Source organism: Heliobacterium mobile, assembly GCF_009720735.1.
GTDB lineage: Bacteria > Bacillota > Desulfitobacteriia > Heliobacteriales > Heliobacteriaceae > Heliobacterium > Heliobacterium mobile.
This window is the reverse complement of the sequence record NZ_WNKU01000002.1, coordinates 113,296-170,966: the sequence shown is the minus strand read 5'-3', so window position 1 is coordinate 170,966 and position 57,671 is coordinate 113,296. Positions and strand designations below refer to the sequence as shown.

At 48.2% G+C, this 57,671-nt stretch carries 56 protein-coding genes and 1 other annotated feature (2 of these 57 only partly in view); of the genes, 50 read left to right on the top strand and 6 right to left on the bottom strand.

The window, feature by feature from the left end:
• The 6 genes from GJ688_RS03330 to GJ688_RS03310 all read left to right on the top strand — a co-directional run.
• Positions 1 to 712, top strand: partial view of an ABC transporter permease gene (locus GJ688_RS03330; protein WP_155475111.1) — the 3' portion only. It extends 221 nt beyond the left edge of the window; the window shows 712 of its 933 coding nt (coding positions 222-933); its start codon lies off the left edge, out of view; it ends in the stop codon at positions 710 to 712.
• Between the two features lie 238 nt (positions 713 to 950).
• Positions 951 to 1,703 carry a class I SAM-dependent DNA methyltransferase gene (locus GJ688_RS03325; RefSeq protein WP_155475110.1) on the top strand — a complete coding sequence of 251 codons (753 nt, stop codon included), beginning with the start codon at positions 951 to 953 and terminating at the stop codon, positions 1,701 to 1,703.
• A gap of 38 nt (positions 1,704 to 1,741) precedes the next feature.
• On the top strand, positions 1,742 to 2,377 hold the full coding sequence (locus tag GJ688_RS03320; protein WP_155475109.1) for a DedA family protein: 636 nt from the start codon (positions 1,742 to 1,744) through the stop codon (positions 2,375 to 2,377).
• A 63-nt stretch (positions 2,378 to 2,440) separates the two neighbouring features.
• Positions 2,441 to 2,672, top strand: a binding site (T-box leader).
• Positions 2,673 to 2,716: 44 nt separating this feature from the next.
• Positions 2,717 to 5,227, top strand: a complete 2,511-nt coding sequence (gene leuS, locus GJ688_RS03315) for a leucine--tRNA ligase (protein WP_155475108.1) — start codon at positions 2,717 to 2,719, stop codon at positions 5,225 to 5,227.
• 164 nt (positions 5,228 to 5,391) lie between these two features.
• Positions 5,392 to 5,529 carry a hypothetical protein gene (locus GJ688_RS20250; RefSeq protein ID WP_170291614.1) on the top strand — a complete coding sequence of 46 codons (138 nt, stop codon included), beginning with the start codon at positions 5,392 to 5,394 and terminating at the stop codon, positions 5,527 to 5,529.
• Between the two features lie 383 nt (positions 5,530 to 5,912).
• A complete protein-coding gene (locus GJ688_RS03310; RefSeq protein ID WP_155475107.1) occupies positions 5,913 to 6,191 on the top strand; it encodes a hypothetical protein in 279 nt (92 codons plus the stop codon).
• A gap of 603 nt (positions 6,192 to 6,794) precedes the next feature.
• Here the strand turns inward: GJ688_RS03310 and GJ688_RS03305 are convergent.
• Positions 6,795 to 7,535, bottom strand: coding sequence for a TerC family protein (locus tag GJ688_RS03305; RefSeq protein WP_235910738.1), 741 nt, complete (start codon positions 7,533 to 7,535; stop codon positions 6,795 to 6,797).
• A gap of 331 nt (positions 7,536 to 7,866) precedes the next feature.
• Here GJ688_RS03305 and GJ688_RS03300 point away from each other — a divergent pair, with 331 nt between their 5' ends.
• Both GJ688_RS03300 and GJ688_RS03295 read left to right on the top strand, forming a co-directional pair.
• Positions 7,867 to 8,313 (top strand): MerR family transcriptional regulator, encoded by a 447-nt coding sequence (locus GJ688_RS03300; RefSeq protein WP_170291613.1) that lies wholly within the window; start codon positions 7,867 to 7,869, stop codon positions 8,311 to 8,313.
• Positions 8,314 to 8,389: 76 nt separating this feature from the next.
• Positions 8,390 to 8,725, top strand: a complete 336-nt coding sequence (locus tag GJ688_RS03295) for a hypothetical protein (RefSeq protein ID WP_155475105.1) — start codon at positions 8,390 to 8,392, stop codon at positions 8,723 to 8,725.
• Between the two features lie 68 nt (positions 8,726 to 8,793).
• On the opposite strand, the gene GJ688_RS03290 is transcribed toward GJ688_RS03295, so the two are convergent.
• On the bottom strand, positions 8,794 to 9,393 hold the full coding sequence (locus GJ688_RS03290) for a M48 family metalloprotease (protein ID WP_155475104.1): 600 nt from the start codon (positions 9,391 to 9,393) through the stop codon (positions 8,794 to 8,796).
• Between the two features lie 182 nt (positions 9,394 to 9,575).
• Here GJ688_RS03290 and spoVG point away from each other — a divergent pair, with 182 nt between their 5' ends.
• The 24 genes from spoVG (at position 9,576) to GJ688_RS03170 (ending at position 30,166) form a co-directional block, all read left to right on the top strand.
• On the top strand, positions 9,576 to 9,857 hold the full coding sequence (gene spoVG / locus GJ688_RS03285) for a septation regulator SpoVG (protein WP_155475103.1): 282 nt from the start codon (positions 9,576 to 9,578) through the stop codon (positions 9,855 to 9,857).
• Positions 9,858 to 10,035: 178 nt separating this feature from the next.
• On the top strand, positions 10,036 to 10,311 hold the full coding sequence (locus GJ688_RS03280; RefSeq protein ID WP_155475102.1) for a SpoVG family protein: 276 nt from the start codon (positions 10,036 to 10,038) through the stop codon (positions 10,309 to 10,311).
• Between the two features lie 76 nt (positions 10,312 to 10,387).
• Positions 10,388 to 11,296, top strand: coding sequence for a nitroreductase family protein (locus GJ688_RS03275; RefSeq protein WP_155475101.1), 909 nt, complete (start codon positions 10,388 to 10,390; stop codon positions 11,294 to 11,296).
• 163 nt (positions 11,297 to 11,459) lie between these two features.
• Positions 11,460 to 12,404: a tripartite tricarboxylate transporter substrate-binding protein gene (locus GJ688_RS03270; protein WP_155475100.1), complete on the top strand. Its 945-nt coding sequence runs from the start codon at positions 11,460 to 11,462 to the stop codon at positions 12,402 to 12,404.
• A gap of 183 nt (positions 12,405 to 12,587) precedes the next feature.
• Positions 12,588 to 13,832 carry a sensor histidine kinase gene (locus tag GJ688_RS03265; RefSeq protein ID WP_155475099.1) on the top strand — a complete coding sequence of 415 codons (1,245 nt, stop codon included), beginning with the start codon at positions 12,588 to 12,590 and terminating at the stop codon, positions 13,830 to 13,832.
• A 12-nt stretch (positions 13,833 to 13,844) separates the two neighbouring features.
• Positions 13,845 to 15,470: a response regulator transcription factor gene (locus tag GJ688_RS03260; protein ID WP_155475098.1), complete on the top strand. Its 1,626-nt coding sequence runs from the start codon at positions 13,845 to 13,847 to the stop codon at positions 15,468 to 15,470.
• Positions 15,471 to 15,817: 347 nt separating this feature from the next.
• On the top strand, positions 15,818 to 16,159 hold the full coding sequence (gene eutS, locus GJ688_RS03255; protein ID WP_155475097.1) for an ethanolamine utilization microcompartment protein EutS: 342 nt from the start codon (positions 15,818 to 15,820) through the stop codon (positions 16,157 to 16,159).
• A gap of 8 nt (positions 16,160 to 16,167) precedes the next feature.
• A complete protein-coding gene (locus GJ688_RS03250) occupies positions 16,168 to 16,617 on the top strand; it encodes a EutP/PduV family microcompartment system protein (RefSeq protein WP_155475096.1) in 450 nt (149 codons plus the stop codon).
• Positions 16,610 to 16,885, top strand: coding sequence for a propanediol utilization microcompartment protein PduA (gene pduA / locus GJ688_RS03245; RefSeq protein ID WP_155475095.1), 276 nt, complete (start codon positions 16,610 to 16,612; stop codon positions 16,883 to 16,885). Before GJ688_RS03250 ends, pduA (GJ688_RS03245) begins: the two co-directional genes overlap by 8 nt.
• Before the next feature lie 32 nt (positions 16,886 to 16,917).
• Complete coding sequence (gene pduB / locus GJ688_RS03240) at positions 16,918 to 17,712, top strand: propanediol utilization microcompartment protein PduB (protein ID WP_170291612.1); 795 nt, start codon at positions 16,918 to 16,920, stop codon at positions 17,710 to 17,712.
• Positions 17,713 to 17,744: 32 nt separating this feature from the next.
• Positions 17,745 to 19,415, top strand: coding sequence for a propanediol/glycerol family dehydratase large subunit (locus tag GJ688_RS03235; protein WP_170291611.1), 1,671 nt, complete (start codon positions 17,745 to 17,747; stop codon positions 19,413 to 19,415).
• 23 nt (positions 19,416 to 19,438) lie between these two features.
• The gene (locus tag GJ688_RS03230) at positions 19,439 to 20,083 is read left to right on the top strand and encodes a propanediol/glycerol family dehydratase medium subunit (RefSeq protein WP_155475094.1); all 645 of its coding nucleotides are present in this window, start codon (positions 19,439 to 19,441) and stop codon (positions 20,081 to 20,083) included.
• 15 nt (positions 20,084 to 20,098) lie between these two features.
• Entirely contained in the window at positions 20,099 to 20,617 is a 519-nt protein-coding gene (locus GJ688_RS03225; protein WP_155475093.1) for a diol dehydratase small subunit, read from the top strand.
• Positions 20,618 to 20,631: 14 nt separating this feature from the next.
• Positions 20,632 to 22,455, top strand: a complete 1,824-nt coding sequence (locus GJ688_RS03220; RefSeq protein WP_155475092.1) for a diol dehydratase reactivase subunit alpha — start codon at positions 20,632 to 20,634, stop codon at positions 22,453 to 22,455.
• Between the two features lie 5 nt (positions 22,456 to 22,460).
• Positions 22,461 to 22,976: a glycerol dehydratase reactivase beta/small subunit family protein gene (locus GJ688_RS03215; protein WP_155475091.1), complete on the top strand. Its 516-nt coding sequence runs from the start codon at positions 22,461 to 22,463 to the stop codon at positions 22,974 to 22,976.
• Positions 22,952 to 23,611, top strand: coding sequence for a BMC domain-containing protein (locus tag GJ688_RS21250; protein ID WP_155475090.1), 660 nt, complete (start codon positions 22,952 to 22,954; stop codon positions 23,609 to 23,611). Before GJ688_RS03215 ends, GJ688_RS21250 begins: the two co-directional genes overlap by 25 nt.
• A 13-nt stretch (positions 23,612 to 23,624) precedes the next feature.
• Entirely contained in the window at positions 23,625 to 23,906 is a 282-nt protein-coding gene (pduA, locus tag GJ688_RS03205) for a propanediol utilization microcompartment protein PduA (protein WP_155475089.1), read from the top strand.
• A 28-nt stretch (positions 23,907 to 23,934) separates the two neighbouring features.
• Positions 23,935 to 24,591: a phosphate propanoyltransferase gene (gene pduL, locus GJ688_RS03200; protein ID WP_155475275.1), complete on the top strand. Its 657-nt coding sequence runs from the start codon at positions 23,935 to 23,937 to the stop codon at positions 24,589 to 24,591.
• Between the two features lie 14 nt (positions 24,592 to 24,605).
• Positions 24,606 to 25,403 carry a flavoprotein gene (locus GJ688_RS03195; protein ID WP_155475088.1) on the top strand — a complete coding sequence of 266 codons (798 nt, stop codon included), beginning with the start codon at positions 24,606 to 24,608 and terminating at the stop codon, positions 25,401 to 25,403.
• A 64-nt stretch (positions 25,404 to 25,467) separates the two neighbouring features.
• Positions 25,468 to 25,758, top strand: coding sequence for a EutN/CcmL family microcompartment protein (locus tag GJ688_RS03190; RefSeq protein WP_155475087.1), 291 nt, complete (start codon positions 25,468 to 25,470; stop codon positions 25,756 to 25,758).
• Between the two features lie 19 nt (positions 25,759 to 25,777).
• On the top strand, positions 25,778 to 26,749 hold the full coding sequence (locus GJ688_RS03185; protein ID WP_155475086.1) for a cob(I)yrinic acid a,c-diamide adenosyltransferase: 972 nt from the start codon (positions 25,778 to 25,780) through the stop codon (positions 26,747 to 26,749).
• A 30-nt stretch (positions 26,750 to 26,779) separates the two neighbouring features.
• Entirely contained in the window at positions 26,780 to 28,222 is a 1,443-nt protein-coding gene (locus tag GJ688_RS03180; RefSeq protein WP_155475085.1) for an aldehyde dehydrogenase family protein, read from the top strand.
• A 44-nt stretch (positions 28,223 to 28,266) separates the two neighbouring features.
• Positions 28,267 to 29,601 carry an SLBB domain-containing protein gene (locus tag GJ688_RS03175; RefSeq protein WP_155475084.1) on the top strand — a complete coding sequence of 445 codons (1,335 nt, stop codon included), beginning with the start codon at positions 28,267 to 28,269 and terminating at the stop codon, positions 29,599 to 29,601.
• Between the two features lie 16 nt (positions 29,602 to 29,617).
• Positions 29,618 to 30,166, top strand: a complete 549-nt coding sequence (locus GJ688_RS03170; RefSeq protein ID WP_155475083.1) for a BMC domain-containing protein — start codon at positions 29,618 to 29,620, stop codon at positions 30,164 to 30,166.
• Between the two features lie 179 nt (positions 30,167 to 30,345).
• On the opposite strand, the gene GJ688_RS03165 is transcribed toward GJ688_RS03170, so the two are convergent.
• Positions 30,346 to 32,055 (bottom strand): ATP-binding protein, encoded by a 1,710-nt coding sequence (locus GJ688_RS03165; protein WP_170291610.1) that lies wholly within the window; start codon positions 32,053 to 32,055, stop codon positions 30,346 to 30,348.
• Between the two features lie 241 nt (positions 32,056 to 32,296).
• Between GJ688_RS03165 and GJ688_RS03160 the strand changes: the two genes are divergently transcribed.
• Both GJ688_RS03160 and GJ688_RS03155 read left to right on the top strand, forming a co-directional pair.
• The gene (locus tag GJ688_RS03160; RefSeq protein WP_155475081.1) at positions 32,297 to 33,325 is read left to right on the top strand and encodes an aldo/keto reductase; all 1,029 of its coding nucleotides are present in this window, start codon (positions 32,297 to 32,299) and stop codon (positions 33,323 to 33,325) included.
• Between the two features lie 90 nt (positions 33,326 to 33,415).
• On the top strand, positions 33,416 to 33,955 hold the full coding sequence (locus GJ688_RS03155) for a tetratricopeptide repeat protein (RefSeq protein ID WP_155475080.1): 540 nt from the start codon (positions 33,416 to 33,418) through the stop codon (positions 33,953 to 33,955).
• A gap of 50 nt (positions 33,956 to 34,005) precedes the next feature.
• On the opposite strand, the gene GJ688_RS03150 is transcribed toward GJ688_RS03155, so the two are convergent.
• Positions 34,006 to 35,121: a hypothetical protein gene (locus tag GJ688_RS03150; RefSeq protein WP_155475079.1), complete on the bottom strand. Its 1,116-nt coding sequence runs from the start codon at positions 35,119 to 35,121 to the stop codon at positions 34,006 to 34,008.
• 101 nt (positions 35,122 to 35,222) lie between these two features.
• On the opposite strand from GJ688_RS03150, the gene GJ688_RS03145 reads away from it, so the two are divergent.
• Both GJ688_RS03145 and GJ688_RS03140 read left to right on the top strand, forming a co-directional pair.
• Positions 35,223 to 36,206: a peptidylprolyl isomerase gene (locus GJ688_RS03145; RefSeq protein WP_170291609.1), complete on the top strand. Its 984-nt coding sequence runs from the start codon at positions 35,223 to 35,225 to the stop codon at positions 36,204 to 36,206.
• Between the two features lie 407 nt (positions 36,207 to 36,613).
• Positions 36,614 to 37,960, top strand: a complete 1,347-nt coding sequence (locus GJ688_RS03140; RefSeq protein WP_235910735.1) for an APC family permease — start codon at positions 36,614 to 36,616, stop codon at positions 37,958 to 37,960.
• 54 nt (positions 37,961 to 38,014) lie between these two features.
• Here GJ688_RS03140 and GJ688_RS03135 read toward each other — a convergent pair whose 3' ends face one another.
• Positions 38,015 to 38,968: a delta-lactam-biosynthetic de-N-acetylase gene (locus GJ688_RS03135; RefSeq protein ID WP_155475076.1), complete on the bottom strand. Its 954-nt coding sequence runs from the start codon at positions 38,966 to 38,968 to the stop codon at positions 38,015 to 38,017.
• A 236-nt stretch (positions 38,969 to 39,204) separates the two neighbouring features.
• On the opposite strand from GJ688_RS03135, the gene GJ688_RS03130 reads away from it, so the two are divergent.
• Entirely contained in the window at positions 39,205 to 42,987 is a 3,783-nt protein-coding gene (locus GJ688_RS03130; RefSeq protein WP_155475075.1) for a phosphoribosylformylglycinamidine synthase, read from the top strand.
• Positions 42,988 to 43,042: 55 nt separating this feature from the next.
• Here GJ688_RS03130 and ybaK read toward each other — a convergent pair whose 3' ends face one another.
• The gene (gene ybaK / locus GJ688_RS03125) at positions 43,043 to 43,522 is read right to left on the bottom strand and encodes a Cys-tRNA(Pro) deacylase (RefSeq protein ID WP_155475074.1); all 480 of its coding nucleotides are present in this window, start codon (positions 43,520 to 43,522) and stop codon (positions 43,043 to 43,045) included.
• A gap of 217 nt (positions 43,523 to 43,739) precedes the next feature.
• On the opposite strand from ybaK, the gene GJ688_RS03120 reads away from it, so the two are divergent.
• From GJ688_RS03120 to gap, 13 genes are all read left to right on the top strand, one after another.
• A complete protein-coding gene (locus GJ688_RS03120; RefSeq protein WP_155475274.1) occupies positions 43,740 to 44,597 on the top strand; it encodes an STAS domain-containing protein in 858 nt (285 codons plus the stop codon).
• An 11-nt stretch (positions 44,598 to 44,608) separates the two neighbouring features.
• A complete protein-coding gene (locus GJ688_RS03115) occupies positions 44,609 to 45,004 on the top strand; it encodes an STAS domain-containing protein (RefSeq protein WP_170291608.1) in 396 nt (131 codons plus the stop codon).
• Between the two features lie 4 nt (positions 45,005 to 45,008).
• Positions 45,009 to 45,389, top strand: coding sequence for an anti-sigma regulatory factor (locus tag GJ688_RS03110; RefSeq protein WP_207708740.1), 381 nt, complete (start codon positions 45,009 to 45,011; stop codon positions 45,387 to 45,389).
• A 42-nt stretch (positions 45,390 to 45,431) separates the two neighbouring features.
• Entirely contained in the window at positions 45,432 to 46,430 is a 999-nt protein-coding gene (locus GJ688_RS03105; RefSeq protein ID WP_155475072.1) for an ATP-binding SpoIIE family protein phosphatase, read from the top strand.
• A 4-nt stretch (positions 46,431 to 46,434) separates the two neighbouring features.
• Entirely contained in the window at positions 46,435 to 48,177 is a 1,743-nt protein-coding gene (locus tag GJ688_RS03100) for an ATP-binding protein (protein ID WP_170291607.1), read from the top strand.
• A gap of 285 nt (positions 48,178 to 48,462) precedes the next feature.
• Complete coding sequence (locus tag GJ688_RS03095) at positions 48,463 to 49,251, top strand: electron transfer flavoprotein subunit beta/FixA family protein (RefSeq protein ID WP_155475070.1); 789 nt, start codon at positions 48,463 to 48,465, stop codon at positions 49,249 to 49,251.
• Between the two features lie 17 nt (positions 49,252 to 49,268).
• A complete protein-coding gene (locus GJ688_RS03090; protein ID WP_155475069.1) occupies positions 49,269 to 50,312 on the top strand; it encodes an electron transfer flavoprotein subunit alpha/FixB family protein in 1,044 nt (347 codons plus the stop codon).
• Between the two features lie 19 nt (positions 50,313 to 50,331).
• Entirely contained in the window at positions 50,332 to 51,738 is a 1,407-nt protein-coding gene (locus GJ688_RS03085; RefSeq protein ID WP_155475068.1) for an FAD-binding oxidoreductase, read from the top strand.
• A gap of 208 nt (positions 51,739 to 51,946) precedes the next feature.
• Complete coding sequence (locus GJ688_RS03080; RefSeq protein ID WP_155475067.1) at positions 51,947 to 52,942, top strand: YheC/YheD family endospore coat-associated protein; 996 nt, start codon at positions 51,947 to 51,949, stop codon at positions 52,940 to 52,942.
• 5 nt (positions 52,943 to 52,947) lie between these two features.
• The gene (locus tag GJ688_RS21245) at positions 52,948 to 54,255 is read left to right on the top strand and encodes a YheC/YheD family endospore coat-associated protein (protein WP_155475066.1); all 1,308 of its coding nucleotides are present in this window, start codon (positions 52,948 to 52,950) and stop codon (positions 54,253 to 54,255) included.
• Between the two features lie 24 nt (positions 54,256 to 54,279).
• Positions 54,280 to 55,386 carry a YheC/YheD family endospore coat-associated protein gene (locus GJ688_RS03070; RefSeq protein WP_170291606.1) on the top strand — a complete coding sequence of 369 codons (1,107 nt, stop codon included), beginning with the start codon at positions 54,280 to 54,282 and terminating at the stop codon, positions 55,384 to 55,386.
• Positions 55,364 to 56,851 (top strand): putative amidoligase domain-containing protein, encoded by a 1,488-nt coding sequence (locus GJ688_RS03065; RefSeq protein ID WP_155475064.1) that lies wholly within the window; start codon positions 55,364 to 55,366, stop codon positions 56,849 to 56,851. Before GJ688_RS03070 ends, GJ688_RS03065 begins: the two co-directional genes overlap by 23 nt.
• A gap of 210 nt (positions 56,852 to 57,061) precedes the next feature.
• A protein-coding gene (gene gap / locus GJ688_RS03060; protein ID WP_155475063.1) for a type I glyceraldehyde-3-phosphate dehydrogenase crosses the window boundary here: on the top strand, positions 57,062 to 57,671 show its 5' portion. Its footprint extends 398 nt past the window's final position; only the first 610 of its 1,008 coding nucleotides appear in the window; it begins with the start codon at positions 57,062 to 57,064; its stop codon lies beyond the right edge, outside the window.

The following is a 57,671-nucleotide window of genomic DNA, read 5'->3' as shown; positions in this document are numbered from 1 at the left end:
GATGGCTTTGATCCACGCTTTTTTGAGCATCACCTTGCGGGCCAATCAGGTTGTGAGCGGCCTGGCTTTGACCATCTTTGGCACTGGCCTCAGCGGCTTTCTCGGTAAAGACCTGATCGGCGTACCATTGACAGACACCTTTAAACCCATCCCGATCGCCGGGCTGAGCGAGATCCCTTGGATTGGCGATATCCTATTCAAACATGACGCACTTGTCTATATCAGTTACGGGCTCATCTTTATCCTCTGGTTCTTTTTGTACCGTACCAAGACCGGTTTAGAACTCCGGGCTGTCGGAGAAAACCCGGCAGCCGCCGACGCGGCGGGAATCAACGTATTCGCTATCCGTTATGCCTGTGTCATCGCCGGAGGCATGCTGGCCGGGGCAGCTGGAGCATACCTTTCATTAGCCTACGCTCCCTCTTGGTTGGAAAACATGACCGCCGGCCGCGGCTGGATCGCCGTTGCCCTAGTCATCTTCGGTACATGGAATCCTTTACGCGCCTTTCTAGGCAGCTTCTTTTTCGGAACCATCGATGTAATGGGCTTTACTATGCAGACGATAGGGATACAAATTCCATCGTTCTTCTTAAAGATGTTGCCTTACATATTTACCATCGCCGTTCTCATCGTAGTAACCCGGGAGACGAAGACCCGGCGGGTGGCGTCGCCGGAAGCCTTAAGCATTCCCTATAACCGGGAAGAACGGTAGAAACACATGCGCATAGAACTTTTGGTCCTGCGCGCATAAGAGCAAGTAAAATATGGGGAAGAACCTCGGGATTTACTGTCTCGAGGTTTTTCTTTATGGAAGAAAGGGACAAGTTACAGGAAGCTGAAGCTTTTTTTACTGAAGGGATGCGAAAACGGTCGAAATGGTTTAGTATAAAGGCGTGTCGACTAACCTCGCTAATAGGGATGGGTAAAGTTTTCAACGGAGTTGAAGCTATATGTATGAACTGATGGCCGGCGTCTACGATCGGCTCATGGCCGATGTAAATTATGAAGATTGGATCGAATTCACGGAAAAAGCCTTTCGGCGATTTGGCTTACAACCGAAGACGGTTATCGATCTAGCTTGTGGTACCGGAGCCATTACAGAGCGATTGCTCAAGCGGGGCTACAAAACGGTAGGCATCGACATGTCTCCAGACATGCTCGCCCTTTGTGCAGACCGGCTGGAAGAGTATTTGGAAACATCCCAACTGCTGCTTCTCTGTCAGGACATGCGTCAACTGGAGTATCCCCGGAAAGTCGATGCTATCGTCTGTTTTCTCGACAGTTTGAACTATCTTGAATCAGCGAATGATCTCAACTGGGTCATGACCCGTGTCGCTCAGGTGCTGAACCCTGGAGGGCTCTTTGTGGCGGATCTGCATAGCGAGCATAAATTGGCCCAGGTTTTAGGCAATGAAAGTTTTACAGAAATTCAGCAGGATCTGGCCTATTTTTGGTCAAATAATTATGTTTTGAACGAGCGGGCTGTAGAGATGGATCTAGTCTTTTTCGTCGCTCGCCCCGACGGTCTTTACGAGCGTTTTGAAGAATCGCACCGGCAGGTGTGGTATACGACAGAAGAGATCGAGTCAGCCGTCAAAGATGCTCAATTGGAACTAGTCGGACTCTATGGCGATGTGAACGGTAATCCGCCCCTAGTGAACAGTGAGCGTTACTATCTGATCGCTCGAAAGCCCCTGGAATAATAACGAAAATCAGCACAAGCAAACAAGGAGAGTCGCTGTTGAGTGAACTAATCAAGGTCATCGAGGTTTTTTTAACTCAGATTGTCACTTACTTAAATGGTTTTGGTTACCCTGGTATCGTCATCGGTATGGCTGTAGAGAGTGCCTGCATCCCCTTGCCGTCGGAAATCATCATGCCCATGGCTGGCTTCATGGCTTATCAGGGATCTATCACCCTCTTTGGGGCGGCTGTCGCTGGCACTGTGGGCAACGTCATCGGTTCCTGGGCTGCTTACTATGCCGGCCGGGCTTTAGGAGAAGAGTTTTTATTCAAATATTTCGGCTGGTTCATCTCCCGCAAGGAATTTGACATGGCTCAACGGTGGTTTCAGCGTCATGGTGAAGCGGCCATCTTTTTTAGCCGTATCTTGCCGGTTATCCGTACTTTTATCTCACTGCCAGCAGGTATCGCTAAGGTGGACATCAAGAAATTCACTGTCTACACCATCGTCGGTTCTTTTCCCTGGTGTTATGCTTTAGCCTATATCGGCTTTGCGCTGGGAGAAAACTGGCAGTCTATCCGTAAGTATGGACATGATCTGGATATTGTCATCATCGCCATCATCGCAGCCTTAGGCGTCTGGTGGCTCTGGCACAAATTTAAAGACGGCAAGGCAGAACGAACTCAAAAGTAATGAACAAATTGCATTTTCGCGGAAAATGTATATAATATGTAACATATACATCTGTTTATTATGGTAACAGCGAAGAACGGGAGCAGTAGATCGAGACTCTTCCTTCAGAGACCTGCCGGACGGTGCGAGGCAGGGAAGAGGCGGTTGAATCTCGCCCGGGAGTTGCAAAGCGAAAAGGTCTTTACCTGTCAAGCTTTGCCGGAAGGTCCGTTATCCCTGATGAGAGGACGTTACCCTGATTTGTTTGGTGCGTCAACTTGGGTGGTATCGCGGAAATAACCTTTTCGTCCCATAGCGGGCGGAAAGGTTTACTTGGTTTTTAGGAGGATTACAGTCAGGATGCAAGAGAGATACGATTACCAGCAGATTGAGACGAAATGGCAAAAACAATGGGCCGAAAGGGATATGTTCAAACTGAAACAAGAGGGGGACAAGCCTAAGTACTACTGCTTGGAAATGTTCCCTTATCCCTCAGGAAACTTGCATATGGGCCATGTGAGAGTCTATTCCATCGGTGATGTCATCGCCCGTTTTAAGACCATGGAAGGCTTTAACGTGCTGCATCCCATGGGCTGGGATGCCTTTGGACTGCCTGCAGAAAACGCTGCCATCAAGCATAACGTGCCTCCGTCCGACTGGACCTGGAGCAACATCGCTAACATGCGTCGGCAATTGCAGACCATGGGCATTTCCTACGACTGGGACCGTGAAGTGGCCACCTGTCATCCCGATTATTACAAATGGACTCAATGGCTTTTCTTACAACTCTATAAAGCCGGACTGGCCTATAAGAAAAAGGCCCATGTGAACTGGTGCCCTTCCTGCGCTACCGTTCTGGCCAATGAACAGGTCGTTGATGGTCTTTGTGAGCGCTGCGACAGCCAAGTTGAAAAAAAAGCCTTAGCCCAGTGGTTTTTTCGCATCACTGACTATGCGCAGCGCCTTTTGGATGATCTGAATAAGCTGCCCGGTTGGCCCGATAAGGTAAAGACCATGCAAGAGAATTGGATCGGCCGCTCCGAAGGGGTCGAGGCGGACTTCCCGTTAGTAGAACAGAAGGGCGATTTTGACAAGATCACTGTGTACACCACCCGTCAAGATACCATCTTCGGCGTCACCTATCTCGTATTGGCTCCGGAACATCCCTTGGTAGAATCCCTTGTCGCCGGCAACCCCGACGAAGAGAACCTACGGAATTTTATTAAAAAGGTCCTCAGCCAGAGTGAAATCGATCGCACAGCGACAGATGCTGAAAAAGAAGGCATCTTTACCGGTCATTACTGTATCAACCCATTGACAGGCGAGAAGGTCGCTATCTGGCTGGCCAACTATGTACTGGTCGATTACGGAACTGGTGCTGTTATGGGTGTGCCTGCTCACGACCAACGAGATTTTGAATTAGCTACCAAATACAACATCCCCATGAAAGTAGTCATCCAGCCGGAAGGCGTGGACGATTTAGTCGCCGAAGAGATGGATCACGCTTTCGAGGAAGAAGGACGATTGGTCAATTCCGGTGAGTTTAACGGATTTATCAATACGAAAGCACTGAATGTCATCGCTGATAAGATGGAGGCGGAAGGGAAGGGCAAGCGCAAGGTCAACTACCGTTTGCGTGACTGGCTTATCTCGCGGCAGCGCTATTGGGGAGCACCCATCCCCATCGTATACTGTGAAAAATGCGGCGAGGTTCCCGTACCGGATGAGCAACTGCCGGTTATGCTGCCGACAGATGTGAAGTTTTCACCTTCTGGAGAATCTCCATTAACCACTCGACCTGACTTCCACGAGTGCACCTGTCCCCAATGCGGAGGCAAAGGCCGTCGTGAGACCGATACGATGGACACCTTTGTCTGCTCAAGCTGGTATTTCCTGCGTTACTGTTCACCTAAAGACAGTGAATTCGCCGTCCGGAAAGAAGACGCTGACTACTGGATGAACGTCGATCAGTATATTGGCGGCGTTGAACATGCCATTTTACACCTGATGTACGCTCGTTTCTTCACCAAAGTCCTTTATGACTTGAAGATCGTCAGCGTGGAAGAACCCTTCGAAAACCTGCTCACTCAGGGTATGGTTCTCATGGGCGGTTCGAAGATGTCCAAATCAAAAGGGAACACCGTCAGCCCCGAAGAGATCATCGCTAAGTATGGCGCTGACACGGCCCGCCTGTTCATCCTCTTCGCGGCACCTCCGGAACGAGATCTGGAATGGAGCGATCGCGGCGTCGAAGGGGCTCACCGCTTCCTGCACCGTGTTTGGCGTCTTGTTCAAACCTATGGAGACCAATTTGACAACGTGCCAAATCTCATCATCGACAGCCCAGACCTGCAGGGTCTGAGCGGAGATGACCGCGAACTGGTCCGTATTTCCCACTACTCCGTGAAAAAGGTTGGCGAGGATATCGGCCAGCGCTTTAACTTTAACACGGCTGTATCGACCATCATGGAGATGGTCAATGCCCTCTACCAATACAAAGATAAAGTTTCCCTTGACCAGCAGAACCTGCCGCTGGTCAAGGATGCCCTGGCCCGACTAGTCCTCATCCTGGCGCCTTTCGCCCCACACATCTGTGAAGAACTATGGCAAGAGTTAGGTGGCAGCGATTCTGTCTATAAGCAGGCATGGCCTGCCTTTGACGAAAATGCGCTTGTTCGCGACGAAGTGGAAGTAGTCGTCCAGATCAATGGCAAAGTACGTGAGAAACTACAACTGACAAACGGTCTTGACGGGGAGACACTGAAAGCGAAAGCTCTCGAGAACAACCGGGTTCAGGAACTGATCGCCGGAAAGAATGTGGTAAAGGTCATTACAGTTCCGAATAAGCTCGTCAATATCGTAGTGAAGTGAGTTAATAAGAAGGCTGATCCAAAAATGTTTGGATCAGCCTTCTTACATTATTAGCTGTGAACACGGTAAGAGAGACTATTTTTTATTATGTCCCATGTTTATCTAAAATTTTGTAGAATAAATTTCTTAATGCTTAAGATAATGACCATTAGGAGGTGTTCTGAATGGCAGAAAGTAATAAGCCCACCATTGCACCGGGAGATGAAGATGCAGCGCTAAATGCCCGTGCTAGTCGACATGAAGAACAGAAGGGCGATCTTACCAAAGTCACGAAATTGTCCTGGGATGAAGGGGATGTCTAGATTGTAGACAAAGGAATTGTCCGGACCTGTGCCGGACTTCTTTCTTTCTCGACGGAGAATTTTCTATTCTGGAAGGCTTACGTACTGTTGTTGTCTAGTCTGAAAATATAAATTATTATTATGACTACAGATTATTGACTGAAACATTGTACAATCAGTGGATTTAGCAACATAAGTGATTTTTATTGCTTATCAAAACGATTATATATTTAATGGAAAAGACGGCCTTCGAAAGCAATCATTTAAGCTAAGACGGTTAGAGTTCTTAGATTATTCTTGTATAGTTTATTTAGAATGTATTTATAAATTAATATCATCTTTACGGTCTGTCCCAAATCAGTATGATAAACATATGATAAAACATCACCGTAGGGGGATTAGGAATGACATTTAAGGAACTAGCCGATGAGGGCGAAATGATCAAGTTAAGCATCACGACACCATTATCAGCTAATGTGGCCTGTCGGATTTTGCCCTTCGAAGCTTGGGTCAAAAAATGTATGCGTTTATTAAAGCATCGATGCCCCCAATCGGAGACACTGCACAGCTTCCTTATCGTCGCCTCAGATGAAGAGGATTTTAGTATCGTTAAGCTGGAAAAACTGTTATTTATCATTCAAAGCCTGGCTTTGGCGGAAGAGTTGTTTGCTTTTGTCGGTTAAAACAAACACCTCCTTAGGCTATTGACAGAATAACATAATTATATTAGAATTCAATAAAAAACCCGGTTTGAACTTTGATTGTTTAAACCGGGTTTTCTTTACAGCCTAACTATTTGAATATCATCCCTGTTATACGGGAGTGGTAGGAACAGCGTGGGAACGTAACGGTCAGTTTTTGGAAGTCCGGGCTAACCTGCAATACCCCAGGTATAGTCCTATCTAAAAATATCTTCCCGACAATGCTCAATAGAAAACTTATGGAGATATAACCGATATATTTGAAAGTATCTTTCAAAGAGTCAACCCAAGTTCCTGCTTTCGCTTGTTGCAAATAGGGGGAATCACTTGAGTACAAGGTTATGTCTAGACTAGATTCCGTAAGGGACATCAGCAGATCGACGGCGAGTAAACGCATATCCAAGAGCCCATAAAAGATGGAAAAGGTGTAGGCCAAGGCCGAGAGGAAGAACAGGATTCAGGTACTCTTGCATATATAGTGTCTGCAGAGTATCGAACGAATGATGAACGGATCTCTCACCTCTAGTGATGGTGGCCTGCTTTCGACAAATTCCCAGAACTCTTGTGTCGATTGTATATTCATGGCTATACTTCCATGGTCGTAGTTTTTTGTTTTTGGCGAGCGTTCATGAACCAGCCGATCAATAAGACCAAGACGGCAAAAAAGATTCCTAGGATTTTTTCTCCGAGTAGATAAGAGGAGAAACCGATGTCTTTTAAGAAAGACATCAGAAGGGGGTCGTGGGCTAACATGTTCCCGGCTGCCCAACCGAGGATCGCTGAACCTCCGTATAAGATGATCGAGAACCGATCGATCAAGGTAAGGAAAAGGCGGCTTCCGTAGACTACGAGGGGGATGCTGACCAGCAGTCCAAACCATAGCAACCCTGGTTTGCCATGGGACACACCGGCTACTGCCATGACGTTATCTAAAGACATAACGGCGTCGGCCACGATAATGGTTTTTACGGCTTGCCACAAACGATCAGGTGCATCGACCGTTTCATGTTCTTCCTCTTGAACCAATAGTTTAATCGCGATCCATGCCAGCAAGCAGGCACCAGCGGCCTGTAACAAAGGAATTTTAAGCAGATAGATAATGGCTGCTCCTAAAATCATCCGTAAACCAATTGCACCAGCCGTTCCCCAGATCACACCCTTGGTGCGCAGTTCGGGGGGCAAATTCCGGCAAGCCATCGCGATGAGGATGGCGTTGTCTCCGCTCAGTATTAAGTCAATCAGTATGATGCTCCCGACGGCCATCCAAAATACAGGGTCTCCAAAGTCGCTCAGATGAATTCCGCTAATTTTGCTTAAGAATTCCAATCGATACTCACCCTTTCCTTATAATATATATAAAAAGACCCCTGATCCAAAGTTAATCAACCTTGAATCAAAGGTCTTGCTGGCGTTAAACACCCTGACGGCCAGGCTTTTCAGCCGGTTGTTGACCGATCAGTAATAAGCTACTCCCCTTTGAAACACCTTTTTACGATGGTGGAACCAAACTTGGCTTAAGTATAATGGACGGGTATAGATATGGCAAATGGAGAAAACGGGCGTATTAGAGAGCATGATTAAGCTATGGCGTCATATTTTTTAACAATCAACCGTACACAATAACTGTATTCTGTTTATTTCGAAAGGGGTGGCATGCTTGGAAAAGAAAAAACACTTGAAAATCGGTGAGTTGGCTAAGCGTTGTAATGTCAACCGCCGGACGGTTGATTTTTATACATCAATGGGGCTGGTCGTTTCTACGGAGAGAACCGATGGGAACTATCGACTTTACGATGAATCGACAGTAGAACGGATTCAATGGATTAAGGATATGCAAGAACAAAAATACAGTCTTGACGAAATCAAAGAGAAGCTGCTTCTTGTCGACGAATCTGGCACTGAGCCTTTTGTCTCTCAGCAGTTGGACAGCGTCATTCATGGGGTCGAAGCGCTGGAACGTGAGATCACCACGTTGTTGCCCTTGTTGAACAAAATACAGCAAGGAGCTAATGAAGCGCTTAAGGAAAAACTGGAGTACTTGTTCACCCATGAACAGACGATAGTACAGTCACTCGCAATGATATTAGAACGGCTTGGCAGTTAGTCCTTGTGAAATGCTTTTAGTATCCTTGGATTTTTGTTATAATACCTTGAGAATCACAAGAATAGGAATGGTGCCTATGAGCACGACGAAAACGTTTCAAGAATCTCACTGGTCGGTAGTCATCTCACGTTATATTTTAGGTGTAGTCATCATTACCGTATCGCTCTATTCCCTTTTTGAGCCGAATTGTACAGTCTTCGGCGGAATCCGTCTCATGGACGTCAATATGGCTCTCCTCTGTGTTTTCTTTGTTCTTAGCGGTATCTATGCGGCTCAGCGGAAAAAGAGTATTGACGGGTTCGATGGAATTCATTACGAGTTATTTACCATTTTTGTGGGCTTCGTTACCTTGATCGCCTCGTTTTTGCTCCTTTTTCGGATAGACAACACTATTGATGATTTTTTTGACTAAATAAAAGCAGCCCCATCAGGAGATAGGGGCTGCTTTTATTTTAAAAGAGACTGTTTACCGTCAAGAAGTTATCGGAATGATCGCTTAACTGAACGTAAAAATACTGAAGGTTTTCCGATCTTCATCTCAAAACAAAAATCGAATAACACATCGTCAAATAAATTCACGTCGAAATCCTTGTATTTTTGAGAATAGTAGATGCGTTGACTTCGTTCGGGATATCCCGATTCATAACAGGTGATCTTATCAGCTCGTTCCAAGGGGTTTTCGGCTATATCATGGACTGTTTTTATGTCATTTCCGGTGATCGAAGCCAACTGTAACCCTTCCATATCGGCTCGGAATTCGCACAATATTCGGAGTGCGCAGAACTTATCATAATCAATATGTAGATAGATATTTTTCAAGTAGTCCCAATATTTGATGTGGATCAATTCATGAGCGATGAAGTAACGGATAACCTGAGGGTTTTTGAGCTTTAACACCGGTTCTGTAAGATAAATAGAAAAAGGGGAAGAAACGGTTCCGTCTAAACCAGAACCTGGTATTATACGCAAGCGAATTCTCTGCCGAAGACCCGCCTTAACTGCACATTCGTCGAGTATAGCATAAGCGGCAGGGTAAGCTATACGATTTTCATCCCCGCCAAGAAAAACAGATAGAGACAAAAGGCAATTCTCCTCCCAGGGAAATGGCATTCATCCAACCTAATCCTAGATTAACTCAACTTTAACACAAAAAAATAATTATTGGGGTTGTAAAATCCTTATACATCAATTGACTATCTGATGATTCGTTATAAAATAAAACTAGCAGAGATGAACGATTTTACTTTAGGGAGGTATGAGGGATGAATGTCACGGATGTGAAAATTAGAAAGATGAACACAATAGGACCCGTCAAGGCGATCGCATCGGTCACCATCGACAATGAGTTTGTCATTCATGAAGTAAAAGTGGTGGAAGGTCCGAATGGCATTTTTGTGGCCATGCCGAGCCGGAGAACCGCCGACGGGAAATACCGTGATATTGCTCACCCCGTCTCTCCGGAAGCGCGTGCACTGGTGACTGGTATTGTCTTGGAAACGTACGAGCGCGCAAAATCATCCTTATTGAGTTCAGTGGGGATATAAGGGGATATTGAAACCAGGCCCAAGTCGGCTTGGTTTTTTGTTTTTAAATCAATTACTACTATATATTAACAATAAATATAATCAGGTAGGTTTGGTCAACGATGTATATAATTGACATAGCAAGAGAAAAATATTACAATTGCTTTAAAGAGAGGTTGGTGCTAGGGGGGATTGGGCAATGATGATTACCAACGTACAAATATCGCAAGTCAACCTCGATAAAATAAAAGCGATTGTATCAATCACTTTTGATGACGCACTTACTGTTAACGACATTCGCATTATAGAAGGACCAAAAGGCAAGATAGTAGAGATGCCTAGACGGAGACCCATGAACGATGTAAACAAGTACATTGCCCATCCGCTGACAACACAGGCTTGGCAGATGATTACCGATTCGATTATGGAAGCCTATGAAAAATCAACAACAGAGGGTAACCAGCGGGAAGGATAATTAGCGAAAAACGCCTGGATCGAGGGATCCAGGCGTTTTTATAGAACCGACATCACTATTGTGGGGAGGGGTGGTTATGTCTATTAAAACCAGTCGGGCAGCAGGCACGGCAGAAGTGGTGATCGACCATGAAAGTTGTATTGGCTGCGGATTATGTGTTCGTGTATGTAAAGGGGCACCATTATACATAGAACAAGGTAAGGTCCATGTAGACCAAAGCCGTGTCTTCGGATGTATCGGTTGTGGACATTGCATGGCTGTATGTCCCAGAGACTGTATCCGTGTGCATGGACGGTGCCTCTCACCAGATGATCGGAAAACACTATCTGAGGAAACCCTTCGGGCCTCCTACGAACAACTGACGTCTCTGCTCTTAGCGAGAAGAAGTGTCAGAGAGTTTTCTTCAAAGGAAGTGGAACAAGAATACATAGAAAAAATTATAGATGCCGCGTCCATGGCGCCAATGGGCATTCCCCCTTCAGATGTATATATCATGGTTCTAGCCGGTCGAGACAAGGTGAAAGGATTCAGCGATGATCTTGTTGATTTTGCCTGCAGCAAAAAGTGGCTCCTCTCTCCGCCAATGCTGATGTTGGAGAGACCCTTCATGGGGGAGGAAGAACATGAACTCATGAAGAGTTTTGTCGTTCCTGCCTTGAATATGTTTATTGATGGGAAGAAAAAAGGAGAGGACTGGTTGCTTTATAATGCTCCGCTAGCACTGTTCTTTACCAGTTCGCCTTATGCTGATCCGGCTGATCCCTATATTGCCGCAACTTATGCCATGGTGGCTGCCGAGTCATTAGGTTTGGGAAGCTGCATGATTGGCTCCGTTGCTCCTGTGGTCAAATACAGTGATTTCTTAAAGAGAAAGTACGGCTTACCTATGAAATATCAATCGGGTATCGTAGTTATCCTTGGCTATCCAACGCTTACCTATCAACGGGCATTGAAGCGCACTTTTGCCGATGTACGATATTATTGATATGCCCAGGTAACACCGAAACCATTATTTTAGAGCACCACTAAACGTCCTTCGGGGCGTTTTTTTATGGGCGGAATGATTGAGATAGTCATGCGTACGATGTAATACCGCTTGATACAAAGGTGATCTTAACCAATAAACCTGAATAGTGGGAGGGTTCTTTTTGAATCGGAAAATGCCAATCTATGTATTTCTCTTTTTGGGGGTTATCGCTATCTTTACAATTCTGCTAACAGGGTGTATCCGCAAAGTTGAACCGGTAACGGATCCCCTCTATGCCAATTTCCCGGAAAAACCGGTTAGCCTGATCATGACTGAAGAGGTCGGGAGTCTAAGTGATCTTCAAATCCGGATTATACAGAAATATTGGAAAAGGTATTTCAATGAGCAACCCTTATCGATAGATTACAGAACTATCTTCAATGGCGAGAAGGGAGTTCACGATATTACTCAAGTCAAGCCCGAAGGCTATTCTATCAGCCTAGTAAGTACCCCTGAGATCGTCCTTCAAGGACTGAGACAGAAAGGAAATAATGACTGGCTTCATCTAGGTCAGGTGGCTTATTATCCCCTGGTGCTTTACGTCAATCAGTCAAGCTCGATCAAAACGGTTGATCTCTTTTGTGTGGAAGCGAAAAAAAAGAAGGGAAATTTGACCGTCGGCTTATTGAATACCCCCGATGGTTGCCCTGTGGCTCTCTCTTCATTGCAAGAATTTCTAGGGATTAAAGTGACTCCACTCCTATTCGCAAGTTCAGAGGAACTGAATGAGTCTTTAGCAAAAGGAACTGTGGATGCAGCTCTTTCTAGTCTCTTTGTGGCTATGCGTGACGCCGATCAGTTTCGCCTTGTCGCCATCGCAGCTGAGCAGCGTGATCCACTTGTCAAGGATATAGCTACCTTTAAAGAACAAGGAGTCGATTTCAACGCAGGGATCCGAAAAGTACTAGTTGTGCCGAAAGGCACGAACCCGGAAATCATTAATCGCCTTCGCAATGGTATCGAGAATATCTGCATGGACCCCAGCTATCTGAAAGACTTGGCAAGGATTGGTCAATCACCGGAATTTCTTTCGGGGGAGGAAGTCGCTGCTTTTTATGAGCCCTAATCACTCTGACCATCGGCACTAAGGTGCCGGTTCTTTTTTGTCGAGATTGTGGAGAGGAAAACAATAACAAGCAGGGGACCGGAGATAAATGTAGAATACTAATTCGAATTAGCGCGCTTTTGGTTCAGACGAGATCTCTTTGTGTAATAGTCGATTTTATTGTTTTTCTAAACGGAGGTACCCATGGAAAAATACCAGGATCATCTGTTAAATGATATTGTAGATGTAGGAAAGTTACAAGAAATACAAAATAAATTTGCCGAAGCCACGGGATTGGCAGCGGTCATCGTCGATCGTGATGGGCGGCCCGTAACCGAACCGAGCAATTTTACCTCCTTTTGCCTTTATGTTCGTTCTACTTCCGAAGGACTATCCAGATGTATGTGTTCTGATGATCTCGGCGGCAGAAAGGCCGTTACCTTTCAGGGGGCTCATGTGTTTCGCTGTCACAGCGGATTGACCGATGTGGCTGCTCCGATCATCGTCAACGGGCAATATATGGGTGCTTTTTTAGCTGGACAAGTCGTCTGTGCCGATCAGGATTATGACGTTTATGCGGAGGCCGTTGAAAAAACTCGTGATTTAGGTCTAGACAGGGAAAAAGTAAAAGAAACATTCACGCAATTAGAAGTTGTACCGGAAAACAAAGTCAAAGCTGCTGCCGATTTGTTATATATCATGACCAATTACATCGTAGAGATCGGTATGGTCAATATCATACAACGTCAACTCATGGTCCAGATGAAAGATAAGGCTGATTTAGAGAAGATGTTGCGGGAAGCCGAAATCAAGGCTCTACAGTCTCAGATAAACCCGCATTTCTTATTCAATACCTTAAACACCATCGCTCGACTTGCTCTCCTTGAAGGAGCCACACAGACGGAGGAGATTGTATATGCCTTATCAGACTTACTGCGCCATAATCTACGCAATAATCGCCCTATGAGCATCCTTCGGAGTGAAATCAATTATATTCAAAGTTATCTATCGATCCAGTCAGCTCGTTTTGGTGACCGGATCGGTGCTACTGTCGATATACCGGAAGAATTGCTGGATTTACAGATTCCTACGATGACTTTACAACCTTTGGTGGAAAACGCCATCATTCATGGCTTGGAACCTAAAAGAGGGGCAGGACAAATCTCGATCTCTGCCGCCGAAGATCAAAATCGGCTATTAATTACCATTGCCGATACTGGGATAGGCATAGCAGCCAATCAGGTTTCCCTCATCTTTGATGACGGGAAAAAACGGAACCATAAACATGGACAGAGCCATACGACAGGTCTTGGGATCATGAATGTGCACAACCGGATTCAACACTATTTTGGCAAGGAATACGGGATTGAAATCTCCGGGGAACCCGGAAAAGGGACGACGGTTTGCATTTATCTGCCCGTTTCCCGGAAAACAGAGTATCCGTCGTAAAGGAGACAAGAAATGTGCAAGTTACTGGTTGTCGATGATGAATCGTTAGAACGGCAAGCCATCCGGCAGATTTTATCGGTGCAATGCCCATCGATTGATGTGATTGCTGAGGCTGATAACGGTGAAGATGCCTGTACGGTGGCTTTTGCTGTTCGGCCTGACATCATTTTGATGGATATCCAAATGCCCGGAATGGACGGTTTGAAGGCAATGCAGTGTATACGCCAGCAGTTGCCTCAAGTGAAAATAGTCATTCTCACCGCTTTTGACGAGTTTCGTTACGCCCATGAAGCGATTAAATGGGGTGCTGTTGAATACCTGCTCAAACCGATCCGTCCGGCTGATTTGGTGAAGGTCCTCTCATCGGTCATAGAACAAGTTCGCTCAGAAAAAGAGAAAATACGCCAAGAAGAACTGATGCAGCAACAGTTGCTCAAGGCAAAACCGTTCGTTCAAATGTCTTTTGTCACCGATCTGGTGAGTGGAAAAATAAAGACACTGGAAGAGATTCATGAACGAGCAGCTTTTTTGAATTTCAATTTCCATGCAGCCATCGCCATGGTCATCGACGTGGATCGTTTTTCAGAAATGATGTCCAACAAGACAGAACTAGAAAAACAGTATTTCAAACAACAGCTTTTGGAGAATTTGGTCTCACTTATCGGAGAAGAAGCTCTTATTGTCCCTTTTGAACAGGATAGTTTTGTCGTCCTTTTAGGGTGGGATGCTTCTGTCATCAGTTGTGCCTACAACTATAGTCGTCGTGTGGCCGAGAAAATTCGCAAACGGATCAGTCAATCGATGGATGTCACTGTGACGATTGGCATCGGCCGTGGATACGGCAATATGGCGGAAGTGGGGAAATCGTATCAAGAAGCACTATCGGCCTCTCGACAAAGCTATTTTCTGGGGCAGAATCAGGTCATTCATATCGAGGATGTGCCTCATTTAAAACCCGACACGGTTGTGTTCCCCTTTCAAGGAGAACGAGTATTGTTGGAAAAAGTTCGCTGCGGGGAACGAGATGATGCTTACGCGGCATTAACAGCGCTACTAGAGAATGTATTTGACAAGGTGTCGAACGAAGGATCTGTGAAAACCTATCTATTGGAATTGCTGATTCTTCTTTCCCGAGCGGCTGTTGAAGGCGGAGCGAACTTGGAACAGTTGACTTTAGCCAATCAGGCCCATATCCATCGATTGATGAAATGTCGCACGAAACTGGAAATATCCCAATCTATGCGCCACACGGTGGATCGTCTCTTTGAAAACATGACGGTAAACCGTTCCGGTACGAATCAGCGGCTCATCAATAAAGCTTGTGAGTTCATTACCGCCAATTGCCAGCGCAATGTAACCTTAGAAGAGGTGGCCCGGTTTGTCCATCTATCGCCTTATTACTTCAGCCGCATCTTTAAGCAAGAGAAGGGATGTAACTTCGTCGACTTTTTAACAGAGGTTCGTCTGGAAAAGGCTAAAAAATGTTTAAGTGACTCCGATATGAACCTTGTACAAATTGCCGGTCAAGTGGGCTACCAGGATTCCAGCTATTTTTGCCGAGTTTTTCGCAAATCAACCGGTATGACCCCGAATCAGTATCGCCAACAAATCAAGCGTTCCGCCCTAAATCAGGGATGAGCAAAACAGAAAAACGGGAACAATGCTTCAAAAGACTGAAATCTTCAGTCTTTTTTTTTATGAAAAAGCCATTTTCATGATAGCCTGTGGCCCAATGGGCTATGAACGTTTTATTTCTTGCTTCCTTGCGCAAAACAATCCTATATTTGCAGAAAAGTCATATCGTTCGTAATTAATTGTCAAAATGTTTGTTCCTCTGGGAACAAGATAGTCCATGATGAGCGCAAAGTTACTCATAGGAAAAGAACGAAGGAAAGCCAATTATATTAGGCATGCAAGATAATGAGAGTACAAGCGCAAATGGGTTTTGAGGTATTCGAGAAACCCAGGAAAGGTTGTGGTGATCCTTGAGTCAAGAGAAACAACGGGTCATTCAAGAATACGTACCCGGTAAACAAGTCACCTTGGCCCATTTGATTGCCAATCCCAAAAAAGAGCTCTGTGAGCGGTTGGGACTCGATCAATGCTCTGCCGTCGGCATTTTAACGATCACCCCTTGTGAAGCAGCCATCATCGCCGCCGATGTGGCTACAAAGACGGCAGCCGTTCAAATTGGCTTTCTAGACCGTTTCACTGGCTCCTTGGTGATCAGCGGAAACGTATCGGCGGTAGAGGCGGCGCTGCAACAGGTGACCAATATGCTCTGTAACCAACTGCAATTTACCACCGCCGGCTTAAGCCGTTCCTAAGGTGAACCATGAAAAAGGTCATGATGGTCGGCGCCGTTGGAGCAGGAAAGACCACTCTCTTGCAAGCGTTACAAGGGAAGGAAACGGAAAAAGCCGCAAAAACCCAAATGATCCGCTATGACAGCGGGATGATCGATACCCCCGGTGAATACGCCCAATCACCTCGATTCTACTCAGCCCTACAAGTTACCGCGATGGACGCAGCCGTCATTCTTCTCATTCAAGATGCAACAAAATTAAGCGTGTCTGTTCCCCCGGGTTTCGCCGGTTTGTTCTCTTGTCCCGTCATCGGTGTCGTCACAAAAGTAGACCACCCGGCGGCTGATCAGCAGACGGCAACAGTCCGCCTACAGGCTGCAGGCATCAAAGAAATTCTGTTCTTTGTCTCTGCGATGACTGGGGAGGGGCTGGGGGAATTACATACATACCTCGCTGAAAGGGGGTGCAACCATGAGTGAAGCTTTAGGAATGGTCGAAACGAAAGGCCTCGTTGGCGCCATAGAAGCAGCCGATGCGATGGTCAAAGCAGCAAACGTTGAGTTGGTTGGATACGAAAAAATCGGTTCCGGTCTCGTCACCGTGCTCGTCCGGGGCGATGTTGGCGCGATTAAAGCGGCTACCGACGCCGGCGCAGCAGCTGCCCGTAAAGTGGGCGAAGTCGTCTCTATCCATGTTATCCCACGTCCCCATGTGGATGTAGAAAAAATGCTCCCTAAGATTAAATAAAAAGATAAAAAAAGTACGGAGGTGTCTTGGTCGTGCATGAGCAGTTAATGGACAAAGTTATGGAAGAAATCAAAAAGCGCATGGATTCCGCTGCTGTAGAAGCGCCCAAAGCGGAAGCCCCGAAAGTGGAATGCAAAAACCCTGGCATTACCGAATTTGTCGGCACCGCCATCGGTGACACGATCGGTCTGGTTATCGCGAATGTTGACCCGATTCTGCATTCCTACATGAAGCTTGATCCGAAGTACCGTTCCATCGGTATCCTTGGAGCGCGTACCGGAGCGGGCCCGCACATCATGGCTGCTGACGAAGCCGTCAAAGCCACTAACACTGAAATCGTTGCCATTGAATTGGCTCGTGATACAAAAGGCGGAGCCGGACACGGCTGCTTGATCATCTTTGGCGCCGAAGAAGTTTCTGACGCCCGCCGCGCCGTCGAAGTTGCCTTAAAAGAGCTGGATCGCACCTTTGGCGATGTCTATGCCAACGATGCCGGCCATCTCGAACTGCAATATACCGCTCGCGCCAGCCTGGCGATCCAAAAAGCCTTTAATGCGCCTGTGGGCAAAGCTTTCGGCCTCATCGTTGGTGCTCCTGCCGCCATCGGTGTCCTCATGGCCGATACAGCTATTAAAACGGCCAATGTCGACATCGTTGGCTATGCCAGCCCTGCCGGCGGCACTAGTTACTCGAACGAAGTCATCCTCATGGTTACCGGTGATTCCGGAGCCGTTCGCCAGTCTGTCATCGCCGCTCGTGAACTCGGCAAAAAACTCCTAGAAGCTATGGCTGGTCCGGCTCCATCCGTAACCAAGTCTTACATCTAAATCATCAGAAAAGCAACAGGGAGGGATAGCGAGTGAAACGCTCTAAGCGCTTCGAAGTGCTGGCCGCTCGTCCGGTCAACCAGGACGGCTTTGTGGTCGATTGGCCGGAAGTTGGCCTCATCGCCATGAACAGCCCCAACGACCCGGTGCCCAGCATTAAAATAATGAACGGAAAAGTCGTCGAATTAGACGGCAAACAACGTGACGATTTCGATTTTATCGATCAATTTATCGCTGATTACGCTATCGATGTGAACGTCGCCGAAAAAGCCATGGCCATGGATGATTACGCTATCGCCAAAATGCTCGTCGACGTCAATGTCTCTCGTGACGAAGTCGTCAAAGTTGCCCGTGGTCTTACACCTGCTAAACTGGTTGCCGTTTTCAACACGATGAACGTCGTTGAAATGATGATGGCCGTCCAGAAAATGCGTGCCCGTAAAACCCCTTCGAACCAGTGTCACGTCACCAACCTGCAAGACAACCCTGTCCAAATCGCTGCGGATGCTGCGGAAGCGGCTCTCCGCGGTTTCGACGAAATGGAAACAACAGTCGGTGTTGTCCGTTACGCTCCTTTTAACGCCTTGTCGTTGCAAGTGGGCGGTCAAGTCGGCCGCGGCGGTGTCTTGATCCAGTGCGCTCTGGAAGAAGCGACAGAACTTCTCCTCGGTATGCGCGGCATCACCGCCTACGCCGAAACGATCTCCGTCTACGGCACTGAAAACGTCTTCGTCGACGGCGATGACACCCCCTGGTCTAAGGGCTTCTTGGCTTCTGCCTACGCTTCCCGGGGCCTGAAAATGCGCTTCACCTCCGGTACCGGTTCCGAAGTACAGATGGGTTATGCCGAAGGCAAATCCATGCTTTACTTAGAGATCCGCTGCATCATGGTCACCAAAGGTGCCGGCGTGCAAGGTCTGCAAAACGGTTCCATCAGCTGTATCGGCGTCCCTGGCGCTGTACCTGGCGGTATCCGTGCCGTTCTCGCTGAAAACCTTTGCACCACCATGCTCGACCTGGAAGTTGCCTCCGGTAACGACCAGACCTTCTCCCACTCCGATATGCGCCGGACTGCCCGCCTGCTGATGCAAATGCTGCCGGGCACCGACTTCATCACCTCCGGTTACAGCGCCACCCCCAACTATGACAACATGTTCGCCGGCTCGAACGTCGATGCCGAAGATTTCGATGACTTTAACATCATCCAGCGCGACCTGATGATCGACGGCGGTCTCCGTCCTGTCTCTGAAGAAGAAGTCGTCGCTGTTCGTAACAAAGCTGCCCGGGCTCTGCAAGCGGTCTTCCGTGAACTGGGCTTCCCGGCCATCACCGACGAAGAAGTGGAAGCAGCCACTTATGCTCACGGCAGCAAAGACATGCCTCCCCGTAACGTCGTAGAGGACTTGAAAGCTGCCGAAGAGATGATGCAGCGGGGTATTACCGGTATTGATATTGTAAAGGCATTGGCGAAAAACGGCTTTGTCGATATCGCTGAAAACGTCCTGAATATGCTAAAACAGCGTATCTCCGGTGACTACTTGCACACCTCGGCCATCTTGGACAAAGACTTCAACGTGGTCAGCGCCGTCAACAACTGCAACGACTATGCCGGACCTGGAACGGGCTATCGTCTGAGCAAAGAGCGCTGGAATGAAATATCGAACATCAGCAGGGCTATCAAACCGTCCGACTTTGACGTTTGATTTAGAAAAGAGGTGGAACGCAAATGCAATTGAACGAGCAAATTTTGAAAGAAATCGTCATGCAAGTTCTTCAAGGTATGGAAATGCCTGAAGCAGCTCCGGTGAAAAAAGCCGTCAGCGGCCGTCCCATGACGATTGTAGAAAAAGGAGAAGCCCGTCCGGGTACCAAGAGTGATGAGGTCATCATCTCCCTGGCACCGGCTTTTGCCAAATATCAAAACAAGACCATCGTCAATATCCCCCACAGTGATGTACTGCGGGAATTGATCGCTGGTATCGAAGAAGAAGGGATCCGGGCACGTGTGATTCGTGTAACTCGTAGTTCTGACGTAGCCTTCGTCGCTCATGACGCTACCAAGCTGAGCGGTTCCGGCATCGCCATCGGTATCCAGTCTCGGGGTACCACAGTCATCCACCAAAAAGATTTGCCCCCCTTGAGCAATCTGGAACTGTTCCCGCAATCGCCACTGCTGGAACTGGAAACATACCGCGCTATCGGACGTAACGCCGCTCGGTATGCCAAAGGCGAATCGCCGACTCCTGTTCCCACGAAAAACGATCAGATGGCTCGTCCTAAGTTCCAAGCCAAAGCAGCCGTGTTGCATATTAAAGAAACCGAGCACGTCGTTCCCGGCTCCAAGCCGGTCGAACTCGAAGTGCAGTTCTAAAAGGAGGTGACGGGAATGATTCAAGAAAAAATGATCGAAGAGCTGGTACGCCAGGTAATGCAATCGATGCAATCTCCAGCCGCCGCTTCCGCTTCTTGCCCTGCCCCGGCGAAGGAATGCAAGCTCGATCCGAAAAAAGACTACCCCTTAGCCAGCAAGCGGCCTGAATTGCTGAAATCGCCAACTGGCAAAAAACTGAGCGACATCACCCTGGAAAAAGTTCTGAATGGTGATGTAAAAGCCGAAGACGTTCGCATCACTCCCGAAACGTTGCGGATGCAAGCTGAGATCGCTGATGGCGTTGGCCGTGTCCAATTTGGCAACAACCTGCGCCGGGCCGCTGAACTGACAGCGATTCCCGACCAGCGCATCCTCGAGATCTATAATGCCTTACGGCCTTATCGTTCCTCCAAGCAGGAACTGCTCGATATCGCCGAAGAGATGGAAAGCAAATACGGAGCCAAAATCAACGCTGCTTTTGTTCGTGAAGCTGCGGGAGTGTATGAACGCCGGGGCCGACTGAAAGCAGAATAGGGATGTGAGCTTTCATGGCCATTGTGGCGGGAGTAGACATCGGTAATTCCACGACTGAAGTTTGCCTCGCTCGGGTAAATGCCCGAGGAGAAAAAGAATATCTGAGCAGCAGCATTGTCAAAACCACAGGGATCAAAGGGACGACAGCGAACTTACCTGGAATCCGGACAGCACTAGATGACGCCTTACGGCATGCCGGCGTCGACATGAACGAACTCGTTCAGATTCGTTTCAATGAAGCCACACCGGTTATCGGCGACTTGGCCATGGAGACGATCACAGAGACGATCATCACTGAATCGACCATGATCGGTCACAACCCAGGTACACCGGGCGGCATCGGCCTAGGCGTCGGAAAAACAGTCACTTTTGCCGAATTGGATCGGATTCAATCCGGTGAAAAAGTCATCGTCGTCATCCCGGCCCGCATTGACTTTGAAGATGCCTCTCAAGCCATCAACTGGGCTTTTGACCGGGGTGTCGATGTGGTAGGCGCTATTGCCTGTCAGGACGATGCTGTATTGATCGCCAATCGTCTCGATAAAAGGATCCCCATCGTCGATGAAGTGACTTTTATCGAAAAAGTGCCGATTGGCATGCTGGCTGCTGTAGAAGTGACTGAACCTGGGAGAACGATTCAGACCTTGTCCAACCCTTACGGAATCGCTACCGTGTTTAATCTGACGCCGGAAGAGACGAAAATGGTCGTGCCCATCGCCCGGGCATTGATCGGGAACCGTTCAGCCGTTGTCGTCAGAACGCCCCAAGGCGATGTGAAGGCCCGCACGATTCCGGCTGGTGTCCTCACAATCTTTGGGCAGCGAAACCGGGAAGAGGTAGACGTAGAATCTGGTTCATCGAAGATCATGCAAGCGGTAGAGCGGGTACAGCCCGTCGTCGATGTCAAAGGCGAGCCCGGTACGAACGCTGGCGGAATGATCGAACGGGTTCGACAAGTCATGAGCGACTTGACCGGTCAGTCTCTTGAGCGAATGAACATTCAAGATCTGCTCAGTGTAGACACTTTTATTCCCCAGCAAGTTCGCGGCGGTTTGGCCGGCGAGTTCGCCCTAGAAAATGCTGTCGCTTTGGCGGCTATGGTCAAGACGAGCCGCCTGCCGATGCAGCAGATCGCTGACCAGCTGATATCTCAGCTAGGAATCCCTGTCGTCATCGCCGGTGTGGAAGCCAACATGGCTGTCCTTGGAGCGCTGACGACACCGGGAACAGATAAACCGCTGGCCATCCTCGATATGGGCGGAGGCTCCACTGACGCGGCCATCGTGACTCGCGATGAAAAAGTCCACTCCATTCACCTCGCCGGTGCTGGTGACATGGTGACTATGCTCATCAACTCCGAACTAGGGCTCAATGATTTGGATTTGGCTGAAGACATCAAGAAGTTCCCTCTGGCCAAAGTGGAAAGTCTCTACCATGTTCGACTTGAAGATGGAACGGTCCGCTTTTATGAAGAGCATTTACCGCCCCAGGTCTTTGCCCGGGTCGTCATACTCAAAGAAAGCGGCATGGTGCCCATTCCATCGGAGTATTCCTTAGAAAAGATTCGCCATGTCCGTCGAGAGGCAAAGAAAAAAGTATTTGTCACCAACGCCTTGCGGGCACTCGCTCGAGTCGCTCCGACGGGAAACGTTCGCCATATCGAATTTGTCGTCATGGTCGGCGGTTCGGCCCTTGATTTTGAGGTGGCTGATATGGTCGCCGATGCTTTGGCTGAGTACGGCATTGTATGCGGTCGTGGTAACATTCGCGGGACAGAAGGACCTCGAAACGCTGTTGCAACCGGTTTGGTTTTATCCTATTCCGGTGGAGGAGCGTGATTGCCATGCTGGATCGGATGCCTGTCAAACCGACCGTGATGGTCTACTACCATCCCCATGAAACTTGTGCGTGCAAGCTGCGGGAGTTGCAAGCAGGCCTCGAAGAGGAAGGAATCCCGGCAGTGATTCATTCCCAATCAGACCCCGATAGCCAACGCTTAGGTTATCAAGCGGCTGGCGCGTCCCACCTAGGCGTAGGTATCGGCGTTGGAAAAGATGGATCTATCTGCATACACCATACACGTTTGCCCGAAGAACGGCCCCTCTTTATCTTAGAGGGGCCCGGTGAACGGGCTGAATGGCGCCGTTTTGGCTACAATGCGGCACGATTGGTGAAGGGTACCCCATTCAAGGACAAAGAAGAGCAGCCCTTTCAAAACAGCGGCGATGATATGAATTTGGATGTGCTCAAAGCAACGATTGCAGAAATCGTCAAAAGAGTTCTTGCAGAACAATCGTCACAACCGGTACGTCCTGCCGATGAGGGGGTGAATGTATGGTCCAGAATGCCTTGGGGTTGATTGAAGTGGTTGGCTTAGCGGCGGCTTTAGAAGCTGCTGACGCTGCAGTAAAAGCGGCTAACATCCAACTCGTTGGCTATGAGATGGCTAAAGGTGGCGGCATGATCGTCGTAAAGATGACCGGCGATGTGGGTGCTATCAAGGCTGCAGTTGCTGCCGGTGAAGTGGCAGCCCGTTCAGTCAATAAGGTCGTTTCTACCCATGTCATCGCCCGTCCTCATCAGGAACTGTCAGGGATGATTTTCTCCAAGGAGAACTCCGGTAGAGCCACGTCGAAAACCGTGAAAGATCCTGCGGAAAATCGGGAAGAGGCTTCCTCAGAACCGGACCCGGAAGAAAAAGCTGCAGAGGAATCCGTTCTCTCTGAAACTGCTGTTGTAGCGGAAGCTTCAGAAAAACCACTTCTGGAGATTCCCTCTTCCCAAGAGCCGATCGTCGATGAATCCACCATTGACGTAACGGATAACCCGACCGAACTAGAAAGTCCCCTGGAGACGACAACTACAACTTTTTCAGAGATAATTCAAGACGCAGAGACACTCCGAGAAGAAACTTGCAATCTCTGCGGCGATCCCAAATGTCCTCGAAAAAAAGGGGAACCTCGTTCCCAATGTATTCATCACCGAAAACTCTAAGGAGGTATGAACGATGCGAGGAGAAGCATTAGGAATGGTCGAATGCAAAGGCCTCGTCGGCGCTATCGAAGCTGCCGATGCCATGGTGAAAGCGGCCAACGTAAATTTGATCGGTTATGAAAAGATTGGTTCTGGTTTGGTGACCGTTCTTGTCCGTGGCGATGTGGGCGCTGTGAAAGCGGCTACTGACTCTGGCGCTGCAGCCGCTCAAAAAGTCGGTGAACTGATTTCGGTTCATGTCATTCCCCGTCCCCATATGGACGTGGAAAAAATTCTGCCGAAGCTCGAGGGCTAAGGCGTCTTAGGTAAAGTGGGTGAATTCCTTGGAACCCAAATTGATCGAACAAGTTGTCGCCCAAGTACTGATCGCACTAAAAGACAGGCTGCCTGAATTGGAATCGGCTTCCCGAACGATTCGGGTAGGCATTTCTAACCGCCACATCCACCTTTCCAATGAGCATGTGGAAATCCTCTTTGGAGTTGGATACCAGCTGAAAAAGTTGAAAGACCTGGCTCAAGAAGGGGAATTCGCCGCCGAAGAGACGGTTACCTTGGTCGGCCCGAAAGGCGTTATCCGTGGTGTTCGTGTGCTCGGACCTTTGCGTAAAACGACTCAGGTTGAAATATCTCGAACAGACGCTTTCAGCTTGGGAATCAAAGCACCTGTCCGAGATTCTGGACAGATCGAAGGCTCTGCAGGGATCACTATTGTGGGTCCCTGCGGGTCGATTACCCTAAAGGAAGGCGTCATCATGGCTGCTCGGCATATCCACATGCACCCCGATGACGCCGCTTTTTTTGGCGTGAAAGATCAGGATCGAGTTTCGATCGAGACGACGGGCACACGAGGAATCGTTTTCAAGAACGTACTGATTCGCGTCCATCCCAAGTTTCGCTTAGAGATGCATCTCGATGTAGATGAAGCTAATGCGGCCGAACTGAATAACAATGATGCGGTGCAACTGGTCCGGCAGTCCTGAAAGGAGGCGGAGCGATGGATGACAATCTAGTTCGCCTCGTTACCGCCGAGGTCATGCGACGCTTAAACCAGGCCGGGATAGGGAATGAACCCCCTACCCGGCCCCGGTTTAGGGTGATGGCTATTTTTACCGGCGGCTCCATCGGTCTAGAAGAGGGCTTACAGTCCCTTCAGGAATTAGAGCAACGTTCCTGTGAGATGACCATAGTTCTTTCCCATGCAGCGGAACAGATAGTCGGTGTAAAGCGAATCAAAGAACGGTTAGGCGCTGACGTGGAGATTATCACTCCCTCTGACCCCTATCCGGGAAAACTTCTTCGTCAAGCCGATTTGGTTATGGTACCGGTGTTGACCCAAAATACGATGGCGAAACTGGCGCACACTTTATCAGATACGTTACCGACGACGCTGGTTTTTCAGGCACTTATGCTTGGCAAACCGGTGATTGCCGCCCAGAATGCGGCTGATCCGAAAGATTGCTGGCGAACAGGTGCGGCGATGGATAAAGCACCGATCGTGCTTGTCCGAGCCTTTCAAGAAAACCTGCAAAGAGTCAGGGATTATGGTGTTCAACTGGTCGACGTAAACAGATTGGCTTCAGAAGCAGGCCAAATGTTAGACCTACAGCTTTCCTCCGACAGCGATCGGGCACCAGCAAAAACAGCCGTGAAAAAGGGACTCGTCACCGCTGAGATGATCCGTTCTGTCGCATTAAATGGCGGCCGGACTTTCAACGCGTCGACGAACGATGTGATCACACCGTTAGCTCGGGACATCGCTCGAGACTTCGGTGTTGAAATCATTACATCCTGAACAAGCGGCGCTTGCGGTGGAATGAAAGTGACCGGAGCGCACCTGAAAAGGGGGGAGTTTTTCCATGTGGATCGGTACCGTTGTGGGTAACGTGGTAGCAACGAGCAAAGATCCAAGTTTAGTTGGCAGCAAGTTGTTAATCATTAAGCCCTTATCTAGCAGCGGCGTGAGCCGTCCGGGTTTGCACGTCGCCGTAGATACGGTGGGAGCCGGGAACGGGGAAAGGGTTCTCGTCCTGCAGGGCGCTTCGGCCCGGCTCATCCTGCCGAATAAGAATAGCGCTGTAGATGCTGCGATCGTTGGAATCATCGACTCGATGGAAATGGATGAACGATTACTCGCCTGCGACGATTAACCGGCGAGGGGTAATGAGAATGAAAGTATATACAAAAACAGGAGACCGGGGCGTTACCAGCCTATACAGCGGCCAGAGGGTGCCGAAAGATCATGCCCGGGTCGACGTTTATGGAACGATGGATGAAGCCTCCGCTGCGATGGGCTTGGCTAAATCACTCACAAACAATGAAACAGCCCTGTCACTCATACACCGGCTGCAACAAGAAATATTTGATGTGAACGCTGATTTTGCCACAGAGCCAAAGGCAGACGTCAAGGGGGGCGAACCTCGGTATCGTATCAACGATGGACATCTGCAGGCTTTAGAGCAGATCATCGATGATTTGGAGGCAAAGCGTATCCCCCAAAAGGGCTTTGTCATCCCTGGTGCTTCTCAGGCTGGAGCTGCCCTCGATTTGGCTCGGACGATTGTCAGGAGAGCCGAACGAGCTGCCGTATCGCTGGCAAAGTTTTCCGATGTGCATCCGCCCGTCATGATCTATCTCAACCGGTTATCAGACTTGCTTTTTGTACTGGCTCGTTATGTCGACCAAGAAGAAATGGTATCGCGGGTAACGAGAGAAGTGGTAAAGGCGATGCAAGGCCAGGAGGATGGAACTATGTTGGAAAAAGCCAAAAAGATGATTGCAGCGGCTGAAGCGAAAGCCGATGCTATTGGAGTTCCCATGGTCATCACGGTCGTCGATGAAGGGGGAAACTTGGTGGCCCAGCACCGGATGGACGGCGCTTTGCTCGCAAGCATTGCTATCTCCCGGGATAAGGCTTATACATCAGTCGCCTTGAAGATGACTACAGAAACAGCCTCCAAATTGGCCCAACCTGGCGAGATGCTTTATGGATTAAACACAACTGATGGGAGCCGTCTGGTCGTCTTTGGAGGCGGTTTGCCGATCGTGGATAACGGACGGATTATCGGTGCCATCGGTGTAAGCGGTGGCTCAGTAGAACAAGACGTGTCTGTTGCCGAGGCTGGTCTTGCAGCCTGGTAAACGGAGCCAATCACGGGAGTGATAATAACCATGAATATACCGAACGAAGTGATCTCGCAAATTGTGTCACAGGTGATGGCGAACCTACAGCCGCAACAAGAGAAAAAGTCCACCCCATTGATTCCGGGAGTTTTCTCGAACGTTAACCAGGCTGTCGAAGCAGCAAAATATGCCTACCTGCAACTGCGTACCTTGTCTATGGCCAAACGGGAAGAACTCATCCAAGCTATGCGAGAGGCCGCTTTCGCTAACGCTCGAGAATTAGCCGAAATCGCCGTTCGCGAGACGGGAATGGGCCGCGTCAGCGATAAAATTTTGAAAAATCAACTGGCAGCTCGGAAAACACCAGGCACAGAAGACCTGAAAACAGAATCTTGGACAGGTGATGATGGTCTCACATTGGTCGAGATGGGCGCTTATGGCGTAATCGGCGCCATTACCCCTACGACCAACCCCTCCGAGACCATCATTTGTAACGGAATCGGTATGATCGCCGCAGGTAACTCTGTGGTTTTCAGTCCGCACCCGACAGCGAAAGAAACTTCTTTCTTAACGTTGAAGATCCTCAATGAAGCGATTGTCGCCGCCGGCGGTCCGGCCAACTTGCTCACCATGGTAGCAGAGCCCTCTATCGAAGCGGCTAATGAAATGATGCGGCATCCCGGCATTATTATGTTGGTGGCTACAGGCGGACCGGGCGTTGTGAAAGCAGTCCTTTCGTCTGGTAAAAAAGCCATCGGTGCCGGTGCCGGTAATCCACCTGTGATCGTCGATGAAACGGCCGATATCCCCAAGGCAGCTCGGGATATCATCGCAGGATGTTCCTTCGATAACAATTTACCCTGCATCGCTGAAAAGGAATGCATCGTCGTCGGTTCTGTAGCCGATGAACTGATTACCCATATGCGTCGAAGCGGGGCTTATCTGATCAAAGGCAAGGAAATTGATGACCTTCTGAAGGTTGTTATGACGGAAAAAGAGGAAAAGATCGCCGAAGGATGTACGGTAAAACCTAAAAAGTCATACGGCATCAACAAAGCCTGGGTGGGAAAAGATGCGCAGATTATCCTCAAAGCGATTGGCATTGACGTACCTAGCGATGTTCGTGCCGTCATCTGTGAAGTGGAAGAGGACCATCCCTTCGTCGTTGAAGAGTTGATGATGCCGATCCTGCCGATCGTCCAAGTGAAAAATATCGATGCTGCCATCGCATTGGGTGTCAAGGTCGAGCATGGCAACCGCCACACGGCAATCATGCACTCTAAAAATGTTGATAACTTGACTCGCTTTGCCCGTGCTGTCCAGACGACGATTTTTGTCAAGAATGGGCCCTCTTATGCCGGCATCGGTGTCGGCGGGGAAGGTTACAACACCTTTACGATCGCTGGGCCGACGGGAGAAGGGCTCACATCTGCCCGTACGTTCACTCGTCAGCGCCGATGCGTGCTTGTTGACGGGTTTAAGATTGTATAAATAAGAACTAGCGCGAAGTACCGTTCATAAAAGCGGGTGAAAAAATGCGTGAAAAAATCGTCAAGGCAGTGAAAGAGGCCGGCGTCGTCGGAGCAGGTGGCGCCGGTTTCCCCACTCACATCAAAATGAATGCGAGTGCAGATATCATCATTGCTAACGGCGCTGAATGTGAACCCCTTCTTCGTTCCCACCAGCACTTGATGGCCGCTGAGAGTGATAGGGTCGTCCTCGGTCTTATCGCCGTCATGTTGGCAACGGGCGCGCAAAAAAGCTATATCGGGCTAAAGAAAAAGTACTCTGTGGCGATTGAGGCATTAGAACAATCGATTGAGCGCCATGCCAAAGGGCGGGTGGAACTGTTCATCCTGCCCGACTTTTATCCGGCTGGCGATGAACAGGTTCTCGTCTACGAAGTAACTGGTAAGATCATTCCCGAAGGCGGAATTCCCCTGCACGTGGGCGTTGTTGTCATCAACGTGGAGACTCTTGTCAATATTACCAAAGCCTTAGACGGTGTCCCAGTCATGACCAAGTATGTGACAGTCACCGGGGCAGTCCGTCAGCCGGTGACATTGAAAGTCCCGATCGGGATTCCTATCCGGTTGCTGATCGAGGCAGCTGGCGGTGCCATTGTCAATGACTATGCCTTGATCGATGGAGGTCCCATGATGGGCCGCATCGTCGAAGTTGATTCGCCAGTGACAAAGACCACCGGTGGTATCATCGTGCTGCCGAAGGACCACTCCTTGATCGCCGGGAAAACACTCCCTTGGTCAGCCATTGCCAACCGCTCTAAATCGGTCTGTTGTGCATGCCGGGCTTGTACCGACTGCTGTCCACGTCACTTGCTCGGCCACAGCTTAGAACCGCACCGGATCATGCAGGCTATCGGTAACGGCACTTCCTACCAAGGCGATGCGATTACGCGGGCTTTTCTCTGTTCCGAGTGTGGTGCCTGCGATACTTTCGGATGCTCCATGGGCTTATCGCCACGCAGGGTAAACATGGAACTGAAGCGGCAGCTTTCAGCGGCTGGCATCAAGAATCCCTATCATAATCAACCTTTTCGGACCGTATCACACCGGGAAAACCGCCGAATTCCGATTAAACGGCTCATTGCCCGGTTGAACTTATCCGCTTATGATGTAGCGGCGCCACTGGAGGATCGTGAACTCTCGATCAGCGAAGTTCAACTTCCTTTGCGTCAGCATATCGGAGCCCCATCCCAGCCTTGTGTCAGCATCGGCGATTCCGTTCAGGCAGGTCAATTGGTGGCCGCCATTCCAGAAGGAGCTGCTGTCGGCGCGAATATCCATGCCAGCATCAGCGGAACCGTCTTTGCGACAGAGAACTACATCGGCATCCGGACCGACCGTTGAAAGGGGTGGGAGAACGATGAAACATGCTATCGGTTTACTGGAAATTGAAAACGTCACGAAAGGTATCTTAGCTGCCGACACCATGCTGAAATCAGGCAATGTAGAATTGGTCGTGGCTCAGCCCATGTGTCCGGGAAAATATATCGTGCTTGTGTCCGGCGATGTGGGTGCTGTGCAGAGCGCTGTTCGCAGCGGTCAAGCTGTGGCAAAGGAATCTGTCGTCAATGACTTTGTCCTGCCGAACGTACACCCTTCCATCTTTCCGGCATTAAACGGCTGTTCCGAGGTAAAGCAGATCAGGGCCTTAGGGGTCATTGAAACTTACTCCGTCGCCTCAGCCGTGGTAGCCGCCGATACGGCTGTGAAAGCAGCCGGCGTCGAACTGATCGAGATTCGCCTGGCGAGAGGTCTAGGCGGGAAATCGATCATTTCTCTCACGGGAGATGTGGGCGCCGTTAGCGCAGCGATTCAGGCCGGCAGCCATGTCATTAAAGAAAGCGGCTTTTTGGTCGATCAAATCGTCATTCCTGCGCCCCATAAAGGACTCCAGGCGAGTATCTTTTAATCAAACTACTTTACCTATTTTGTTTCATTGTCGTAAATTAGGCTGTACGATTAAGGACAGTTTTAAAGAGCAAGAAAAGGGACTCTTTCTAAGGCATACCCATATTGTCAAAGACAATGGAATGCTTATGAAAGAGTCCCTTATTATTCGAACACCCTTATTCAACCAATGAAGAAATATTATTCCTCCGAGTCATCAGTCACTGACGGCTGCACCTGGCTTAGAGCAAAGGTAAAGTCTTCCTGAGTAACCCGGATGGACTGCATAACCTCTACCGATAAGGTCCCGGGCCAATGATCCATGTTGGGTCCGAGTGCGCGACTTGCGGCCATCAAAGCGGCCTTGGCACAGAGTGCGGCAATATCGGCGCCTGTGAAGCCCTCGGTGGCTTCGATCAAATGGGTCATATCGACGCCCGGTTCCAATGGCATTTTAGAAGTGTGGAGTTTTAGAATCTGTTCGCGATCTTCTTTTGAAGGAACAGTGATGCGGATACGGTAATCAAATCGGCCGGGTCGGAGCAAAGCCTTGTCCAATATATCGAGGCGGTTGGTCGTGGCGATGACGACGATCTGTGACCGCCGGTCAAAACCATCCATGAGGGAGAGAAATTGTGCCACTAGAGTAGCCTCAAAAGAAGTGGTCGTTCGGCTGCGGTCAAAAGCAAAGGCGTCGATTTCATCGAAGAAGATGATGCTAGGGGCTTTTTGCTCTGCCTGGGCGAAGAGGTCGCGCAAGCGTTTTTCGCTCTGTCCGTGCAAAGAGGAGAGGAATTCAGGTCCTTTTACCGCAAAAAAGCTGGCTTGCACCTCGTTGGCGACAACCTGAGCTAAAAGGGTTTTCCCACAGCCTGGCGGTCCGTATAGTAAGACCCCTTTCGGCGGCGTGATATTTAAAGTGCGAATCAAGTCGGGGTAGCGAAGGGGGAGTTCTACGGCTTCACGAATTAGGCGCAGTTGTTCTTTCATCCCACCGATATCTTTATAGGTGAGCTGGCCCGGTTGGACAGGCTGGAAGATCTCTTCTTGAGTACCAGGTATCCTGTTTGTGGAATTGGCTTCAGCAGCATCAGGACGATTGGCAGCACGAGAGACTTCTTTGGGTACTTCCGATGGGCTAGTATCTTCGATGGAACGGGTCTCGTCGACGCGCTGACTTGTGACAGATCGATCCATATCTTTGCGTCCATGGCCGGCTCGGACTAGTGGAGTCCGGCAGATCCCGACGATTTGTTCCTCTTCCCAGCGATATTCCCAAGCACCGTCACGTCGAGGATTGATGGTGTCCGGCAAGGCATTTACACGCAGGCGAATTTGTTCCCAATCCAACAAGGGGCAGCCCAGGGAGAATCGTTGACGGGATATTTCCTGCAACTTTTCCATAATTCCGTTTTTGTCGACGTGAAAAAGCCCTTCTGCGTCGAGAGTACCCATATGATACCAGCGAAATCCAGCGGGGTCGCTGTAATCCTGGTCATCGACAATGAGATACCGACATCCAGGAAAGAACAATTCGTTTTCGTCCCGAGCTGTGATGCCGGGTGTCCGGCCGTCACAATAAAAATGGGGATCTTTAGCGTGCAGTCGCTGTTCCAAACAAACGACGATGGCGTCCATCCCTGCGGGATCGATCTGATGCTCGCCCTTCGAGATACGCAAAATAGCCCAATTGCGAATTTGTTTCCATAGGGTACATAATTGGCTTAATTCCTTGGAACGACTGGAAAAAGCAGCACGGTAACATCCGCCGGTTTCATTTTTCGATTTCGTAATCATAGGGTATTGGCGGGTAAATTTCCACATCCCTAGGGAGTCTAAGGTGGAAATAGGACGAAATTCAATGACCACTTGGTGATGCATAGTCCCATTATTCATTATGTAATCGTTCATCATGAGTACCTCGTGCCAAAGGAATTTTTGTGGGATAATCTTCTCAAACTATACCAGGAAAAAGGTAAAGATGTCCATGGTCCAGTAAAAGGTGGTTCTCGTTAAAATTATAAGAACCTTGCATCAGCGAGAAAAATAAGGCTCTCTGAAGGATTTGTCTATTGGAAAAAGAACTGTTACAGTTAACAACATAAGGACGGAACTAGAGAGGTATTTGAGTTCACGCAAAGGAGAAGGTTTGATGAGATATCTAGAATGGGGAAGAACAGGGTTAAAAGTTTCCGAAGTCGGTTTTGGTGGAATTCCCATCATTCGTTTGGGTGTAGACGAAGCGACGAAGGTTCTTCACCGCGCTTATGATAAGGGGATCAACTTTTACGATACGGCCAACGCCTACAGAGACAGTGAAGAAAAAATCGGATTCGCTTTTGCGGGTATACGGGATAAGGTGATTATCGCCACAAAAACTGGGCGGCGGGATGCTAAGGGTGCTGTAGAACATCTCGAAAACAGCCTGAAAATGCTGCGTACCGATTATATTGATCTCTATCAACTACACCAGGTCTCTCAGGAACGAGATTGGGATGCCTTGACAGCGCCTGGCGGCGCCCTGGAAGTTTTACAGAAAGCAAAGGAGCAAGGAAAGATACGCCTCCTAGGCGTAACCTCTCACAGTCGGACCATGGCCGTTAAGCTGGTGAAAACAGGATTGTTCGCAACGGTTCAGTTCCCTTTTAATTTCATCGAAGATGCAGCGAAAGAGGACCTATTCCCGGCTGCAGGGGAGCTGGGCCTGGGCATTTTGGCGATGAAGCCTTTTGCAGGCGGGATGATCGATAATGCTCGGCTGGCTTTTAAGTTTCTACGACAGTTTCCAGATATCCTCGCCATACCAGGATTTGATTCGGTTAAGTCTGTTGACGAAATCCTGTCCATTTATGAACAGCCGAACCACATCACTGAGGAAGATCTGGTTGGAATGGAGCAATATAAACAGGAACTGGGGCAGCAGTTTTGCCGTCGTTGTGAATACTGCCAACCTTGCCCGAGCGGCGTTATGATCACGCCGGCCATGGGATATAAGGTACTGGCTATGCGCATGTCGCCATCGGTAGCGGTAGAGTTTTTACGAAGCCCCATGGAATCGGTGACAAAGTGTGTAGACTGCGGTGCTTGTATCAAACGCTGTCCTTATGACCTGCCCATTCCGGACATGTTGAAAAAACATTATGATATGTGGGAAGAACACAAGCTGGTAAGCAATAAATAAATCGATTTTGGCAGTTTTAAAAGATGGGCATTGTGATATGCACAATGCCCAAAAGTCTGTTTCATTGCAAATAGAAAGGTGGAGATAACGTTGACGATCGAGACATTACGAGCACTGGCTGAACAAGGTGATGTAGAGGGACAATTCCGTTTAGCTGAGAAGTTGGAAAACGGTCAAGGTGTGACGAAAGATGAGGCAGAAGCCGCCCTTTGGTATAAAAAGGCGGCCGAACAGGGGCTGATTGAGGCTCAACTCAACTTGGCTGACATGTATACAGAAGGCAGAGGCGTGGAAAGGAACGATACGGAGGCGGTCCATTGGTATCGTAAGGCGGCCGAACAGGGTGATCCCGACGGACAGTTTGAACTCGCCATGATGTACGTATTAGGGCAAGGTTTAGATAAAGACGACTCCCTGGCTGTTCTTTGGTTCCATAAAGCGGCTGAGCAAGGACATGTTGATGCTCAATTCAACCTCGCCTTTATGTACGAAGAAGGGCAAGGGGTTGATGAGAACAAAGAAGAATCACGTTTGTGGTATGGCAAAGCGGCTGAACAAGGAGATGAAGAGGCTCAGAAAAAACTGGGCATTTATACGGCGCCACCGAAGAATAAGAAAAAACGCAAGTAGTTTTTCGGTAAAAAGGCAGGACAAGCACTCGCAGGATGATCGCTGATAGGTCATTGTTCCGGACTTTTGATTTTAGACAATTCTTCTTGCAGTGCAATCTGGGGAATCAGTTCAGTAGATATAGTGAATTGATTCCCTTCTTTTTGTATCAATAGTAATAGAGGGCGTTTAAAGGCCCATTGGGGCTGTTGAGGGACGAGTAAGAGTTTTTGCGTATCCTCTATGAAGGTTGAAAAAACTTTTCCATTCACTAGGTCACGATGATGATCGATGGAAATGGAAAAGTTCACATATGGTGGATTTGATTTCAACGTTTCGAAAGCCTGACTTATCGGTAAGGGGGGGGAGAAGGTGATGAGAAACTGACCAGTTCCTTTGTCTCCACTATTTGATTCTACACAAATGCGGGTGAGCTTGAATCCTTTTGCACAGTTCGATATTGTGATGCGTTCATTTGCAGATGCTATTCGTAATTCTTGTGTAGTCACTTCCAGCGATCTATAACAGATTTCCTTCCCATTACAGCGGTAAATCCATTGTTCACCGGCGAGCAATTTTGCTGGAGAACGGAGCAGCATCAAATGACGAGTGTCACACCGTAGGACTCCGATGCTAAAGACCTCCGAATAAAAGGCTTTGAGTCCAGTGAAGAAAAGGGGTACCCAAACTTTTCGAGGTATCCGGCAGCGTTTGTTGTTGATCATGACATAACTTTTCGGACCGGCGAGGGTGCTCCGTTCGCGGTACATGACAGGGAGGGAATCCTTTTCTGCATGCCGTAAGGGATCGATCAGTCCGGCATACCTTTGGGAAGTTTTAAGGGCAGCGGTGAAATGGAGGACGATCTCTTCGTCTCGCAGGGACCGAAACTCGATATGAACTTCCGGTTTCCCTAAGTGGGTCGATCGTTCATAACGAATCGGGGAATAAAGGACAGGCCGGTTTATCGTCGTCCGCTGCAACGCTTCAACGATAGCGGCATCGTTGATGATATCGGCTTGACTTTGGTCGTTATGGGTGACAATGATCCTTATCAAGGGAATCTGATTTTCCCGATGTTGAATCATTGCTTCGATAGCGTCGTAGTGGCTATGATTTTTAAGAAAAAAAATTACATGGACATCATATCGTCTGAAAACGATAGAAAAGGGTTGAAGAAGGGACATATCCATACCTCCTCGCTCCTAGATTGGTTTATCAAAAGGATTTGCTTTTTCCGCTTAAAGTAATATGATATATATTGTCGAAAAGACTGGAGGTGATTTGCTTGAAAAGATATCTAAAGAGCCTTTTTCTCGGTTTAATCTTTGCGGGAATATTCGCGACAAGTGCAAGCGCCAGCGATATAAAGGTCTACCTTGACGGAAAGTCGATTGATTTTCCTGATGTAAAGCCCTACATAAATGAAGATGATCGACTTATGGTTCCGGTTCGTTTTATTTCAGACCAATTTGGTGACCCTGTTACCTGGGATGACCTGAAGCAAGAAGTCATGATTAAACATAAAGATAAGATCATCGAGATTCCCATCGGTCAGCAGTGGGTATATGTTGACGGTATTCAGGTTAACATGCCTACGAAAGCAGTTAATTCAGATGGGCGTGTAATGGTGCCGTTGGGTGTTATCGGTACATTCTTCGACATAACCCCAACGTGGAATGGTAACACCTTAACTGTTAAGTTTTTTTCAAAAGAAGGGAACGGTACAAAGATGAAAAACAACAAGTATTCCAAACCGCCGGAAATGACGATCGATTCCAACAAGAAATACATGGCTACGGTTAATACTACAAAAGGCCAGATTAAAATCGAACTGTTAGCCGATAAAGCCCCGATCACCGTCAACAATTTCGTCTTTCTCGCAAAGGATAACTTTTATGAAGGCGTTCGTTTCCACCGAATCATCAAAAACTTCATGATCCAAACGGGTGACCCTGACGGCAACGGCACTGGCGGACCGGGATACCGTTTCGCCGATGAACTACCTCCGGCCCTTCCTTACGGTCCTGGAGTTGTGGCCATGGCGAACGCAGGCCCTAACACTAACGGCAGTCAATTCTTCATCTGTAATGGCGATGATTCAAAGTTCCTGAATCAACATCCCAACTACACCGTCTTTGGCAAAGTGATCGAAGGAATGGATGTAGTCCTGAAAATCTCCGATACACCTGTCGGTTGGGGTTCCGGCGGAGAACGCAGCAAACCTATGGAAGAAGTCTTGATCGAATCTATCAGTATCGAAGAGAAGTAACTCTTTATTATAAAACCTATTGATTTCTTTCAAAGATCATGACCTTTTGAGGTCTCCTTCTATAACGATGGTTGAACTCAAAAGAGGGATCATAAACAAATGGTGGGAGCTGTCATAAAGAACTGTGGCAGCTCTTCTTTTATTTTAAAAGTCGCCTTCTATTTTATGAATCAACGCCAGACAATTTCGAGCATTATTTCGGCGTAATGTGGAGCCAATATCGAACTGTTGTGAATGTTCGTTAATTTCTAACGATATATTTAATTTCTAAAGTTATTCTTCTGTATAGTGTGAAAAACAAAAAAATATTGCTGACGAGCGGATTAATTCCTTGTATAATGTACAAGTGTCCGCGAGGTACAAACAAAAGGGACTTTTTTAGACGGAAACTATGGGAGGATTATACGTTGCAGCAAAACACAGAAGCTTTGCTAAAAAAAGACATCGGCCTGATCGTAGCGATGTCGATCGTCATTGGTTCCGTTATCGGCTCAGGGATCTTTATGAAACCGGGTAAGGTCATTACCGCAGCTGGTGATTCTTCGATGGCTCTATGGGCGTGGATTATCGGGGGAATCATCACCCTGGCCAGCGGGTTGACCATCGTGGAATTGAGTGTTCAGATTCCTAAAACGGGTGGTCTCTACGTATACCTGGAAGAAGTCTATGGCAAAGTTTGGGGATACCTTTGCGGGTGGGTTCAGACACTGATTTATGGACCGGCTGTTATCGCCGCCCTGGGGCTCTTTTTTGGCTCTCTGGTTGCATATTTTTTCGATTTGCCTGCCACCTGGAAGATCTGGATTGGTTTGAGCACGATCGCCTTTTTGGCTCTGGTAAACAGTTTGGGGACGAAGTACGGCGGTTTTGTTCAATCAGTCTCTACAGCAGGAAAACTAATACCCATTGCGGCAATTGCGGTTTTTGGCATCTGGAAAGGAAACGGCCAGATCCTGGGTATGGCGAGCGGGGTAACAGAGCGCTCTGGAATGGGTGCAGCTATCTTGGCAACCCTGTGGGCTTATGATGGTTGGGCTCTAGTCGGTTTTGTGGCTGGTGAGATGAAAAACCCGGCTAAAATTCTCCCAAGGGCGATCATCATCGGATTGTCAGTCGTTACTGTGGCCTATCTATCGGTGAACCTTGCCATGATGCATGTGCTTCCTGCTGCGGATATCGCTAAACTCGGTGAAAATGCCGCAGGTACCGTTGCTACTAATCTCTTCGGCGGCATCGGAGGAAAGATCATCAGTGTTGGCATTATGGTGTCTATTTTTGGCTGTTTGAACGGCAAAATTTTGACCTTCCCCCGAGTACCTCTGGCGATGGCAGAACGGGGACAGTTACCTCTTTCCGGTCTGTTGTCCAAAGTTCATGCAGGATTCGGTACGCCGATCTTTGCCACTTTGTCTCAAGTCATTCTCGCCGTAATCATGATCTTTGTCGGCGACCCCGATCGACTCTCCGATATCGCCATATTCGCCATTTATCTCTTTTATATTCAAGCCTTCGCAGCTGTCTTTATCCTTCGCAAAAGAAATAGATCCCTATCGCGTAGCTATAGTGTCCCCGCTTATCCCTTGATCCCACTTGTGGCCATTTTGGGCTCCGGATTTATCATCGTGAGCACGATTATGAATAATCCTTTGGATACGTTGATGGCTCTTGCTATCACTGTCGTAGGACTGCCGATGTACTGGTATTTGAATCGCAACCCACTCATGGCGGCCGACAAAAATCTAAGCGCTGATTAAATCACAAAGCCTTCACCCCACAGCAGTAGGGTGAAGGCTTTGTCGTTATGTAAGTTACTTTGGTAACGGCTCTCCCGGGAGAGATTTAAATATGTACCCTTGGTCCCGGCACTGCTGAATAAACTGGGACAGCATCTCTGCGTTATCTTTTGATACCGCGTGGAGCAGAATGATCGCGCCGGGGTGAATCTGGCTGAGCACCTTCGGCAGGGCAGCCTCTGTTCCTACCTGATTGTCCGCTTCCCAGTCTTTGTAGGCAATGCTCCAGAAAACAGTTCGCATGCCCAGATCGCTAGCTGTTGCAGCTGAGATAGAATCGTAACGGCCCATGGGCGGTCGATAGTATTTCAGTGTGCGGTTAGTCAATTGCCGAACCGAAGCGCTAAGCTTGTCCAATTCCTCTTTCTGCTTTGCCGGGCTGAGTGAAGTCATGTCAGGATGGTTTTGGGTATGATTGCCGATGCCGAATCCTAACCGGTTTATTTCTTTGACGAGTTCCGGATTTGACTTGACAAACTGGCCTGTGACGAAGAAAATGGCAGGGACCTTTTCTTTCGACAACGTAGCTAGTATTTTGGGAGTATATCCATTTTCATACCCTTCGTCAAAGGTGAGGTAGAGGACTTTTTCCTGCGTCTGTATCCGATAGATCGGTTCAAAAGGTTCAATCGCTTCGGTCATGGAACGGGGCCATTGGGGAGCTACACCTGTATCGTGGCGAGGGATCCACCAATCCTTTGCTGCCGAAGGTACAACAGTCGCTTTTAAAGTGTTTACAGGCTTTTTTGCAGCTTCTTCAGAAGCTGCGTTTTCCGCGGGCTTTTCATCGTTTAGTTTTTCTGTAGAGGCTGTCGCTGCTGTTGGGGCCGGTGACAGCTGCTTCTCTTCTTGAACTGTTGGTGAAGGAACTTTCTCACCAGCCCTAGTTTGTTCCATCGAAAACATTCCGGCTGCAAAAGTGCCCACTAGCCCTACAACAGCCAGGGTGAGGAGAACTTTGTCTTTCATCGATGAATCTCCTTGTCCTTTGATGAATCAAAATTCTCCATCTCAATCGACAAGTCCTCCTGATATTCGATATGTTCGAACAAAATATCCATTTTCCATCCCATGAAAGAGAGCTTTCCAGTTACAAATTGTCATGTTTGATCACGCAGGTTATGAATCACATGTTATAATGTTAATCGCTAATTAGACAAAGAAGCACGAATCAACCCATAACTGACACAGGGGGTACAAGATATATGAACAGCCGGGTCCGTCGAATTTATGTGGAAAAGCGCAAAGGTTTTGATGTGGAAGCACAGCATTTGTGCAGTGATTTAAGGGATAATCTCGGTATACGAGGGTTAGAGAATGTCCGTATCCTAAACCGCTACGATATTTCCGGAATAACAGACGAAGAGTACCAACAGGCTCGTACAACCATTTTCTCTGAACCTAATGCTGATCTTGTTTATGACGAAGAACTTCCTCTTGAGCCAGGAATCCGCTTGTTTGCTATGGAGTACCTGCCCGGTCAGTACGACCAACGGGCTGATTCTGCTGCGCAGTGCGTCCAGATTTTGACCCAGAAAGAACGGCCGACCATCTTATCGTCGAAGGTTATCCTTCTCCAAGGTCTTTTAGGAGACGATGACTTTGCACGAATCAAAGCCTACTGCATCAACCCGGTCGAATCGCGGGAAGCGGCTATGGAAAAGCCGGTCACTTTGGCGATGACGTCGGAAGTTCCCGACGATGTAAAAACCTTGTTAGGGTTCGTTGATGCTTCCGTAGACGAATTAAAGGTGTTCATGAGCGATCTCGGCTTGGCTATGAGCTTTGAAGACTTACAGTTTTGCCAGGCCTATTTCCGGGATAAGGAAAATCGCAACCCCACCATCACCGAAATTCGGGTCATCGACACCTATTGGTCCGACCACTGTCGTCACACCACATTCCTGACGAAAGTGGAAGAGGTGACGATCGAAAGAGCTCACTACAGCCAACCGATAGAAGGTGCCTATCAAGAATATCTTCGTTCTCGCCAATATGTTTATGGAGATAAAGAACGCGATATCTGCCTCATGGATATCGCAGTCATGGGCATGAAGGAGCTGAAAAAGCGGGGGCTTCTGAACGATCTTGATGAATCGGACGAGGTGAACGCTTGCAGCATCGTTGTTGATGTGGATGTCGACGGCAATAATGAAGAATGGCTCGTCATGTTTAAAAACGAGACCCACAATCACCCGACAGAGATAGAACCTTTTGGAGGAGCTGCTACCTGCCTTGGTGGGGCGATCCGCGATCCCCTCTCGGGACGGTCCTATGTCTATCAAGCGATGCGTGTCACCGGTAGCGGCGATCCACGGACGCCCGTGGAAAAAACGCTGCCTGGCAAATTGCCTCAGCGGAAAATCACGATCGGCGCCGCCGCCGGTTACAGTTCCTATGGTAACCAGATTGGATTAGCGACAGGCCAAGTAGCCGAAGTCTATGACGAAGGTTTCGTGGCCAAACGGATGGAGATCGGCGCCGTCATTGCGGCAGCGCCGAAAGACAATGTGGTACGGAAACATCCCGAGCCAGGTGATGTAGTTCTCCTCGTCGGGGGGAGAACAGGAAGGGATGGTTGCGGAGGTGCCACGGGATCTTCGAAAGAACACACGGCTGATTCCCTCTTAACTTGCGGCGCCGAGGTGCAAAAAGGTAATCCTCCTACAGAACGTAAGATTCAGCGTCTTTTCCGAAATGCTGAAGTAAGCCGGATGATCAAACGATGCAATGATTTTGGCGCCGGTGGTGTCTCTGTTGCCATTGGTGAACTAACAGAGGGATTAGAAATCAATCTGGATGCAGTCCCTAAAAAATATGAAGGACTTGACGGCACTGAGTTGGCCATCTCCGAATCACAGGAGCGTATGGCTGTGGTCGTATCGGCAGAAGATGCAGAACGCTTCTCCCAATTGGCCCATGAAGAAAACCTGGAAGTAACTCTTGTGGCCAAGGTCACTGGGGATCGCCGCATGAAAATGTTCTGGCGGAATCAGCCGATCGTCGATCTGAGTCGTGATTTTCTAGACACGAACGGTGTCAAACAGCATACGAATGTCCATGTCAAAGCACCAGAAGGGGAAGCAAACTATTTTTGCAGCCTGCCAGAGGCGGTACAAAAAGTACTGCCAGACCTACGCAAAGCCTGGCTTGTGAACCTGGAAGACTTGAACGTTTGCAGTCAAAAAGGTTTAGTCGAACGCTTTGACAGCACCATCGGCAGCGGAACTGTGCTCATGCCTTTAGGAGGAAAACATCAAGCCACACCATCCTTAGGCATGGTGGCAAAGATCCCGCTGGTGCAGGGAGAAACGACAACGGCTACAGTGATGTCCTATGGTTATAACCCGCAGTTGGCCAAATGGAGCCCTTTTCACGGAGCCTTATACGCTGTTGTGGAAGCGGTCTCAAAAGTGGTCGCTTTAGGCGGCGACTATCGCCGTGTTCGCTTGACCCTGCAGGAGTACTTCGAAAAGCTTGGTAAAGATGCGACTCGCTGGGGCAAGCCCTTTAGCGCCCTCCTGGGAGCCTTCTATGCCCAGAAACAATTAGGAATCCCGGCTATTGGCGGCAAGGACAGCATGTCCGGTACCTTCTTAGACCTGCATGTACCACCGACCCTGGTCGCTTTCGCTGTCGGTATCTTGAAGGCGAACCAGACTGTTTCTCAGGAATTTAAACAAGCCGGCAATCCGGTTGTGATTATTCCAGCAGTACGGGATGAACAGGAAATTCCCAACTTTAACGCTCTAATGAAAAACTATGATAAAATTTCTGAACTCATCGGCACGGGAAAAGTGCGGGCCTCCCACACAGTTGGATTCGGAGGAATTGCTGCAGCAGTCAGCAAGATGGCTTTTGGCAACCGCATTGGTATGGCTTTCGACGATGCCATTAAGACGACGGATCTTTTCCGAACTGACTACGGTTCTATCATTCTTGAGATGGAAGCCGGTACAAACCTATCTGAAGCCTTCGGCTCGGTGCCTTTTGTTCAACTAGGCCATACCTGGGAAAGAGAAGCGATTGAATATAAGGGCTGCGCAATCGGCCTCGAAGAAGCTTGCCAAACCTGGGAACGACCTCTCGAAAAAATCTTCCGAACGTCGGTAAAAACTGCTCCCCAAGAAGTGAAACAGATCATCTATGGGGAACGGAACTCTCGCCGCCCGGCCGTGAAAATCGCAAAACCGCGAGTATTTATCCCTGTCTTCCCGGGAACAAACTGCGAATACGACACGGCTCGGTCTTTCGAGAAAGCGGGCGCCTTGACGGATACGTTAGTCATTCGGAACTTGACACCTGGTGACGTGGAAGAATCGATTCAATCCATGGTCAAGGCGATTGAGTCCGCCCAAATCGTAATGATTCCCGGTGGCTTTAGCGCTGGCGACGAGCCGGACGGTTCGGGGAAATTCATCGCCACAATGTTCCGAAACCCTCGAGTGAAAGAAGCGGTCATGGAGCTACTCAAACAACGTGACGGTCTGATGCTCGGCATCTGTAATGGATTCCAGGCACTGATCAAACTCGGTCTGGTACCTTACGGTGAGATTGTCGACATCGCCGAAGACTGCCCAACTTTGACTTACAACCAAATCGGACGTCACATTTCCTGTATGACCCGGACAAAAGTCGTGTCCACCCTTTCTCCCTGGTTTGCCTCGATGCAAGCTGGCGACATTCACACGGTTGCCCTTTCCCACGGCGAAGGAAGATTTGTGGCTCCTCCAGAAGTCCTTGACCGCTTGTTCCGCAACGGTCAGGTGGCTACGCAGTACGTTGACCTTAAGGGTAAACCTGTTAACGATATCCGATTCAATCCCAATGGCTCTTTTGAGGCCATCGAGGGCATCACAAGCCCCGACGGACGTATTCTCGGTAAAATGGGCCATTCGGAACGCATGACCAATCACCTAGCTCTCAACGTACCGGGCGAAAAGGATCAACCCATTTTCGAATCTGGTGTCAACTATTTCAGAGCGTAATAAAACAGAAAAGAACCGTCCCAATTGGCTGAAAAAGCCCTATGGGACGGTTCTTTTATTCGTCTTTAGAGATCAGACCTAACTGTGCCTCAGCGGCTCGAATCAAATCGGCAGGGGAGAGGATGATTTGGCAGCCCCGTATTCCAGCACTGATCGATACTTTGTCCAGTTGTTCGATCTCACCTTCCACGTACAGGGGGTACTTTTTTTTCGTACCTAGTGGAGAAACTCCGCCTCGGATATAACCAGTGAGGGGCTGTACTTCTTTTAGTGCTGCCATCTCCACTTTTTTATTGCCACTTAAGGTGGCCAGCGATTTTAAATCCAATTCCCGGTCTCCAGGGATACAAGCTAAGATAACGCCAGTTTTATCCCCTTTGGCGACGAGCGTTTTGTAGACCCGACGAATCGGATAACCAATTTTTTCGGCTACCGTGCCTGCCGACAAATCAGATTCGTCTACGGTATACTCTTTTAACTCGTATGGAATCTTTAGTTGATCAAGCAGCCGAGCTACGTTTGTTTTTCGAGTCATGGTGATCCTACCCTTTCATAGACAGATAATTTCTATATAGGATATAAGGTAGCACGATTTCGATACTAGAGCAAAGAGGAGTGTATTATTCTGATACTTCCTAAAACATAAATCCTTTTTCTTTAGAGGAAACAGATAGTCTTTGTAGAATGTGAACACTAATCGTTTGTATCTCGGGAAAAACGTGATAGATAGAATGGAGGCGTTAGATTTGGAAATGGCAAAAGCGAATACGATTCGTCTGATGTCGGAGAAAATGGACGAATTGCTGCAACACTGGATTGAATTGCATTTGACGAATCTATCTTTACGCAAGGACATGATCGGAAACGAAAACCTGTACCGACAATCGAAGGATTTTATCGAAGCCTTTGTTCAAGCGGCCGATGGAGCTGATTTAGAAGATATTAACAGAGTTGAATGGACTTCCGTACGTAAAATCTTAGCAGAGATCTCAACGAATCGTTCCCGGCAAGGCTATTCTCCTTCCGAAACGGCTAGCTATGTTTTTACGCTAAAAGAAGCGCTATTTCGGTTGCTGCAAAAAGAATACGGCTTACAACCGGATATACTCATCCAAGAAACGTTAACCATATCAAAAATATTAGATAAATTAGGGCTCTATACCTTTGAGACGTATTCAAAAGCCCGAGAAGAGGTCATCTATCGTCAGCAGCAAGAAATGTTAGAATTGTCCACACCGGTAATCCGTCTTTGGGACGGCATCCTTGCCTTACCCCTCATCGGTACACTCGACAGCGGACGCACGCAAGTGGTCATGGAGAATTTGTTGCGGGGGATCCTGTCCACCAACTCTGATGTGGCGATTCTTGATATCTCCGGTGTACCTACCGTCGATACTCTGGTGGCCCAACATATCATCAAAACGGTCAGTGCTGCCCGGTTGATGGGGGCCGAATGTATCATCAGCGGCATCCGGCCTGAAATTGCGCAAACGATCGTACAGTTAGGTGTCGATCTGTCGATGGTTAAGACGAGAGCCACCTTGGCAGGTGCCTTAAAATTAGCTTTAGATATGCGCAAATTAACGATTGTTCAAATTGGGAAGGCATAGGGGGAAGAGATGTGGAGCGAATTCCCATCATAAAAATGGGTCCTTTTCTCCTGGTGACGATTCAAGTGGACATGCACGATCGTTTGGTCATGGCCTTGCAAGAGGACTTGACAGAGCTGGTCAGCGCTACTGGTGCTCGCGGCGTCTTGATCGATATCTCTAGTTTGGACATGGTCGACTCCTATATCGGCCGCATGTTAGGCGGAATTGCTTCAATAACCAGTTTAATGAACGCTTATACGGTTGTCGTCGGGATGCAGCCTGCCGTGGCGATTACAATGGTAGAGTTAGGAATCTCGTTGCAGGGAGTCATGACGGCGCTAAATGTTGAAAAAGGAATGGACTTGTTGCGGGCAACATTAATGATTTCACCGGACCAAGACCATGGAATCGACCGTGAAGAGTGATACCTTGGTCGTAAAAAATCCTCAAGAAATCATCTTAGCAAGACAAAAAGTACGAGAATATGCTCGTTTGCTCGGCTTTAATCTAGTTGATCAAACTAAGTTAATCACAGCTACTAGTGAGCTAGCTCGTAACATGGTGGAATACGGCGGCGGTGGTATCGTGGTCATTGAACTCATCTACGTTCGAGAACATAGGGGTTTGCGGGTGACTTTTGAAGATCAAGGCCCTGGCATCGCTGATTTGGAAATGGCTATGCAGGATGGCTTTACTACCGGAAACGGATTGGGTCACGGTTTACCTGGTGCAAAACGTCTAGTGAATGAATTTGAAATCGATTCGAAAATAGGAGTCGGTACGCGGGTTTCCCTTGTCCGGTGGGTTTAAAGCGGGTAATCGAGCTTTAAAGAGAAAAAGGATGTTAGGCCAATGATTCAACACCGAATCTTTTCTGTTTACGAGCCAAGTCAAATCGGAGAGGTACGTCGTGCTGTAAATGAGATGGCTTTTTCCATGGGTTCCTTCGAAGAATTGGCAGGGAGAGCTGCAATCGTAGCAACAGAACTCGCTTCAAATTTAGTAAAACACGCCAATAATGGCGGTGAAATACTAATAAGGCAACTCGGCCATTATAAATCATCTGGGTTGGAGATCATCAGCGTCGATCGTGGTCCGGGAATTGAAAATCCAAGCTATATGATCCTTGACGGCGTATCTACAGCAGGCACGGGAGGGAACGGCTTAGGCGCTGTTCGACGACTCTCTCAGGTCTTCGATCTGTATACGATGCTTCAGAAGGGTACGATTGTCCTCGCACAGTTATTTGAACGACCTTGGAACGAAGAAAAGAGCTATTTCCAGGTAGGCTCAATCATGCGGGCGAAGCCGGGTGAATACGCCTGTGGTGACGGGTGGTCTTTCCTGCACCAGAAAGAGGGACTAAAGATCATACTTTCCGACGGACTTGGCCATGGTACAGAAGCGGCCATAGCTTCCCAAGAAGCGCTTCGACTCTTTCATTCTGTGGAAGCGTCTCCGAGGGAGTACATTCAAAAGATGAATACGGCCTTACGGCATACCCGGGGAGCGGCTGTGGCGATTACCTCGATAGATTTAATCCGACAAAAAATCGCTTATGCTGCCGTAGGCAATATCAGCGGGCGGATCATCTCATCGGAAGATGTCATTGGATGCTTATCCTACAATGGGATTGTAGGCATGAACGGCAACCGTTTTCAAGAAATCGATTATGCTTGGCCCTGCAAGGGATACTTGATCTTACATTCCGACGGTATATCTTCCCGTTGGGATATTAACCAATACCCGGGCATCATCACCCATCATCCAACCCTTTTGGCAGCGCTACTTTACCGCGATCATGCTCGTGAAACTGATGACGCAACCGTTGTCGTCGTTCAGCAAAGGTGATAATATGAACGTTTATTTGATTTCGAACTTACTCGTTAAGTTCGAACAAGACATCTTGATGATTCGCCAACGAGCTCGTGATATCGCTTCTATGGCTGGATTGACAGACCATGATCGAACTCGCCTCATCAGTGCTGTTTCCGATATCGTTCGGAACGTTCTAATAACTGGTGGTGGGTCGGTGGAGTTTGCTGTTGTCGAAAAAGAGTCCAAACAATATCTTCAGGTCCTCGTCCGGGGTCAGAAAGATTTCTTTTCACACCCAACAAGCCGAAATGAACATCAATGGCAGGGGGTTCATTACGAAAACCTGGTAGACGAATTCGCTATTCGTAACGAGCCGGGAAGAGGTATGGTGGTTCTTCTTTGCAAAGCCATACCGGCTCAATTTTCGCCCGTAACTGAACAGAATGTCTCTCGATGGGTACAAGTATTAGAAAAAGAAAAGCCACAGTCGGCTCTTGACGAAATTAAGCAACAAAACCGGGAACTTACGCAAGCTCTGGAGCTGCTCCAACAACAGGAATCTGAGCTTAAAAGACAGTTGAGTGAGGTTCAGCGTCTGAACGTAGAATTGAAGTTTGCCAAAGAGGCTGCCGATGCGGCCAATCGGGCAAAAAGTGAGTTTCTGGCTACGATGAGTCACGAGATTCGCACCCCTATGAACGGCATCATCGGAATGACAGAAATGTTGCTTCAGTCCCCATTGAATGCTGAACAGCTTGATTTTGCTTCAGTTGTTCTCAGTTCGGCCGGTTCACTGTTGAGCATCATCAATGATATTCTCGACTTTTCGAAGATCGAGGCCGGAAAGCTGGAACTTGAAAAGACGAACTTTAACCTTTATGAATTTATCGAGGAAACGTTACACTTTTTTGCAGGAAAATCCCGCGAAAAAGGTTTGCTCTTAAAAGGTGATATACGCATTGGTGCAACCTGTATGGTTATAGGAGATTCGGTTCGGTTGCGCCAAGTTCTGTTTAACCTGGTCGGAAACGCGATTAAATTTACAGAGACTGGTCATGTCTTGGTTAAAGCGGCAATTGAAAAAGAAGACCTAAGATCGTTACAAGTCCGTTTTGAAGTGACCGATACGGGAATAGGTATACCCGACGATATTCAGAGGCAACTATTTTTCCCCTTTACACAGGCCGACAGCTCCACAACCCGAAAATATGGCGGAACGGGCTTAGGACTCTCCATCGCCAAACGCTTGGTACAATTATTAGGTGGTCATATTGGATTTCAAAGCAAAACAGGGGTAGGTTCTAGCTTCTGGTTTACGGTCCCCTTGGAGAAAGCAACGGAAAAGGTAGGGGATATTTCTACCCTCGTTCACTCAATTCGTGTAGACTTACCGGTACTGCTTATAGAAAACAATCCGGTCAACCAGAGATTGACAGCACTTCAATTGAAAAAGTTTGGTCTCTCTGTACATACTGTCAACGATGTAGAAGAGGCTATTCAGGCACTAAAAAAACAACGTTATAGCATGATCCTTCTGGATTATCAGATGTCGGAGACCGAAGGAGCTAAATCAGTCAAATCTATTCGAAGACTTGAAGATATCAACGGAGACCACAGGCCGATTGTGGCGATGATTACGTCAGAGTCCCAAGGCGACCGGGAAAAATGTATTTCTATGGGGATCGATGACTGCATTGACAAGCCAGCGACCATGACACAAATCAGTGAAATGCTCCAACGATGGTTGGGTAAAGATTATAAAAATCTGATGAATACGTAATTGCAGCTCTGCGTTCCAAAGGGCTGCAGTTTTTTCAACTGTTCAGAATATTTTTCTTATAGAAAATATTTAATGTATACAATATTTCGCTTATAATAGTGTCAAGCGCCAAAAGTTGTCGCGAACTGCGGTAAGCACCTCTTTCACAAGGGTAGTATGGTAATGCTTTTTGAAGTGGATAGGTTTACGATATTCTTGGTCTGACCACTATACCACTAGACCTTTTGTGGAATGGGTTTTACTGCAACCCACCCAAATTGGGGAATATTGCAGGGGGTGCAAGGGTTGAACATTGTTGTGCTCGTTAAACAAGTTCCTGGCACAGACAACGTCAAAATGGATCCAGAGACAGGCGTAATGATCCGTAGCGGTAAGGATACCATTATCAATCCGCTCGATGAAAACGCTCTAGCCGAAGCCATCCGGATTAAAAATTCACATGAAAATGTGAAAGTTACCGCAATCAGTATGGGTCCTGATTCAGCGATCAAAGCGTTAAAAGAAGCGATCGCTATGGGTGCCGACGAAGGCGTGCTGATTTCGGGACGGGCTTTCGCCGGATCGGATACGATCGCTACTGCCAAAGCGATCGCTGCTGCCATCAAAAAACTTGATTCGGTCGATCTCATTGTTTGCGGTGAACGGGCGACAGACGGTGAAACTGGACAAACAGGGGCGATGATTGCTCATTACCTGGATATTCCCGTAGAGACGTATGTTTCAGCCATCGAAGTAAAAGAAACGAGCGCTGTATTAAAACGGACTGTGGAGGGTGGCTTCGAACGAATTGAAGTCCCTTACCCGGTAATGGCTACGGTCAACAAAGACATCAATGAGCCCGGTTTCCCCACACTGAAAGGTAAACTGCAAGCGAAACAAAAGACCATTCCTGTCTATGGTCCGGGAGAACTTGGACTCGAACCTGCAGAACTTGGACTCAAAGGCTCCCCCACCCGCGTTGTGAAGGTATTCAGTCCTAAACTTTCCCGGGACACGATTATGAAAAAAGCGAATGGCACCACTGAACCTGTCGATGAACTGATGCAGTTCCTCGCTGGTAAGGATGTCATTTAGGTAGGGGGAGGATAAGCATGTCGACGTACGTAAACGCAAGTGTTCAACATGAAAATAATCTTTCTCAATATAAAGGCGTCCTCGTCCTAGGTGAACAACGGGATGGCAAAATTCTTACAGTCACTTACGAACTGTTGACTCGAGGTCGTGCCTTGGCTAACGACCTGGGCTGCGAACTGTCTTGTGTCCTGCTGGGAGATCAAATTGATAACTTGGAAGAGGTCATCAAACGCGGGGCAGACAAAGTTTATTTTATTAAAGACGCAAGTCTAAAGAATTTTCTGCCTCGTCCCTATAGCAATGCCATTGTGAGACTTTGCCAGGAACTTAAGCCGGACGTTATCGTTGCCGCAGCCACCACCACCGGACGGACGGTGATGCCTCTGGTAACGTCTAAACTGGAAACAGGCCTTACTGCTGACTGTACCGAACTGACCATCGACCCGGAAACGAAAATCCTCCTTCAAACCCGTCCTGCTATCGGCGGTAATATCATGGCGACGATTAAAACTCCGAACCACCGGCCGCAGATGGCCACTGTCCGTCCCAAATCTGCTAAACCAGCTCCTATCGATCCTTCCCGGACTGGTGAAGTTATCGTTAAGGAATTCGAAGGCGCCACCTTCTTCACCCCTGAGAAGTTCCTCGAGTACATCAAAGACACCACTCAGGAAGTCAGCATTGAGGAAGCGGACATCATCGTAGCCGGCGGAAAAGGCATGAAAAACGCTGACGGCTTCAAGATGGTAGAAGAACTGGCTCGCATTTTGGGCGCTGGTGTTGGTGCCACTCGTGACGCTGTCGAACTGGGTTGGACCACATACCCGCACCAAATCGGTCTTTCCGGCAAGACTGTTTCTCCGAAACTATACTTTGCCTTTGGTATCTCCGGCAAAATCCAACACTTGGCCGGCATGCAGACTTCGGAAGTCATCGTCGCTGTTGATAAAGATCCGGAAGCCCTAATCTTTAGAGTGGCTGACTACGGTATCGTGGGAGACGTCTTTGAAGTCGTTCCCATGTTGATTGAAGCCTTCAAAAAACTGAAGGCCAATGCCTAATCGCAGGGGGTGTTGAGTGATGCATTTTAATAAAGTGACCGATAAAGTCGTCGCCGAATTGATCGCCATCTTAGGTCAAGCCAACGTTATTGTGGAAGAAGAAAAGATGGAAATGTACGCCAAGGACGAGGTCTCTGATCGTCTTTGGGAAAAGATGCCTGAAGTTGTGGTCAAACCGGAAAACGCTCAGCAGGTATCGGAAATCGTCAAACTGGCCAACCGAGAACTGATTCCCATTACTCCCCGAGGCGCTGGATCCGGTCTCGCCGCAGGCGCCGTTCCTCTTCAAGGAGGTATGGTTCTGTCCTTGGAGAAGATGAACAAGATTCTCGATGTAGATACGGAAAACCTGTTCATGGTCTGCGAACCGGGGGTTACTACCGGTGAAGTTCAAAAAACAGCAAAAGAACAGGGACTGCTCTACGCTGGTGATCCCTGCTCGGCCGACAGTTCTTTCATCGCTGGCAACGTAGCCACCAATGCAGGCGGCAACAAAGCTGTCAAGTACGGTGTCACTTCCCGTCATATTTACGGTCTAGAAATCGTCATGCCTGACGGTGAAATTGTCACCTTCGGTGGAAAAAACGTGAAAGATGTTACCGGCTATGACATCGTCCACCTCATGGTCGGTTCCGAAGGAACCCTCGGCATCGTGACTAAAGTGTGGCTGAAACTCATGCCACTGCCGAAATACGTGGCCGATCTGCTCATTCCCTTTGCCGATATGCAAACAGCCATCAAAGTAGTACCGAAGATCATGACTGCCGGGATCATCCCCACTTGCTTAGAATTTATGGACAGCCTATCGATCAAGTCGGCCGAAATGTATCTGAATAAGAAACTTCCCTATGGCGACGCCGGCGCTTATATCATCTGTGAAGTGGACGGTACCTCGGAGACGCAAGTTCAAGATGATTATGAAACCATTGGTAAACTGGCCATGGAAAACGGCGCTCTTGAAGTTTTCGTCGCCGATAACATGTCCACCCAGGAACGGATCTGGAAAGCCCGGAAATGCTATGCCGAAGCTATCCGCATGATCAGCCCTGTATACTGTATGGAAGATATCGTCGTTCCCGTATCTAACATTCCCAAAGCGATTGAAGCGATCGAACGGATTTCTGCAAAATATGAATGTAAAATCCCTAGCGCCGGCCATGCAGGAGACGGCAACATTCACTGTACCATTCTTCGGGAGAACCGAGACGACCATGAATGGCATGAATTGAAAGATGCCGTCCTGGAAGAACTCTACGAAGAAGTCTACACCCTTGGCGGCAACCTCTCCGGCGAACACGGCATTGGTGCCAAACGGGCCAAAGCCATGGATAAACACTTGACCGATGCCCAACGCAAGGTGCTGGTGACCATCAAGAAGGCACTGGACCCTAACGGCATCATGAACCCCGGTAAAGTCCTGATTTAGTCCTGACTTAATCCCATCTACCCTTGCTGAATAATATATAATTTTGTTCCTGCCGCAACTCGAAATGGTTGCGGCATTTTTATTTTCACCGAGTCAGATCCTTCTACATATAGTGCAATAGACTTACGGGGGGTGTTCCGCCATCATTCTTGGAGTACTCGTTCATCCAGTCGCTACCCCCAACCGGAGAAATAAAAATAGGTTTTTTTTGGATCAGTTAGCGCTATTGTCCATGGAACTGGATATTACCCTTACGGTATTTACTCCGCTTGACGTTAATTGGCGTCTCAGCAAGGTGAACGGTTATGTCATGCAAAAAGACTGCCAATGGGTACGACATAGACTCCCTTTACCGACTGTTGTCTACGATCGTTTCTTTACGATATCCAACTATTCGGGAGTCGCCCAGTGCCGTCGAGCCTTTGTCCGCAGAGGTATTCCTCTATTCAACCCAATCATCGGAAAGAAGTATGACATGTACCGAAAACTTGCCCGGGAGAAAGGGCTGGTATCATATCTTCCCGAAACGATCCTTTTTCGCAACGAGCGAGAATTCTTAGTCAAATTGAATAAGTGGAAACAGGTTTATCTTAAACCAGACGCCGGTTCCAAAGGACGAGGAATCATTCGATTAACTCAGGGAAAAAGCAGGTTAACTTTTGTCACGGAAGTTGGAAATAAGCAAGGTCGCTGGATGGATACGCTGAAACTCAGAGGCTGGCTGAAACAGGTGACCCGTGGACAGAGATATATCGCACAACAAGGTTTACAACCGGCTCAGTTGGATGATCGTATCTTTGATCTGCGGATCCTCGTTCAAAGGGATTCGGAAGGAACCTGGCAAGTAACTGGTGGCAGCGCTCGTGTGGCCAACAACGGTATCACCTGCAATATATGTACAGGGGCGCAGGCGATTCCCTTAGATAAGGCCTTTGAAGAAAGTGAAGTAAAAACATCTTTAGAAGAAGTTTACGATGTGAGCCTGCAAATCGCCAAAGCTCTAACCAAGCTTTATCCGAGACTCGGGGAACTGGGCTTAGACTTTTTGATCGATCGGGACAGTCGACTGTGGTTTTTAGAAGCCAACTCCCGTCCAGGACGAATCGTGTTTCAACGGATAGGCGAACATGCCGTTCGCCGAACATCTGTCCGAAGACCGATAGAGTACGCCCTATTTTTAGCTGCAAAGCGAAAAGCTAGGTGAGAAATGTGGGGCAAATTTATTTGACCGTTCACCAGGCAAAAGAATACAACCTTGACGATGGCGCTCTCGTCTCCTTTCAGGCGGGCCTCAGAAAAGTCGACGGAACGGTGCATATACGAACCAATCTATCTCGAGAAAAGTCTTTACAGGCTGAAGTATTAGAACAAATAGGCTGGCCAAGCGATGTGGCTTATCGGCTCAAATACTCGGAAATAGAACGGTCTTTTTCTATTGGACCGCTGATCGGAATTCTCACCTATCAGAGCAAAAAATCTTATGTATGGAAAGCCCACCTTATGGAAACACAGCGCCACGCTCGACGATTAGGGATAGTAGCCGTTGTTTTCAGTGCTGAAGATGTTAATTGGAAAGAGTTGACCATATCCGGAGTAATTCTCAGCGCTCAGCGATGGGTTCGCAAAACTTTTCCCTTGCCGAAGGTCATTTATAATCGTATTCCCTCCCGAAAGTTTGAGAACACCTCCACCGTCGTCGAATGTAAAAAACGGTTGATGGATATTCCTGGTTTGATACTGTTTAACCCATCTTATTTGAACAAATGGGAAACGCACGAACATCTCTATAAGGATGAGAGTGTTCAAACCATACTCCCTGAAACTCGCCTCTTAAGGCAACCCGACGAAATCTGGCCGATGCTAAAAAAATATCGAGTTATCTATTTGAAGCCAGTGAATGGAACCAAAGGATACGGAATCTACCGTGTGGCGGTGCACCCGACGGGCGGTTTTACCTTTCAAAAACGGCGCTCATCGATGAATTCATTACGAGCTTACGGCAAACAAGTTTTGGAATCGAAGATAAGAGGACTCATAGAAAAAAAGGAGTACATCGCCCAGCGGGGGTTGCGAATGGCTCTTATCAATGGATCACCCTTTGACATACGCCTGTTAGCACAAAAAGACGGTCAGGGTGTGTGGCAGATCACTAAATCTTTTGGCCGAGTTGCACCGCCAGGAAAATTCACATCTAACTTGAGTCAAGGCGGAAAGGCGATGGGGATTCTCAATACGTTACGGGCTGCTTCGACTACTCGTAAACGCAGACGTTCCGCTATTCTTAAAGAATTAAACAAATGGGGAATTATGATTCCCGAATTACTGGAAGAAAGTACAGGGATGATATTCGGCGAACTGGGGTTAGATATAGCTTTGGATAGAAATGGAAAGATATGGCTTCTAGAGATAAATTCAAAGCCTTTTAAACGGTTGTTTACGGAAGAGGGAGATCCTAAACAAGTACGATTGTCCTTGGAAAGGCCTATGGCATTCGGTCGCCATCTCGACGGGTTTTAATTGAATTCAAAGGGGGCAACGATGTTGCTCGGACCCAGAGTTGGGGTTATTGCTTGGGGCACAAAATCTTCGAAAGCCCCCTTCGGCCGGTGGTCCTATTCCATCGCCGAAGTCGTCAATGCGCTGCGCCAAAGAGGAATCAATGCCGGTGCCGTATCCATTCAAGATCTTTCCCAGGGACAAAAGATTTCTTTTTGGCGTCAAGGAACGGATCGACTATGGCATGCGGAAAAGCAACCGGTACCGGATATCTTTTATAATCGTATTTTAAGTCGTCGGAGAGAACAAAGTCCAACGGTGCAAAAAACGCTTCGTTCACTTCAGGAACAGGGCAAGATTCTCTTTAACCCAGGTTATCTCTCGAAAGAATTGGTCTATAACTCGCTTGTCGATTCTGACGTTTGCAGCTACCTCCCGGAGACCCTATTGCAACCATCGCCGGAGCAAGTGGCGGAAACGGTTCCTCAGTGGAAAACGATCTACCTCAAGCCACTTAACAGCTGTGCCGGAAAAGGCATTTACCGGTTGCATAAGGGAAACGGCCGGTGGCAGGTAATAGGAATCCGGAACAAAAGACCGATAAACTTTTCTTTTCAAGATGACCGCACCTTGTGCTTATGGATGGAGAAACTCTTCCGACGGAAAAAGTACCTGGCTCAACAGGGTATACTTCTGGACCGCTACCGGAATCGACCCTATGATTTTCGAGTACTCGTGCAAAAAAACGAAGCGGGAGAATGGACCTTTGTAAACACGGGGATACGTTTAGCTGGTCGAGGACAGGTGGTCACTCACCGTCCGAACGGGGGGCAAATCGTATTTCCCGAGAAGATGTTCAACAGGCGCTTTGGTCCGCACAAATGGAAACCATTTGTAAAGGAAATCTCCCAGATGTCTGTTTCAGCAGCAAAGGTATTGGAAGAAAGACACGGTGGGACCTTTGGCATCTTAACTCTCGATGTTGGGTGGCAAAGCAAGGAGAAAAAGTTATGGATTCTGGAGATTAATTCTAAGCCGGGACGGTTTGATGAGCCTCACATCCAGCGGAAAAGCTACGATCTGTTAGCAGCCTATTTGCGGCATTTATGGGTGCAAAGGGGGATGAAAGATGAAAATATTCATTCACTATGACCACCCGTCGACCGTTTCAGAGCTGGTCCGGAAGATCTCTGCTAAAGGAATTGATGTTTCGGCTGGTCGAGGTGCCCCGGAAGAGCCTGTCGATTGGTGGATCGAATGGGGTGAGGGAAAAAAAATCGATCTTGAAGCTGCCGAGCGCTATTTCAACGTTCCTTGGGAACAAAGGCGTACCGGCAAATCCCAAATGGAAGCTATCTTAAGCCTCAATCATCTGCAGGCGTTTTTGGGAGATGACGGCACCGATTGGCCTGTATCAGTCTGGCCCAAGGAATATCTGTTATACTTATGGGATTCTAAAGTCGTAGGGGTACAGCGAAAGATACTGTTGACGCAGCAGTTACGGGATCTCACTTCGAATAAAGCTTTTATTCCCTCCTTTCAATGGGTAGATCAACTGTCTCCTTGGGAAGAAGAGCGATTGGCGGCTATAGCCATGCGGGCACTTCATTGCTTAGGTTTGGACTTCGGAAAGGTTCATTTAGGCATCAATCGATCTCGAGGGCCGATTCTTCTCGGTATAGAGAGATCGCCGACGGTACACAAGCGTCTAGCACAGTTGTATGCAGATGCTATTGTCAACTCAATGGAGGAATGGAAGCGAGAAGCGGTCTTTTCCCTTGGATCAGACCCAGAATTTATGCTTTTTCTTACCCCGGGCCAGCGGATGGTGCCAGCTTCCCGATTCTTTCCTCGCACAGGGGTCATTGGTTGTGATAACCGGCGAGCCTTTGGCGCTTCCGATGATCTCCCCCTCGCAGAGGTCCGTCCCGAGCCGGCCAAAACTGTCACCGACGCGATGAAGCAACTCCGAAGTGCCTTACACGAAGCGAACCGTCTCTGTCCCTATTCAAATGTAGCTTGGTACGCCGGCTCAGAACCTTATCCAGGTTACCCGATCGGAGGTCATATCCACTTCGGTGGATTGCGGCCAAATAGCCAGTTGATCCGAGCATTGGATCAATATCTGGCGATGCCTCTGTTATTTTTGGAAAATGGGGAGACGGCTGCTCGGAGAAGACAGTTTTACGGTTCACTGGGAGATTACCGCCTTAAGCCTCATGGCTTTGAATATCGTACCCCTAGTTCTTGGCTCACTTCTCCCGAACTGGCTTGGGTTGCATTATCTCTCGCTTCGCTCGTAGGGAGATGCTATAAATATTTATGCCACTGGGACTTTTATCAGTTCGAAGTTCAAGAAGCTTTTTATAAAGGAAGAGTAGAGGAGCTTCTGCCACTGCTAAAAACAGCCCTATTGGAACTAAACGCGGTAGAACCTAGCGAAGAGACCAAAAAACTGACCCAAACCTTTTGGTCCCTCTATGAAAAGGGTCAAGGAATGCGTGAAGAAGTAGACCTTCGAGAGACTTGGAGATTGCCCGTCGGCTTGCAGCGATACCGCTATGTACCGCGACCTCGACATAACTTTTCATGGATCACTGGCAACGTCATGCGCTGACTCCTGTTTGGGTCTATCCCGGACAGGTTTTTGTTTTTAATTTTCATGACATTACCTCGTTAAAGGGAATAATCAAAAGTTGGTTGAATAGAATGACCACAAAAATAAATATGCCATACTATTTGCCTAATTTCTTCGTAATTAGGCAGGAAATTTGCCAAATGAGTAGAATTAGTATCCAGATTTGGTACATAAGGAGGCGCATACCCGTTGTCCGTAACACTGGGGATTAACGGTTTTGGTCGTATCGGGCGGAACGTATTTCGTGCGGCCGTAAATCGTGATGACGTGAAAATTGCAGCTGTCAATGTAACTTCTGATCCAGAAACTGTAGCCTATTTACTCAAATACGACTCCGTTCATGGCGTTTTTGATGCCGATGTGCAGCCGGGAGATAAGTGCCTGATTGTAAATGGCCAAGAAATACCTATCGTTTCTAATCGCGATCCTGCCCAGCTTCCCTGGGGTGAGCTTGGTGTTGATATTGTCATCGAATCGACCGGAAAATTCAACAAGCGCGATGGGGCGGCGAAACACCTCGAAGGCGGTGCTAAAAAGGTTATCATCACGGCACCAGCCAAAGATGAAGATGCTACCATCGTCATGGGGGTCAACGATCATATTTACGATCCAGCCAAACACCATATCCTATCCAACGCATCTTGTACCACTAACTGTTTAGCTCCGGTGGCGAAAGTGATCAATAAAGAGTTCGGCATTGTGGAAGGGCTGATGACAACCGTCCACGCCTTTACCAACGACCAACGCATTCTCGACGATGTACATAAGGATTTACGGCGAGCTCGTGCCTTGGATCTAT

Excerpts from the sequence above, each read along its gene's own strand:
- pduA (WP_155475089.1), top strand. The coding sequence starts at position 23,625 with ATGCGAGGAGAAGCATTAGGAATGGTCGAATGCAAAGGCCTCGTCGGC.
- GJ688_RS03250 (WP_155475096.1), top strand. The coding sequence starts at position 16,168 with ATGAAAAAGGTCATGATGGTCGGCGCCGTTGGAGCAGGAAAGACCACT.
- GJ688_RS03090 (WP_155475069.1), top strand. The coding sequence starts at position 49,269 with ATGTCGACGTACGTAAACGCAAGTGTTCAACATGAAAATAATCTTTCT.
- ybaK (WP_155475074.1), bottom strand. The coding sequence starts at position 43,522 with ATGACTCGAAAAACAAACGTAGCTCGGCTGCTTGATCAACTAAAGATT.
- GJ688_RS03175 (WP_155475084.1), top strand. The coding sequence starts at position 28,267 with ATGCGTGAAAAAATCGTCAAGGCAGTGAAAGAGGCCGGCGTCGTCGGA.
- GJ688_RS03170 (WP_155475083.1), top strand. The coding sequence starts at position 29,618 with ATGAAACATGCTATCGGTTTACTGGAAATTGAAAACGTCACGAAAGGT.
- GJ688_RS03275 (WP_155475101.1), top strand. The coding sequence starts at position 10,388 with ATGTCTATTAAAACCAGTCGGGCAGCAGGCACGGCAGAAGTGGTGATC.
- GJ688_RS03295 (WP_155475105.1), top strand. The coding sequence starts at position 8,390 with ATGAGCACGACGAAAACGTTTCAAGAATCTCACTGGTCGGTAGTCATC.
- GJ688_RS03310 (WP_155475107.1), top strand. The coding sequence starts at position 5,913 with ATGACATTTAAGGAACTAGCCGATGAGGGCGAAATGATCAAGTTAAGC.
- GJ688_RS21250 (WP_155475090.1), top strand. The coding sequence starts at position 22,952 with ATGGTCCAGAATGCCTTGGGGTTGATTGAAGTGGTTGGCTTAGCGGCG.
- GJ688_RS03085 (WP_155475068.1), top strand. The coding sequence starts at position 50,332 with ATGCATTTTAATAAAGTGACCGATAAAGTCGTCGCCGAATTGATCGCC.
- GJ688_RS03120 (WP_155475274.1), top strand. The coding sequence starts at position 43,740 with ATGGCAAAAGCGAATACGATTCGTCTGATGTCGGAGAAAATGGACGAA.
- GJ688_RS03220 (WP_155475092.1), top strand. The coding sequence starts at position 20,632 with ATGGCCATTGTGGCGGGAGTAGACATCGGTAATTCCACGACTGAAGTT.
- GJ688_RS20250 (WP_170291614.1), top strand. The coding sequence starts at position 5,392 with ATGGCAGAAAGTAATAAGCCCACCATTGCACCGGGAGATGAAGATGCA.
- GJ688_RS03135 (WP_155475076.1), bottom strand. The coding sequence starts at position 38,968 with ATGAAAGACAAAGTTCTCCTCACCCTGGCTGTTGTAGGGCTAGTGGGC.
- GJ688_RS03260 (WP_155475098.1), top strand. The coding sequence starts at position 13,845 with ATGTGCAAGTTACTGGTTGTCGATGATGAATCGTTAGAACGGCAAGCC.
- GJ688_RS03105 (WP_155475072.1), top strand. The coding sequence starts at position 45,432 with ATGATTCAACACCGAATCTTTTCTGTTTACGAGCCAAGTCAAATCGGA.
- GJ688_RS03195 (WP_155475088.1), top strand. The coding sequence starts at position 24,606 with ATGGATGACAATCTAGTTCGCCTCGTTACCGCCGAGGTCATGCGACGC.
- GJ688_RS03230 (WP_155475094.1), top strand. The coding sequence starts at position 19,439 with ATGCAATTGAACGAGCAAATTTTGAAAGAAATCGTCATGCAAGTTCTT.
- GJ688_RS03190 (WP_155475087.1), top strand. The coding sequence starts at position 25,468 with ATGTGGATCGGTACCGTTGTGGGTAACGTGGTAGCAACGAGCAAAGAT.
- GJ688_RS03180 (WP_155475085.1), top strand. The coding sequence starts at position 26,780 with ATGAATATACCGAACGAAGTGATCTCGCAAATTGTGTCACAGGTGATG.
- GJ688_RS03225 (WP_155475093.1), top strand. The coding sequence starts at position 20,099 with ATGATTCAAGAAAAAATGATCGAAGAGCTGGTACGCCAGGTAATGCAA.
- GJ688_RS03150 (WP_155475079.1), bottom strand. The coding sequence starts at position 35,121 with ATGTCCCTTCTTCAACCCTTTTCTATCGTTTTCAGACGATATGATGTC.
- GJ688_RS03130 (WP_155475075.1), top strand. The coding sequence starts at position 39,205 with ATGAACAGCCGGGTCCGTCGAATTTATGTGGAAAAGCGCAAAGGTTTT.
- GJ688_RS03065 (WP_155475064.1), top strand. The coding sequence starts at position 55,364 with ATGAAAATATTCATTCACTATGACCACCCGTCGACCGTTTCAGAGCTG.
- GJ688_RS03160 (WP_155475081.1), top strand. The coding sequence starts at position 32,297 with ATGAGATATCTAGAATGGGGAAGAACAGGGTTAAAAGTTTCCGAAGTC.
- pduA (WP_155475095.1), top strand. The coding sequence starts at position 16,610 with ATGAGTGAAGCTTTAGGAATGGTCGAAACGAAAGGCCTCGTTGGCGCC.
- GJ688_RS03185 (WP_155475086.1), top strand. The coding sequence starts at position 25,778 with ATGAAAGTATATACAAAAACAGGAGACCGGGGCGTTACCAGCCTATAC.
- leuS (WP_155475108.1), top strand. The coding sequence starts at position 2,717 with ATGCAAGAGAGATACGATTACCAGCAGATTGAGACGAAATGGCAAAAA.
- GJ688_RS03325 (WP_155475110.1), top strand. The coding sequence starts at position 951 with ATGTATGAACTGATGGCCGGCGTCTACGATCGGCTCATGGCCGATGTA.
- GJ688_RS03215 (WP_155475091.1), top strand. The coding sequence starts at position 22,461 with ATGCTGGATCGGATGCCTGTCAAACCGACCGTGATGGTCTACTACCAT.
- GJ688_RS03280 (WP_155475102.1), top strand. The coding sequence starts at position 10,036 with ATGATGATTACCAACGTACAAATATCGCAAGTCAACCTCGATAAAATA.
- GJ688_RS03100 (WP_170291607.1), top strand. The coding sequence starts at position 46,435 with ATGAACGTTTATTTGATTTCGAACTTACTCGTTAAGTTCGAACAAGAC.
- GJ688_RS03165 (WP_170291610.1), bottom strand. The coding sequence starts at position 32,055 with ATGAACGATTACATAATGAATAATGGGACTATGCATCACCAAGTGGTC.
- spoVG (WP_155475103.1), top strand. The coding sequence starts at position 9,576 with ATGAATGTCACGGATGTGAAAATTAGAAAGATGAACACAATAGGACCC.
- GJ688_RS03265 (WP_155475099.1), top strand. The coding sequence starts at position 12,588 with ATGGAAAAATACCAGGATCATCTGTTAAATGATATTGTAGATGTAGGA.